Origin of the sequence: Catenibacillus scindens, from assembly GCF_014202115.1 — a bacterium.
Taxonomy (GTDB): domain Bacteria; phylum Bacillota; class Clostridia; order Lachnospirales; family Lachnospiraceae; genus Catenibacillus; species Catenibacillus scindens.
This window is the reverse complement of the sequence record NZ_JACHFW010000007.1, coordinates 57,672-115,342: the sequence shown is the minus strand read 5'-3', so window position 1 is coordinate 115,342 and position 57,671 is coordinate 57,672. Positions and strand designations below refer to the sequence as shown.

Here is a 57,671-nt window from a genome sequence, read left to right as displayed (position 1 = left end):
CCGGGAATATAACGACAATGATATTATTAATCTTCCCCTGCAAAAAGACGGGACGCGGATTACTTACACCGGTCTTAGGACTCTGCTCAAAGACCTGGGGCACAGCGACCGCTCCCTGAAGGTGTTTATTTTTGATCATAAGGGGGAATATCAGCGTTTTATCAGCCGTTATGGGTTGTATGAGAGCGCCTGGGAGATTGTGAGGGGCATCAATAAGACGGAAGGTCATGTTCGCGCCTGGTTTGAGACTCACTACAGGACAACCCGGAAAGTCGTTGAGGATCTTCTGATTGAGGAGATCATTCAGAAAGCGTTTTTTGCCAGATCTGCCGACGGCGATGAGCCAGATATGGCAAAAACATTGCTGGATATTAAAGACCAGCTTATGGAATTGTCGAGAAAAAAAGAGGAAATTTCGATTTTCCAAAGACAGACAGATGCTCTGGAGGCGTTTCTGGGGCGTATTGATACTCTGGATCAGCTTTATGAGCAGGAGCAGAGCTTTGCCTCGGATCTTGTAAAAACTTACAACACCGCCGCTCATGTCCTTCGGCAAAAAGAGAAAGCTCTGGCCTTATCTGAAAAAGAAAAGGAAAATCTTACAGTCAAAAGCCGGGATATTGGGAAAAAATTAGATTCGGCCAAGATTTTGCAGACGCGGCAGAACCTTGCCGCCTTTGAAAAAGATGAAGATAAATATGACGCCCTGCGGTCAGAGCTTTCAAAGAACCGCAAGGAAAAGCAGCAGGCTCTGGATCTGCGCCAGAGTGTCAATGATTATCTGGAATATGTGGATATTAAAAAGAAGGCGGACAGGGAGAGCAAGGTTATTGAAAGCGTCAGCGAAGACAGCGGCGGACTGATCGGGCAGCTTCACTGTCTGGCCGCCCGTCAGAAACGTTTGTTTGATAAAAACAAGCTTTTGTGGGAAAAAAATATAGTAGAGCTGGAAAAGGAACTCAAGGCGGACAGCGACCTGCGCGCACAGGCACAGGAGCGTGAAAATGCGGGCCAGAGAGGTCTGGCTGTGGCCCAAAATGAGATCCTTAGGGCAAAGGCGGATCAAAACCGGATTCAGGACGAGATCAGCCGCCTTCGCTCCAATATTAATTCCCTGCTCCTGGAGGGGAGTGAGAGAAAACTGCGCAATAACCGGATTGAGCTGCGCAACGTCATCCAGGAAATGGAAAAGGCACAGGAACAGATTTCCGGCGCAAAAGAGGAAATCCACAAAGCCATGCTTGGCCGTGAGGCGCTCAAAGTCCGTATGGAGCAGCAGAAGAAGGCGGAGGAAGATTTTTCACAATTTCAGCAGCAGTGGACTCGAAAAAAGGCTAAAGCGGAGAAACTTCTTGAAATTTATAAAGCCGATGATTTTTATCATCTGGAAGAATTAATTTATGGACGCTGGCAAAAAAGTGTGGTGGACGCTGATAAAAAACAGGAGGAACTGGGTCACATTCAAAAAGTATACGATCAGTTGGACACTTTGGAGCCCATGGCTCCCGGAGCGGAATTTTACAATGTCCTGGATGCTCTGCGCCGTCTGGGCGTAACATGTATTCCGGGCAGCGATTATCTTGGAGGGCTGGAGATTAAGGACCGGAGGGAAGTGCTGGAGCGTTTCCCATATCTGCCCTGTGCTGTGGTCGTACAGAACGGTTTTTCAAAGCTGGCCAAAGATCCGGATCTGGCGTTGGAAATTTCAGATGAAGATCTCTACCCCATCATTGCCCTGGACAAGATCTTGGGAAATGATGAGATAGATAAGACGGATCGGATTTTATTCCTGACCAAAAATAAAGTACTCTTTTATGACAAAGACGCGGCGGCAAAAGAAAAACAGCGTCTTGAGGAGCGGCTGGATCAGTGCCGGAAAGCGCTGGAGCGTCAAAAAGATACTATAGCTACCTACAAAGGGGATATGGAATATATTCATGAGTTTATTATTAATCATCTGGAAAATTATGACCGTATGGCCAGACTGCTTGAGGAGGGACGGCAATCCCAAAGCGGCTGGGAAGCCAGAGATCACAGTCTGGAAGAAACTATCCTGGAGGCTAAAGAGCTGTCTAAGCGGTCCGGCACCCGTTTAGAGGAGCTGAAAAAAGAAAAAGCAGATCTTGAACAGGAAGGACAGGCTTTAGAAGCGATTGAAAAGCTGGAAAAAGAAATGGATGATGCCCGGCAGCGTCTTGAAGATAACGAGGCGAAGGTTCAAGAATACACCCACTGTATTGCTCTGGAGAAAAATGAAGGGGCAAGGCTTAGGGAGAAGATCCTAAAGAGCCGGGGGCAGATGGATCAGCTTAAAGCCCGGCTTACAGGCCAGGAAAAAGACTGGAAAGATATATATCTGCCCTATTTTTCACGGGAAGAATCTTTCACAGAAGAAGTATTGCCTCAGGCGGAGACAGAAGATGATTTGAAGGCCAAAGAGGATGCGGCTGAAGATGCGGGAGCGGATTTTGAAAGCTGTGACGCAGTAGAAGCAGCATTTTTAGGGATCAGAGAGGCTTTCGAGAAGGAACATACAGATCTTGAAGATAAACAGCGCCTTTTAGAAAGTTACCAACAGACCATGGGAAGGATCCGCGATCTGATTGCCCGCAGGGAGACACCCTGGCAGACCCTGGAGGAGATGTACAGTAAAGGCGCCATGTTTGTTTCCAGTGATGACGAATTGAGGCAATTGAAAGAGGAGATTGCGGCCATTGACGAGGAGATCGACAGCAATCGCCGACAGTCGGCTGCGGCCAGAGATCATAAAAACCGCCTGGAAGGCCATGTGGAAAACGCTATCGCGGCTGTGGAAGAAAAATACGGCAGTTTTGAGCCTGTGAAAGTCACAGGAGGAGATTATGCCCGTTTTATTACGGAACAGCAGAAGCTTCTTGAGCAGGTGAGGGAAAAACTTGAGCTTGTTCGGGAGGCAGGGCTGATGCTGGCGAAGGAACGCCAGGCGGCAGAGGATGTGAAGAAGGATCTGGACAGGCTTATGCGCACCGCCCATGTGACCTATAACCTGACCCGGGATTTTTATGCCGATGGCAGGGAACTGCGCAAACGTTACGATCGTCTTAACGAAGATTATGAGCGGTTGAAAAAAGATGAAATTCACAAAAGGGAAGCCTTTGAAAAGAATAGGGATCAGCTTGCCGATTTGCTTCGTGAGCTGAAAGCACCGGAGCTTTCAGATGAGATTAGGTATCACATGGAACTGCCGGGGGACAGCCGGCAGGCGGGAGAACTGTCCGGACATATCCGGGAGATCATACGGATCATTCAACTAGAAAAAGGGCGTGTCGGCCAGGGAATACGGGATATGGCGCAGATCAAGGAGAGTTTTGAAAATCAGTGCCTCCAGCGGTGTATTGATATTAAGACCCAGCTTGAGCGGCTGTCAGGGCTTTCCAAGATTATTCTGGATGGCCGGCAGGTTCCTATGATTCAGTTAAAGATTCCCTATGTGAAAGAGGAGTTTTATTCTAGTCAGATGTCCGATTATATTGATACTATCGTATCTAACGCTGACAGTTACCGGGATCTGGATGAAAAACTGAAATATATCCGTCAGAAGCTGTCGTGGAAAAATCTCTTTTCTGTTATTGTAACAGATATGAATGGTATTCGCCTGGATCTGTACAAAAGAGAGCGCATTCACCAACAGAGCCGCTACCTGCGTTACGAGGAGGCGGTGGGAAGTACAGGCCAGTCACAGGGCATTTACATCCAGTTCCTCATTGCGGTTATTAATTATATTTCCGCTATTTATTCCGGAGATTCCCAGCCATCGGAGGGGAAAAAGGTTATCTTTATCGACAATCCTTTTGGCGCTGCGAAAGATATATATATATGGGAACCGATTTTTGAACTCCTTAAAGCCAACCACGTGCAGATGATTGTTCCGGCCAGGGGAGCCACGCCGGCTATTTCCGGAATGTTTGACGTCAACTATGTGCTGGGACAGAAAATGATCGACGGACAGGTGCAGACGGTAGTGGTGGACTATTATTCAAAAGTTCCGGAAGAGACAAAAGAATATGTAAAAATTGACTTTGAACAGCAGGTTTTTGATTTTATCTAGTGTAGTGCCGCATTCGCTTTCATACCCGGCGGCCTTTTGGGCCGCCGGCACATCCGTGAAAAAAATTGCATATGCTGATAAAAAGTGGAGTATTTTTGGATGTGGTGGAATGCTTTTGCAATGGCTGTTGAAAAATGTCATTTATTACCTGATCTGTGGGAATGTTTCCGTGGATGTGCAGGATATTATATATGATTCCAGACAGGATGTGCGGGACTGTGTGTTTGTTTGCCTAAAAGGAAGCCGGGCCGATGGCCACGACTACGCGCTGGAAGTGATAGAACGCTGGGCGCGGGCAATTATTGTGGAGGAAGGGATGGATAAAGCCCTTAAAGAGAAGATACGGGCGGCTGCCCGTGAAAAAAAGATGACGGTTGTCTGCGTAAAAAACACAGGAGAAGCTTTGGGAGAAATGTCCAGAGCTTTTTTTGGTTATCCTGAAAAGAAAATGACCATCATCGGAATTACCGGGACGAAAGGGAAGACAACAGTTGCCGGCCTGCTGAAAAATGTGCTGGACCGTGGCGGTATTCCCACAGGGTTTATAGGAACTATTGGTGTATTTACGGGAAAAGAGTGGATCGCCACAAGAAATACAACGCCGGAGTCTTACCTTGTCCAGAAATATTTGCGTATGATGGCAGATCACGGCTGCCGGGCGGCAGTGATGGAAGTGTCCTCCCAGGCGCTGATGTGCCGTAGAGTACAGGGAATGTGGTTTGATTATGGTGTGCTTACTAATATTTCCAGAGATCATATTGGTCCCGGAGAACACTCTTCCTTTGAAGACTATTTATACTGGAAGGGCAGGCTGTTTTTCCAGTGCGCCACAGGGATCGTCAATGGCGCTGACCGGTGGGCTCCTCAGGTTTTAAAAAATTGTTCCTGCCGTCTGGAAACTTTCGGGGTCACAGGGGATTCCTGTTTATTGCCATCGGCTTTTTTGAACGGGAAAACGCTGTCGAAGGTCTTTGACTGGGAGGGCGGTGATTTAGATCTTCAGTGGCGCTGCGGTCCCGGAATAAGGTTTACAGTGTCCGGATTTAAAGATTCTGAGGAACAGAGGGATATTTTTCTTAAAATGCCCGGAAAATATAACGTTTATAACGCTCTCCCTGTCATTGCCGTGGCCAGCCATATGGGAATCGGGATCAATCAGATCCGTGCAGGACTTGCCGTGGGAGGAATCTGCGGGCGGTGTGAGATGGTGGGTACAGTCAATGGCGGCGCCCTGATCATTGACTATGCCCACAACGGCCAGGCACTCAGGTCAGTGCTGGAAGCGCTGCGCCAGTACCATCCATCCCGGCTGATCTGTATGTTTGGCTGCGGAGGAAACCGTTCACCGCTCAGGCGTAAAGATATGGCCGAAGCGGGATTTTTTTCCGCAGATTATCTGATTATCACATCGGATAATCCGAGAGATGAGCCGCCGGAGCAGATCATAAAAGATATTACTGACACTCTTTTAGATCTTTGCCGACGGTTCCCAAATGAGAAAAAGGCAGGATTTTTTAAGGTGATCCCTGATCGCAAAACTGCTATTCAGTGGGCTGTAAGCTGTATAAAACCGGGGAATATAGTTCTTCTGGCGGGAAAAGGCCATGAAATGTATCAGGAGAGGGGCGGGTGCAGATTTCCATTTGACGAACACGCCATTGCGGCTATGGAAATCGAAAAATACGGAGGAAGCTGTTGTCAAGGAAATTTAAGTATGTTAAACTCATAAAGAGAATAACTAGTTGCTATTCACAATGTGAACAGTAACAGTAACTACACGAAAAGGAGAGAAAAAGCGTGGAAAAAGTATCTGAAGCGGATTTAGTTAAAAGGGTTAAGGCATTTATTCTCAATGACAATTATGCCGGAGCGCTGGCTGTTGTTAAGGGTGTAGATGCGAGCCGCATAAAAAATCCTCCGATTTTGTGTATGATCGGGGAAGTATATATGCACGAGAAGCAGTATGAGGTTGCTGAGGAAGTTTTTCTGCGGGCTTATAACCGTTCCCCTAAAAACAGAAAAGTTCTGGATCTGATTACAAGTCTTTATATTGAGATGGGTGAGTACGCAGAGGCAGAATATTACTATAAAGAGTTTATATCTGTAGCCTCAAGGGACCTGCACCGGTATATTTTAAGATACCGTCTGGATAAAGGCAAAGGGGAGCGCCTGTCGGTGCTTATTGCGACTTTAGAGCAACTGAAAGATTACGAATATATTGAAGAGTGGGCATACGAGCTTGCCACCCTCTATGAGGCGGCAGGCGAGGAGAAAAAGTGTATCCACGAATGTGACGAGATCGTTCTGTGGTTTGGTCATGGAGAGTATGTGGATAAGGCCATTGCCCTGAAATGTAAGCTTACCGGTGAGCCATTGCCTAAGGTGACTACCGTGGAGATGGAGATGGAAAATGACCGCCGGGAGGAGGAGGGCGCACGTCGGGCTGAGGCTCAGAAAGAGGAAGCCCTGGAACGTCGCGCACGCTATGACAAAAGAGATCCCAAGCCATCAGCTACGGAGTTTATCGAGGCTGGCGACGCCCATGTGATCGACCCGGATGATGCTCTGGAATCTGCCGGAATTGATACCGGGATTGACACAGATATGATCCAAAAAGCCATGGCTGAAAAGGCAAAAGCCCCGGAAGATGACGATTCTTCTATGACAAACACCGGCATACTTTTCGGTGCTATGGAGAGTGCGTCCAAGGGAGCGTTAACTGAGCAGGATCTGGATGAAGACGATTTGGAAGACGAGACTGAAACGATGGATGAAGATGAGAAGAAGGCTGTGAGTGAAGACGAGACAGAAACTGCACCAAAGACATTTCAGCCGGAAAAGAAAAATACTGTTCAGGAGGATCTGTCTCAGTCCCAGAAACTGATGAATGATGTGTTCAGTACGCCGGCTATGGATAAAGTGCGCCAGCAGAAGCGGGGCGGCCGCCCTCAGATGCCTGAATTTTTAAAGAAAGACGCTCTGCCCCGCCAGGAGGATCCTATCGACGAGTTGGAGGCAATGCTGGCGGGACTTCCTGATAATGAATGGACAGAGGAAGATCTGGATGACGAGGAAGGGGAGGCCGCTGAGACGGAAACTGAGGAAGATGAGAGCGATGGAATTGGAAACGGCCTTGAGACCGGGAAAGTGGAGAATACCGAAGTAAATAACACTGAAACCGCCGCTGTACCTGAGATTGTATCAGAGCCGGAACCAGAAGATACAGATGAAGATGGCCTGGAAGTTGAGGAAGCTCTTGAGGGTATGACAGAGGACCAGGATGAGGTGATCCTGGAGCAGGCATTATTTGGCGGACTGCCTTCCGGCGATATGACAGAGGATGATCTGGATGCGGAAGATGAGTATATGGATGACGAGAAGATCCATATTTCCGATGAGGATGAGCAGTTTTTATCTGAGCTGTTTTCCAGTGACAGTTCTGCCGATGCGGATAAAGATGAAGTTATTGAGGAGGATGCGGCTATTCCCCAGACTGTAAAGAGTATTTTTGCCACAGTCCCCGATGTGAAAAATGTACATCAGCAGTTGGCCATGACCTTATCCCAGTTTGAGACATCCACAGGAGATTTCGATGTCCTTGCCCCCTACGATATAAATTTTGTTGTGTTAAGCGGCGATAAGGGCGTGAAATCTCAGATTGCCATTGGTATTGCCAAGGCTTTAAATACTTATGGGATCTGCGATAAAAACAAGATCATCCGGGCAAAAGCGTCAGAACTGAACCGTCAGGATTTTTCAATGATTTTCGATAAGATTGCCGGAGGCTGCCTGATTATTGAGCGGGCCGATGAGTTGTCTGATGCCTCTGTGTCCATTATTGAAAAGGAAGTATACAAAGACAATCAGGATGTGGCCATTGTTCTTGAAAGCCGTCAGGAAGAGTTAAAACAGTTCTGGAAGAAACATAAAGAGCTTCGCGGAAAGTTCCTGAATGTTATTAATGTTTCAAAATATAATGAGATGGAACTGGTAACGCTGGCTAAAAGCTACATTGAAAAGCGGGGTTATGAGCTGTCGCCAGAAGGCGCCATTGTTTTAAGAGATTATTTTAAAAAGGAAAACTCCCAGGATGATGTGGTCAGCTATGAGGATGTAATGACCGTCATGGATGACGCCATCGCTAATCTGGAAAAAAGAAATATGAAAAACCTCTTTATGACTGTCCTTGACAATAAATATGAAGAGGCGGATATGCTGAAACTTCTCCCGGAAGATTTCAAAGGTATTGTGTGATCATAATCTGATGTAACAGTTCAGCTATCAGGGATGGGCGGGACGAACTGTTACAAGCTGACAGGATAATAATAGCGGTATCGCTGTACGAGGCGGTGCCGCTGTTTTTTTGCCTGGATCATAATCACTTCAATGTTGACAATGAGTATACCGTTTGGTATAGTATTCTCAAGGAGGTTCTTATGGACAATCGGGAGAATATTTTACGAAGCGCTCTGCATTTATTTTACGCAAAAGGCTATGATGCTGTGGGCGTTCAGGAGATCGCTGACGCCGCAGGTATCACAAAGCCCACTCTTTATCATTATTTTGGAAGTAAATATGGTCTGTTGGAGAGTCTGATTGAACGGTACTATTCTTCCTTTGCCCGCTCCCTTGAGCAGGCGGCAGAGTACACCGGGGATCTTCCCATGACTCTGTACCAGACTGCCAAGGTTTATTTCCAACTGGTCTCCCAGAATAAAGAATTTTACAAGTTTGTGATGAGTATGATGTATTCAGGGGAGGAGAGCGATCCTTATAAAGCCAGCGAGGGGATACGCCTGCACCAGTATCGGCTTTTTACCGATCTGTTTGACAAAGCATCAGATGTAGTGGGAAATATGAATGGACGGCAGGAGCAGTACGCTATTACATTTATCGGGTTTTTAAACCACTATCTTTTATATTGGTTCGTGAGAAAAAGCAATGAGAAAATGATCAGTGATGGTCAGGCATTTTCTGTAGTTCATCAGTTCCTTCATGGAATTTATGTATGAAAAGCTGAGGTGACAGTTCAGTCATCGGGGATTCGGCGGCTGAACTGTTACCTATAAATTGAGAAAATTTTACCTTTCGGTATAAAAAGACGATGTTTCAGTTGAAAATAGGTAATAATGAATTGGAGGTTTGAGTTATGGCAGCTTGGTATGACAGTGCGGTATTTTATCATATTTATCCTCTTGGTCTGTGCGGTTCGCCAAAAATTAACGATTATCAGGGAGGTGGACAGGGTTTTAAGCAATTGGATCTGTGGGTGGATCATATGGCGGAATTGGGATGTACGGCGGTGTACATTGGCCCGCTTTTTGAATCTGCTACCCATGGATATGATACAACAGATTATAAGAAGGTGGACAGCCGCCTTGGAACGAACGAAGATTTTATCCGATGGGTGAAGCTGTGTCACAATGCTGGTATCCGTGTTGTTGTGGACGGTGTTTTTAATCATACCGGCCGGGATTTTGCCGCATTTAAAAATCTGAAAGAGGAGAGAGAAGGTTCCTGGGGAAAAGACTGGTACTGCCAGGTAAACTTCTGGGGAAACAGTCCATTTAATGATGGGTTTTCCTATGAATCGTGGCATGGCTTTGCCCAGCTTCCCCGTCTGAATATGGCCAACCCGGCGGTGCGGGAGTTCCTGTTGGATGTGGTTCAATATTGGGTACAGACTTTTGATATTGACGGCATACGCCTGGACTGTGCCGATGTTTTGGATTTTAATTTCATGAGGGAACTGAGAACCCTGACGGATGGGTTAAAGCCGGACTTCTGGCTCATGGGCGAGGTGATCCATGGGGATTACAGCCGGTGGGTCAACCCCCAGATGCTCCATTCTGTAACCAATTACGAACTGCACAAAGGCATTTATTCTGCTCATAATTCTTATAATTACTTTGAGATGGCCCATTCTATCCGCAGAATGTATGATAAAAATTACGGGATCTGCAAAGATGCCCGGCTGTATAACTTTGTAGATAATCATGATGTTGACCGGATTTATGATAAGCTGGAAAATAAAAAGAACCTTTTCCCGATCTATGCCTTTTTGTTTACGACCATAGGTATTCCGTCTGTTTACTACGGATCAGAATGGGGAATCGCCGGACATAAGGAGAACGGCAGCGATGATCCGCTGAGGCCGGCCATTGATCTTGCCACATTTAAAGGGCCCAACCTTGAACTTGAAGCGTTTATCGCGAAGCTGGCCCATATTCACACAGAATGTCCGGAGCTTATTTACGGACAGCTTGATGAATTGCTGTTGACTAACCGCCAGTATGCCTATGCCAGAGTATATGAGGGCAAGGCGTGTATCACAATTTTGAATAATGATGAGCAGGAAGTTTGGGTTGACATAAAATTGCCGTTTGGAGGCGGCGTATGCACGGATCTTATTCGGGAAGAAGATGTGCCTGTCCAGGGAGATCATCTCTCCCTTACCGTTCCCGGAAATGGGGCTATGGTGCTGCGGCTTTGTTAGAGGAGGAAAGTTATGGATCACAGAATTACAGATCTGGATGTTTACCTGTTTAATGGGGGAACTCACTATGAGATTTACAATAAAATGGGGGCTCATCTGACCCGGGAAAAGGGAAAAGACGGCGTTTATTTTGCTGTGTGGGCGCCCCACGCCGTATCGGTAAGTGTTGTCGGTGATTTTAACGAGTGGGAGCCGGAGGAAAATCCCATGGAACCTGTAGGCAAATCCGGTATTTTTGACCTTTTTATCCCAGGGGTAAAGAAGGGGGATTTGTATAAGTTTGCCATTGAGACGAAAAAGGGAGATATTCTCTTTAAGGCTGATCCTTACGGCAATGAGTGCCAGATGCGCCCGGAAACGGCCTCTGTCGTCACCGATATTTCCGGATACCAGTGGGGAGATGAACCGTGGCAGCAGGATAAACGCAGCGCTTGTACACTGGAGCGTCCCATGTCCATTTATGAAGTTCATCTTGGGTCATGGAAAAAGGATGAGAGCGGTGAAAATTTTGGCTTCAGGACATACCGTGATCTGGCTGGGGAGCTTGCAGATTATGTCAACTATATGGGATACACTCATGTGGAATTTATGGGAATTGCGGAACATCCATTTGACGGATCCTGGGGATATCAGGTGACCGGGTACTATGCGCCAACAAGCCGCTATGGCAGCGCTTCTGATTTTATGTATCTGGTGGATTACCTCCATCAGAGGGGCATAGGCGTGATCCTGGACTGGGTTCCGGCCCATTTCCCCAAAGATGCCCATGGTCTCGGCCGGTTTGACGGCGAACCGGTATATGAGCATCCGGATCCGAGAAAAGGGGAACACGCTCATTGGGGAACCTATATTTTTAATTATGAGAGTCTTCAGGTCAAAAATTTCCTTGTGGCCAACGCTCTGTTCTGGATTGAAAAGTTTCATGTGGACGGGCTGCGGGTTGATGCCGTGGCATCCATGCTTTATCTGGATTACGGGAGACAGGACGGCGAATGGGTTCCCAACAAAGACGGGGGCAATAAAAATTATGAGGCTATTGAGTTTTTAAAACATTTAAATTCCATCATAAGCAGACGCGCCCCCGGTGCGGTGATGATTGCCGAGGAATCCACGGCATTCCCCATGGTTTCACGGCCGCCGGAGGACGGAGGTCTCGGTTTTACTTATAAATGGAATATGGGGTGGATGCACGATTTTCTGGAGTACATGAAAACGGACCCTTATTTCAGGCAATATCATCAGGATCAGCTCACTTTCAGCTTCAGCTATGCCTTCAGCGAGAATTTTATTCTTGTGCTGTCCCATGATGAGGTTGTCCATCTGAAATGCTCTATGATCAACAAGATGCCGGGAGATCTTCCGGACAAGTTTGGAAATCTCAGGGCAGCCTACGGTTTTATGATGGCCCATCCCGGAAAAAAACTGCTGTTTATGGGGCAGGATTTTGCCCAGTTCAGAGAGTGGAGCGAGGAGCGCAGTCTGGATTGGTACCTTTTGGATAATGAACCGGCGAACCGGCAGATCAATAATTATGTGAAAGATCTTCTCCACCTCTACAAAGGCCATCCGGCCCTTTATGAGCAGGACTGCCATGAGGGCGGATTTGAGTGGATCAACGGCGCCGATGCCCAGCATAATATGCTGACTTTCTGCCGTATGACAAAAGATAAAAAACGATGCCTGTTATTCCACTTTAATTTTTCTCCGGTGACTTATGAAAAGCACAGGGTAGGGGCTTTATGCCCTGGCGAGTACCGCCAGATTTTTACAAGCGATGCCAAGGAGTACGGGGGAAGCGGCCAATTTCCTCTGGTGAATCTGAAAGCGTCTGGGACGCCCTGGGATTTTAAGGACTATTCCCTGGTGATTGATGTCCCGGCCTACGGAGTTGTGGCTTTTGAGTTTGATTTTGTCAACCCGATTAAGAATCGTCTCAGAGCCGGAACTAAAATTGTGAGCCGAAAACTTGGCTGTAAAAAATATGTGCCTAAAGAGTAACTATAACCATTCAGCGGCGTAAGCGGCGGGAATTTTAAGAGGCATGGCTAATAGATCAGAGAAATGATAAAAGAATAGCGATCAGGAATGAGCGGGATCTGCATGTGTAAGGGCAGCCCGCTCATTTATTCCCGCGGGCAACGAGCCAAGCGGACATGCTTGCATGTCCATTTGGCGACTGCCGCGAGGGTCAAATACCCCGCAGCTCTGCTGCGCTGCAAGTTTGATGCCCCGTAGCTTGCTGCGGGGTCTTTGACTGAAAGTAAATCACCAGGCAATAAGCGAAGAAAAGCGTAATCCCAGGCGGCAGTTTATCAGATGTGGGAAGACTCCCGCCTCTGTCGGCGGCGAGTATAACAAACTTGTATCAGTGGCGGGAGTTAATCCCCATCTGATAAACGCTCCGCTTAGGATGCGCAGGGATTCGGTAAGGAAGATGTCAGATGAAGCTGACCCGAATCCCGCACCAAGACCCGCGAGCGGGTCCTGAACTCGAAGAAGTTTTCGACAATTTTGTCGTGGGGGCGAATGTATATGAAAGATAACGTCCGATTATATCGAAAGGTGTCGAAATGTTCTGCTTTTCGGGGGTTTACAATGGAATTTGTATGATATATAATCAGGATACAAATTACAGATCGACAATACATTTCAAAAGATAATCTCAAAAGATAAAATTCCAGATTTATAACAATTAAATAACTCAGATGAATAGAGGTGATGGATTGCAGACATTTATGGATGGAGTCTTGTTCCTGTTTTTATCGGCAGCAGTCTGGATGGATCTGTGTTCCTACAAGGTGTCCAACGGGATCGCCGTTGCCGCCGCAGCGTCGGGACTGCTCCTGAACTTTGGCTGCTTTGGAAGGGAAGGTTTTTTGGACGCCCTGGCAGGCAGTCTGCTGCTATTTGGGATACTGTTTCCCCTGTATTGTTTTTCTATGCTGGGTGCCGGGGACGTTAAACTTTTTATGGCAGCAGGTGCTTTTACCGGCATAAGGGGCAGTTTATTTTCCCTGGCCGCGTCGTTTTTGATCGGAGCGGCGTTTTCTGTTACAGTTATGATAAAGCATCAGAATTTCTTTAAACGTCTTTCATATCTTTATTTCTATTTTCTTCAGATAAAGTCGAAACACGGAATTAAACCGTATTATCCTCTAAAATATCCTGTGCAAGGTGAAACCATTCATTTTACATTATGTATAGCCCTGGCCGTCTGTTTATATATTGGGCTGTGGCGGGGCTGATATTCCGGACCGAAGGGAGGGGAGAGGTTGAAAAACCTGGTGTTATATTTGTGTGACCCGGATACGGTCTATTTAAAACGGCTGAACAGTTTTATTCTGCGGCAGGAGTATTCTCCCTTTGTCGTCCGGACATACACCGGGCTGTCTGAAATGACCGAATCCGAGGACCGTCCAGTATGGCTGATGGTCAGTTCGGTGTTATGTAACTGTCTTTCAGATTTTATACAAGTTATAGAATTTCGGGATGACCGAAAGTTTTGCGGGGTCATTTTTCTCGATGAAGGGAATCTGTTGGAAAGAACAGACATTGAAGAGGTGTTTTCGGGCAAGGCGGCCGTAGCCGTTATAGATAAGTATCAGTCTGCCGCCCACATTTATCAGTGTCTTTTGGATTTCTGCGGAAGGGAAGGCGATCTTCTCATCCGCCCTGGAGCGTCCCGGAAGGCAGAGACAAAACTGGTCGGTGTATATTCACCGGATCATAAGCGCCTTCAGAACACCTTTGCAATTGAGAAAGCCCGGCATACAAATAGGGATAGACCAAGACTGTATATTACATTTGAAGAAAGTATCCAGGATCAGACTCAGCCCGTGGGACTTTCCCCGGTCATCCTGGCGCTGAGAGAATATTTTGATAAACGAATGTCAGGCAAAGAGATTGAGAAAAGTACCGATGCCAGGGGAGACCATTTCCAGAAGTTTGAAATGGTGGACATAGTAAAAAGTTATGTAAATCATGAAGAGCTTTTGGATATACTGCCTCCGGCATCCTGTCCCTATGACCTTTCGGAGATACAGGATGAAGAGTGGTATTTCTGGTTGCTGGAACTGATGGAACATGGCGGATATTTTTTAATTATTGTAAATTTTGGAAATGGTATTCCTCCCCTGTGCCTGATGGACTTGTGTGAAAAGATTTATATTCCACAGGTTGACGGGGACAAAAATACAGGGGAGAAACTGAAAAATATGTTGGAGTTTATGGGAAAAAACGGAATTTCGCAAAAGGTGGAACCGGTATTATTGGAGGGAGTTCAATATGGATTATTATGAGATTAAAAAAGACCTGAGAAGTGAAATCATAGGCTCGATGCCTCCGGAAAAGCAGTATACGGATGACGAGATTATGCAGCTTATTGAATCTCGTATACAAAGCAAGAGTCAGGAGACCTATATGAGTATTGTCACCCGGCTGACATTAAAACAGGAGCTGTTTAACGCTATACGGCGGCTGGATCTTTTGCAGGAACTTCTGGATGACAAGGAGATCACTGAAATCATGGTCAACGGCGGAGGCGCGATTTTCTATGAAAAAGGAGGACAGCTTTATCCCTGGAATAAAAAGTTTGAGTCCACAGAAAAGCTGGAGGACGTGATTCAGCAGATCGTGTCCAGATCCAACCGCCAGGTCAATGAGGCATCCCCGATTGTGGACGCCCGTCTGGAGGACGGCTCGCGGGTGAATGTAGTGTTAAAGCCTGTGGCCATTGATGGCCCCATACTGACTATACGAAAATTTTCTGCGGAAGCTATCTCCATGGATCGTCTGGTGCGCTGGGGCGCTTTGAGCAGAGAAGTTGCCCGTTTTCTGGAAAAACTGGTCATCGCCGGCTATAACATTTTTATTTCCGGTTCTACAGGCTCCGGAAAGACAACGATGCTTAATGCCCTGGCCGGCTTCATTCCCTCCGACCAGAGGGTGATCACTATTGAAGATTCGGCGGAGCTTCAGATCCACGGCATTGACAATTTGGTCCGTCTGGAGGTGCGCAATGCCAACGCCGACGGGGAGAATGAAGTGTCTATACGGGATCTGATACGCTCGTCCCTTCGAATGCGGCCGGATAGGATTATCGTCGGAGAGATCCGGGGGCCGGAGGCCATAGATATGCTGTCCGCCATGAATACCGGTCACGACGGCAGTTTGTCCACAGGTCACAGCAATTCGGTGGAGGATATGATTTCCCGCCTTGAGACTATGGTCCTCATGGGGACAGATATCCCTCTGGAAGCCATACGTCAGCACATCGCTTCCTCGCTGGATATTGTCATCCATCTTGGAAGACTTCGGGATAAATCCCGGAAAGTTCTGGAAGTCTGTGAGATTGAAGGCTATGAGGATGGAGAGATTATTTTTAATCCGTTGTATCGTTTTGTGGAGGAGCCTGTTGTCAAGGAAGGAGCCACTTATGGATCTGTAGCCGCAAAAGGAAAGGAACCTTGGAAGGTGGATACATCCAAAGTGATGGGGCGCCTTAAATCTACAGGCAATCATCTTAAGAACGTCCAGAAGCTTATGGCGGCCGGCCTTCCGGTGGAATAGGAGGGGCATTTGAAGCATTTTCGTTTGAGCTGGAGGGGGACGGAAGGTTCCAAAAACCTGGATTATAACCGATACCGTCTGACGCTGCGCGAATGGTGTTTTATCGGTGTGAAAACAGCGGTGCTGTTTCTGATCGTTGGTTATCTCTTTTATGATTCTGCATATATCTTTGTCCTCTTTATACCGGTGTTGGCTGTCATGGCCCTTTTGGAAAAAAAGCGCTGTATACGGCAAAGAAAACACTGTCTGACTCAGCAATTTAAAGAGGGGATGATTCTTCTGTATTCTTTCGTGTCCACAGGCAGCACCTTGGAGCAGGCTTTTGTCCGGGCCGGTCAGGAGCTTTTGAGAACCTTTCAAAAGGATGATGATATTGTCAGAGAGTTTGATGAGATCCGTCGGAAACTGGGGATGAATATAACTGTTGAGGCATGTATGGCGGACTTTGCGAAAAGAAGCCACCAGGAAGATATTGAAAGCTTTGCCCAGATTATTTCCATTGCCAAAAGGAGCGGCGGGAGCATGAGCCAGATTATGAAAAACAGTGTTGAAACTCTAAAAAATAAAATCGAAAGTGAAGCTCAGATCCGAACCATTTTGAGCGCTAAACGCGGCGAGTTTAAGCTGATGGTCATGATTCCTCTAGGTGTTATGTTCTATATGCGTGTTTTTTCATCGGGTTTTATGGATGTATTGTACGGAAACGGAGCAGGCATTCTTTTCATGACAATCTGTCTGTTCATATATGGCGGCGCTATACTCTGGGGAACGAAGATCCTGGATATCCAGGTGTGAGGAGGTGGTTATGCTTTATATCAGTCTCTTAATGATCGCGGTGCTTATAGGTGCAAGTCTTATCTTTTCCGGATATGACAGGAAGAGATTGAAATATACTTATAAAATGAAAGGATTTAACAATTTTTTTTATCCCTTTGCCTGCTGGCTGTATAGACATTTTGTTAAGGGACACACTCAAAAACGTCTGGATCTTATCCGCCAGCTATATCCGGCGGCAGACCCGGAAAAGATACAGGAGGAAAAGTATCTCAAAAATATTACATATGCTCTGATCCTTCTTCTGACGGTCAATGCGGCTTCTATTGCCCTGTGTATTACCGGACAGGGCAATGATTTTCTGGAGGGCGATTACAAAATCCAGCGCAATGCCCTTGGCGGCGGCAGTAAAAGTTTTGAACTGGAGGCTAGTATAGATGAAGAGAGTATACCGGTAGAGGTTACTGTGGGTGAAAAGCGCCTTTCGGAAGAAGAAATCTCCTGGCTGCAGGAACAATGCCATATCTATATTGACACCCATGTCCTCGGAGAAAATATGGATCTGAACTGCATTACCTGTCCTCTGAATTTTATGTCGGAAATCCCCGAATATTCTGTGACATTGTTCTGGGAAACAAGCGATTATCTGCTTATCGGTATGGATGGTACAGTAAAAAATCAGGAGCTGAAAGCCCCGCTTACAGTCCAGATCAAAGCAGTATGCACTTATTTTGACATATCCTGGGAGTATCGTCGGGATGTCACTGTATATCCGGCGAAGCAGGAGTCAGCACAAGGAATCCGGGAGGAGATATATGAAGCTCTGGCAATATCCGAAGATCGTACTATTTCTGAGAATTATCTGATATTGCCCCGGAAAATCGGCGGTAAATCTGTATCATGGTCCCAGAGTTCCTCTTTTGGGCCGGGAGCTTTAGTGATCGCGGGATGTATGATCGTTGTCCTATTGTTTGTCAGAGAAGGGGAAGGCTACCTTAAAGCACAGAAAAAACGAAGTCAGGAATTATTTTTGGAATATCCCGTGTTTGTCCATAAAGTCGTGCTGCTTTTGGAAACAGGCATGACGCCTAAAGCTGTGTGGTCTCGGATAATATCCGACTACAATAAAACTATTGAGGAAGGAGGGCCGCGTAAGTATGTCTATGAAGAGATGATCATGGCTGCTAATGAGATGAAGTATGGCGTCACCGAGACAGCCGCCTATGAGAATTTCGGCCGCAGATGCGGACTCAGTCAGTATCTGAGATTTAGTTCGATTTTAATCCAGAGTGTAAAGACTGGTGCCAGAGGTATGGGAAGAATGCTGTCGGATGCCAAGGATGAGGCTGTGGTTATGCGGCAGGAATCGGCAAAACGGCTGGGAGAGGAGGCGGGAACAAAACTTTTATTTCCAATGATTATTTTGCTGGGAGTTGTCATGTTTATTGTTATGATCCCGGCGTTTATGTCCATGAATCTATAAACAGTGTGAAAGAGGTGAGAAAGTGGCAAATTATCTGAAAAATTTTTGGTTTGACGAAGAGGCCGTGGGCGTAGTGGAGATTATACTGATTCTGGTTGTTCTCATCAGCCTGGTGCTTATTTTTAAGGAGCAGTTGACCGCTATTGTTCAAAATATTTTTAAGAAGATCACAAGTCAGAGCAACTCTGTATAAACAGGAGGCAGTGGATGAAAAAAGGAGAAAATTATATCTCCTGGGTCGGAGCCTACACCACTGTTATGTTTTCAATGATTTTCCTTACAGTCCTTTCGTTAGTTTTATCCGCTCTGGAAGCTGTACGGGTCAGCGCGGTGCGCATGGAAGCGGAAATCGCCTGCGCGGTGGCCTGTGAGGCCTTTTTATCCCAATACCAGCCTCAGGTACAGGCCAGGTATGGCCTGTACCTTGTGGATAGAGACGGGCTGGATACTTTGTTTTTGAAGCAGTTTATTGAAGATAACTGTGGAGGGGAGGATGTTGGAAAAAGCTCTTCTTCTGCAGGATGGTTTTCTCCTCAACTGGAGGCAGTGGCTATCGACGGAGAAATATCTCTGGCCTATGAGGATTTCAGATATCTGGAAAAACAGATCAGCGATTATATGACGATTTCTCAGGGGGCGGAATACGGGCAGGAGATCTTGAACCGGATTACAGGTATTTCTTTGACCGATGTCCAGGAAGATCAGCGTCAGATTGCTTCGGATATGGATCAGCTTGGACGTGAGGCACAGATTAATAAGGCGAAGGCTGAGCAAGAGGCTAAAAATGCAGACAGTGAGGGGAACGGTTTACAGGACACCTCCTCCCAGAAAGAGGAAATTATTGAAGTGGAAGATCCAAGAGAGAATATAAGCAATATGTTAAAATATCCCATATTAAACCTGGTTATGGGAGGAAATGTTTCAAGTGCAGTTCTGGATACTTCTGAGTTGTCCCAGATCACACCGGCGGAAAACGATGAGGGACAGATCCGGGGATTTATGGAGTACAGGGATGTTGCGGATCAGATGGAGAACAGTTCCGGGAACCTTATCTCATCAATCAAAAGTGTAAGTCAGGAATTTTTGGTGGATTGTTACATTCTCCATGCATTTAAAAATGTATCTGTTCCGGATAAAGTTTCAGGGATATGCTTTGATAGTTCCGGTGAGGAACGCCAGAATCAGGAGCGCGTGTGCCTGACAGGAGTCAGCGCTCTTGAATATGAGGTGGAATATATCATATGCGGAAAAGCCAGTGATGGGGGAAATCTGCAAAACATTGTCAACCGAATCTCGCTGATCCGCATGGTAATGAATATGGCTTATCTGATGCAAAGTCCGGCAAAATCTGCCGCAGCTCATGGGGCAGCCGCAGCATTGTCCACGGCGGTGATGATGCCCTTTCTGGAACAACTGATCTATATGCTTATACTGGCAGCCTGGGCCTACGGCGAGGCGCTGATTGATTGTCGAAGTCTTTTGGAAGGGAAAAAGGTTCCTTTCATGAAGAATGACGCAACCTGGACTTTATCCTTGAATCAGCTTTCACACATCGGTTCTTCCCAGCTTTCCGGATACGCCGGAGAAAATGGGGAGGAGAAAGGGTTAAGCTATGAAGACTATCTCAGACTGTTTTTGTTGGGCGTATCTAAGGAGAAGAAATATATCCGTTTGATGAATCTTATAGAGGCTAATACCCATTTGGAGGCTGGTGGAGAAAATTTCTCCGTGGCGGACAGTGTGTTTGGAATTTCTTTCTGCGCGGATTTTACTTTTAGTCCCATATTTTTTGGGGGAAAAGCGGGGAAATATGAACATCATGTCCGTAAATCAGCAGCTTACTGACAGACGAAAATTTAGAAGGAAAGGAGGTAAAGCCGAGTGCCCTTTTTTTATAAATCATACAATAAAAAACAGCGATCTCTCCAGGACCGGAATTCTGTAAAATCTAAAGCCCAAGCCATAACCAATATTAAAAAGTATCTATATATTTTATTGCAGCCTGAATCATCGGGAAAAGCTTTCTGTAAAAAAAGGGCATTCCGCTTTTCCTCCTGTTCTGGACTTATGACTGTTGAAGCTGGATTGATTCTTCCGTTTTTTCTTATGGCAGTTCTAATGCTTTTAAATCTGTTTCATGTCTGCGGGATATATCAGGAACTTTTGGCGGCAGGCGCGAGGAGCGTTCACCGGTGTGCTGTGGAGGGGTATGACAAAGATTTTGGTATGGATAGTATTCTGGAAAAAATGGTTTTACAGATTGGACGTTCAGATGCGGATTTTTCCAGAATTTCCGGGGGAATGGCTGGAATTGATTACTGGGGAACCGGATATGATCCGGATTCAGGGAAAATTGATGCTGTCCTTTCCTGTAATGTCCTTCCGGCGTTTTCTCTGTTTTCTCTGGGGAATATTAAAGTTTCCTTTTCCCTTCACAGCCGGGCTTTTATCGGTGGAAAAATGCTCAGCGGCAGCGATGATACGGCAGCGACTGATAAAAAAATGGTCTATGTGGCAGAAAATGGGGTGGTTTACCACAGTTCCAGAGAATGCGCGTATATTGATCTGTCATTACACGGGGTTATGTCAGGAAGTTTGGACGGGCTGAGGAATACACAGGGAGGAAAGTATTATCCATGCGAGCGGTGTATGGAAAGTGAAGATGGGGGAGGCAGCGTGGTATATATTACAGATACAGGTACCCGATACCATAGTTCTTCCCAGTGTCCCGGATTGAGCCGGACCGTTTATGAGATGGAACTAACATTGGACTGTGGTTTGCCGCCATGTCACCGGTGTCAGCCGTAGAAGGAGGGGATGATATGCCATGGGATTGGATTCAGAGGGGAATCTGGATCGCCGGCGGATGTATGCTTTTGTATTTGTCTATTTTGGACATTAGAAGCAGACAAGTTCCGGTTCTTTTGCCTGTGATACTGGGCTGTGTTTCAGGAGTGCTTCGGGGACCTCATATGATGATGGAGACTTTAGCCGGCGCTTTGCCGGGGATGATTCTTCTCGGCATCAGCTTCCTTTGCCGGGGGCAGATCGGGGTTGGTGATGGGCTTATCACCGCTTTCACCGGTTTGATGGTTGGATGGAAAGCAGGTATTGAAATCATTTTGATCAGTTTTTTTCTTGTTTTCATATTTTCGCTGTCCGGGATGATCCTCAGACGTCTTTCACGAAAAACTGTGTTGCCTTTTATCCCTTTTTATTGCGGGGCCTATATGGGAGTTGTGGTCGTATGTTGGAAATAAATAGAAAGAAGATTCAGAGGAAAAATATTGTGCCGGATTGTCCGCGCTTAAAAATACGGGCGTGCGGCAGCTACACGGTGGAGGCGGCATTAGTCCTTCCAATGATCCTTTTTGTGATGGTAACTTTGATCTATATGATCTTTTACCTTCACGACCAGTATATTATGAGCATTTATGCTAACCGGATGGCACGGGAGTGCTGCTGGCTCTATATAGAAAATGAACATGTCAAGTCCCGGAAGAACAGCAGCCAGATCATCAATCAGGTGTCGGAAAAATATGAAAAAGAGCTTCAGGATCAACTGCTAATGACGCGGCTGACAAAGTCTCTTGGTACGTGCAAGCAAAATCTGCTTACCCATATATATACGGCCACTTGGCGCGTGACTGGGGAGCCGGAAACTTTTATGGATCTTTCTTTTCTTCATTTTTTTGACACTGTGGCTTATGAAGGCTCTTATGAGCGTATACATATCCGTCAGTGGATTTTGTCAAGAGATCTGATAAATGGGAGGTGACTATGAAAATGTCAGCGATGCGGACAGAACAGGAACTGTATCATACTTATCTTGTCCTTGAACCTGGGGAAAAGATGGATAAAGGAAATTATATAATCCATATTTTGCAGAATAATACATTGAACTTTTTTCTGCCGTTTCAGCTCAGGAGCAGGGATGGTATGTCCAGCTATTACTATGACGTACCTTCAGATGAAAGTCTTGAAAAACAACTAGAAAAAGGCTTTCGGGAGGAGCAGTTAGAAAATTTTGCCTCAGGATTGATTAATGCTCTGGATGAGATCGAAGAATATTTGCTGGATGAGAACGACCTTTTTTTAGAACCATCAGGTATTTTTATGACTCGTGAAGGTGGGTACAGGTTTATATATTATCCCGGATACGGTATGGATTTTCCCAGTCAACTTCAGAATCTGGCATCTTTGTTCTTGAAATATGTAGATTATACATGTGCCAGTGCAGTACGTCATGTTTATAGTTTTTATCACATTACGTGCCGGGGAAATACCTCTGTAAAAAATCTCAGAGAATTTAAGTTAAATTTTGGAAAAGATCTTTCCGGAGTGAAAAATAGAGTTCCGGAGTCTATGTCAGCTTTTGAAAGAAAAATTGAAGATGCATCAGAGGCGGAGACGGAAGTTCCGATTGTGGAGCCATCTGGAATGGCGAATACTTTTCAGGAACAGAACTTAAAGAAGTGCGATAGAAAAGCAGGGGACTCCCATGAGGAAAATAAAAACAGTATTCTGTGGGTAATTGCCGCTGCCTGCGCTGTTGAAGCTGGTATAGGGGCGGTGATCGTAAAATTGTGGTCTGTTCCTGCGTTGGCTGGCGTAGCCGCTGTTGGAGTTATCATAGCTATAACCGCTGTGATCGGCATTCTGTATTCCGTCTTTACCTGTTCTAAAAAACAGGAAGATGATTTCTGGAAGCCGGAAGACTATGTACCCCCTTTTTTTTCAGCGGGGAAAGGAGAGGAAACCCAGGACACTGGCGGAAAGACAACCGTGTTGTCTCCCAAAAGGTCTGGGGCCCGGCTTCACAGCAGGAATCCCCAGCTTTGGGGCGACCTTTATATATTAAATTTTCCAATGGTTATTGGAAAAGAAGCGTCGGATACATCAGGAAGGATTGCTCTGCCTACAATCAGCCGGCGTCATGCCCGGCTTGAACGTATGGGAGATACATTCTATCTGACAGATCTGCGGTCTTCCAACGGAACCTATATTAATGGTGAAATGATTGAGCCTTTGTCGCCCGTGGGTCTGCATTCTGGCGACAGTGTGATTTTTTCTGATGTTGAATTTACTTTTGAGATATTGGAAGGGAAAGAATAAATTTTGTGCCGATGCCTTCTCTGGAATATACCCGGATGATACCTTTATGGGAAGCGATAATTTTTTTGGTGATTGCTAGGCCAAGGCCGGTACCCCCTTCTTTTTCCGTGACAAAAGGATCAAAGATTTTTTCAAGGTAATCTTTTGGAATACCAGATCCTGTGTCCTTTATAGAGATAGTCAGACGTTTACCTATAGTTTTGGCGCAGATTTCGATGATATCTCCGGTCTGTGTTGCCTCGAAGGCATTTTTGATCAAATTGATCAACGCTTGATGGATTTTGATTTCGTCACAGGATATTACTGGAAGTTCTCCGGGAATGATTACGGACAGATGTTTTCCCTGGATTTGAGCCAGCAAAAGATACTGGCGAGCGATACTATCTAACATTTGCCCCATATTTACGGGACTGAAGGATACATGGCTGCAGCGGTTGAAGTCAGATAAAGATAGAGTGAGCTGGCGCAGGTATTCCACATCTTTTGTCAGTTGAATCCACAGATCATCTCTTTTTAGCTGAGGATAGCGTCCGTCTAAAAGTTGGATCGTGCAGTTGATCAGAGTCAGAGGATTTCGGATTTCATGGGAAATCTGTGCAATATTCATATATTCCGGGGATGTATCGGATATGTAAGTGCTTATTTGTTCCATAATACGTCACCTTTCCTAATGGTTTGCTGTTAAATAATGATGGTCTTTCAATGCTGATATAAGTTCCTTTGACCTCGACATTATAAATTTAGCACAGGGCGGCAGATTAGAGCAAATATAAGCTTTCGCGGATTACGACATAAGGTGCCGGAAAAAAAGCGGGTTGCATTATTGATTTTTCGCGACTAAAATAAAAGAGAGAAATAGATCATATTCAGGAGGTAAGTTTATGGAACAAGACTGTATTTTCTGCAAGATTGCCAATGGAGAGATTTCCTCTTCTACCGTTTATGAAGACGAGATGTTTCGCGTGATCCTTGATCTGTCCCCGGCGACAAAGGGGCATGCCCTGGTACTCCCCAAAAAGCATTTTCGCAATATTTTTGATATTGATGAGAACACAGCGTCCCGTCTTTTTGTTGTTGCCGCGAAGGTTGCGTCTGCTATGAAAAAAAGCCTTGGATGCACTGGGTTAAATATTGTTCAGAACAATGAAGAGATTGCCGGACAGACGGTATTTCATTTTCATCTGCATATTATCCCCAGATACAAAGATGATGGCCAGGTGATCGGATGGAAACCGGGAGAAGCCGACTCTGAGAAATTAAAAGAAATAGCGGCTTGCATTCATGAGGCAATGGATTAAAGTCTGGTATAACGGAAATGAAATTCATAAAAAATTATGCCGATTTTGCGGCATGGCTGCTGTTTACTTGGTGAACAGCAGCCATACGCTATAAACTATAGTTAAATATGGCGGATCATTTCGTCTACAAGATTAATGCTGTGCTGTGCGGCTTTTGCTTCAAATTCGGGGTAATCCATATGAGCGCTGCCGTCAGCTTTGTCAGAAATGGCCCTCAAAATGACGAAAGGAATACCGTTAAGATGGGCTGCCTGAGCGATGGCCGCGCCTTCCATTTCTGTGCATAAGCCGCCGAAAGACTGTTTGAGAAATTCCTTTTTATCATTGTCAGAGATAAACTGATCGCCGCTGATGATACGGCCTACGTGGGTTTGGATATCTGGATTGACTTTGGAGCAGGCTTCCTGAGCGATCTGGATAAGACGCTCGTCTGCGGTAAAATCGGAGGTGTCCATCTGAGGGATGATGCCGGGCTTATAGCCGAAGCCTGTGGCATCCATGTCATGCTGGAGCGCGTCGCTGGAAATAACGATGTCTCCGATATTGATGGCGGCCTGGAGACTGCCCGCGATACCGGTGTTGATGATGGCTGTGGCGTGAAAGCGGTCTGCAAGGATCTGGGCGCAGATAGCCGCGTTGACCTTGCCGATACCGCTGCGCACAACAATAATATTTTTATCGTGATATGTTCCTCTGTGAAATTCCATGGAGGCGATGGTGACAATTTCTTCTGTCTGCATACGCTCTTTAAGTGTATTAACTTCAACCTCCATAGCGCCTATAATTCCGATGGTCTGCATATTAAAAACTCCTTCTTATGTTTTTTCATGTCGCAACGCTATTGTATCACTTTTTTTCAATGTTGGATAGACAAAAATATGGTATTCTTTTCATACATCTGTTATAATATCAAGTTGAAAATATTATAATAATAAGGCCAGAGCCTACTATGTAGGGCGGATGCCAATATGAGAAGAGGTATGACAAATGAGACATATGAATCATGGAACCTGCTCAAGAGCAGTTGATTTTGAAGTTGAAAATAATATTATCACAAGCTGTCAGTTTATCGGCGGATGTCATGGAAATACTCAGGGAATCTCCAAGCTGGTGGTTGGACGTCCCGTAGACGAAGTGATCCAGTGTCTGGACGGGATTGACTGCAACGGACGTGGAACATCATGTCCGGCACAGTTGGCTGAGGCGCTGAAAGAATATAAAGCGGCTCATCAGTAAACATCTGGGGATCGCAGGAGGCGGTAGATTATGAAAAAGATAGTTTTGACCGGCGGCGGAACTGCCGGGCATGTGACGCCCAATATCGCGTTGATGCCTGAATTGAAAAAAGAAGGCTACGAGATTTTTTATATTGGCTCCCACAATGGTATTGAAAGAAAACTTATTGAAGAATATAAGATTCCCTATTACGGGATCTCTTCAGGAAAGCTGCGCCGGTATTTTGATCTGAAAAATTTCACAGATCCTTTCCGCGTAGTCAAAGGGCTGTTTGACGCAAAAAAGCTGATGAAACAGTTAAAGCCGGATGTTGTCTTTTCAAAGGGCGGATTTGTGTCTGTGCCTGTGGTAATGGCGGCGAAAAAGTGCGGTATTCCGGCGATCATTCATGAGTCGGATATGACGCCGGGGCTGGCCAATAAACTTGCGATCCCATCCGCTTATAAAGTTTGCTGTAATTTCCCTGAGACGGTGCAGTATCTTCCGGAGGGCAAGGCTGTTCTTACCGGCTCCCCTATACGAAAAGAACTTTTTGAGGGCAATCGGCTAAACGGCCTGGATTTTTGCCATTTCAGCATTAACCGTCCGGTAATCCTCATCATAGGGGGGAGTCTTGGCTCTGTGGCGATTAATAACGCGGTTCGCCATATCCTCCCGGATCTTTTGAAAAAATATCAGGTGATCCATCTGTGCGGAAAGGGGAATCTTGACCCGTCTCTGGAACATGTGGAAGGTTATGTGCAGTTTGAGTACATTAAAAAAGAGCTGAGCGATCTCATGGATGCGGCGGATATTGTGATATCCAGGGCCGGGGCAAATGCTATATGTGAACTTCTCGCTCTCAAAAAACCGGCGATACTCATTCCCCTTCCGGCAGCTTCCAGCAGAGGGGATCAGATTTTAAATGCCCAGTCCTTTAAAAAGCAGGGCTTTAGCTATCTGCTTAAAGAGGAGGATATGACCGATGAATCGCTGATGCAGGCTATCGAGTATGTATTTGGTCATAAATCTGAGTATATTGAGGCTATGGGAAAAAGTCCTATGAATGACGCCATCAGTGTGATCATCAATCTGATCAACGAAGCGGCGGAGAGTAAAGCGGGCAAAAGATAAAAAACACAGAAATATATGAGATTACTGCTATTGACAGTATTCGTATTTTGGGATATACTAAAAGTGTATTCAGGTAAAAACAAAATCTCACATATTTTTGTAAGTTATTGTTCTACAATGAATTACAAAAATATGTGAGATTTTATTTTTTTATCTGGAATACTTTTATTATTTCTATCATTGAATACAAGGGGGCGTATTCTCTGACACGGAAGGAAGGAGGGCACGAAAATGAACAACGGTACAGTTAAGTGGTTCAATGCACAGAAGGGTTTCGGGTTCATTACAGATGACGCTACAGGAAAAGATGTCTTTGTACATTTTTCCGCGATCATGGTTGATGGATTTAAGACTCTGGAAGAAGGACAGAAAGTGAACTTCGATACAGAGACAGACCCCTAAGGACAGCACTAAGCTTCGCGCGGTTAATGTTCGCGTTGCCTAATGTAGAAACAGTAAGACAGATTGTCATATCTGTTTAAACTGTTCGTTCAGAGAACACAGTACGCCGAGAATTTATATTCCCGGCGTACTGTGTTTTATTCTTTGGATTTTTTTCGGGATGAGGTTTTTGAAGATTTTTCATTGCCGCTTCGGGCGTCAGTGATCCCACGGATGTAGGCGAGAACAAGTTCCCGTTCGTGAGGATTAAGCCGTGTAAACTCCTCCAGATATTCAGATTGACTGGGGGTGAGCGTATCAAATCCCTGGGAAAAGAACTGTGCCAGCGTCAAATCCAATGCCTGACAGATTTTTTGCAGGGTCGGGATTGTTGGCGCGTTATTCCGTTTGAGAATAGATGTAATGGTACTGGTTGGTATCCCTGACAGGGAGGAAAGGCGGTATACTGTATAGCCTCTTTCTTTACAAAGCTCTAAAATTCTACGATTAACAGCATTTTCCATAAGGTATGGCCTCTTTTCTTTTGCGGACTTTCTGCGGGTGCCCTGCCGCGCCGGCAGCATTTTTGGCGTGTCTGATAGGATTACTGTACCGGTACGGCTGAATAGTTGCTAATTTTTCACGTCCTAATTTCCGTAAAATGGAAAAATTGTTTCCATATCATTTTATATGCAAATGCGGCAGTGATATAGAACTTAAAAAGCGACAGATATAGGATGAAATTGCGATATATTATAATGTTTCTGAAAGCGAAACCCAGAGAGAAATAAAACAGAGTATAATAAATTCAGAACGCGGATAGTCCTGCGATGGTCCTGCGTTACTTATGAATTATGATTATAAGGGGGAAAAACAAATGGCTCAATTTCAAGCGTATAACAAGTTATTGATCAGCGCTGCCGAAGGTATTACAAATGTACAGACCGGAAATATGACGATCGGTTATGAATTTTATGGCCAGTATCCATCCTACCGGGGAACTTTTTTAAGCTGTATTGAGTCTCTGGAAATCTACGTGGATGGAGAGAAGGTGCCGGAGAACACGGTGTATTTTAATGTTAATGGAAAGCAATGTCTGTTGTCCCAGCTCAAAGACCTGTATTTGGAATACTGGTTTATTCTGGATAAAGCCCGCTATTTTATTTTGAAGGAAGGCGGACTGCCTCAGGGTGAACACGAAGTTACCATCAAGATGAAACATCGTATCCCATACACCGGATATTCCGGCAGTTATCTTGTACTTGACGGTTCGGATACAAAAGTTTTGCAGGTAAAGTAAAGGGGGAAATTGGCGATGAGAAAACATGATATTGAATTATGCCTCACATTATATGCTTTATCGGGAGAATATATTAATGGAAGAATGACACTGGAAGATTGTCTCAAAAAGGGCCGGGAGATGGGATATACCGGCGTTGAGCTGGTTGCCAGCCAGATGGTTCCCGAATATCCTCACCCTTCTAAAGAGTGGATGGATGATTTTACAGCACTTCTGAAAAAATATGATATGCATCCGGTATGCTATAGCGCCTATATTGATATGGGAACCCATTCGGATAGAGATCTGACAGAAGATGAGATTATTCAATCTACACTGGATGATATGATGTACGCGAAATATATGGGGTTTGACCTTGTCCGCACACAGCATGCCATCTCACCAAAGATCTACAAAAAGATGCTTCCTTATGCCAAGAAGATCGGTATTGTTTTAGCTATTGAACTTCACGCGCCTCATACGCCGGTAATTCCGGAGTGGCAGGAATATCTTGAGATCATGAGCAACAGTGATGGATGGCTTGGAGTTGTCCCGGATTTCAGTATTTTTGCCGAGACGCCTCATATTTTAAATAAAATTCAGGCTGTAGAAGATTTCGGATGCCGTCAGGAGAAGGTGGATGAGATTTGTGAACGCCATAAAGCCGGGGAGGCGCAGAATGTGCTTCTGGCCGACGCTTCCTATACAGACGCGGAGAAAGATTTTGTGAAGGATATTTACGCGACATACGGTCCGGCTCATCTGGAATGGGTGCCTATGCTGATGAAAAATACTGTATATATTCATAGCAAATTCTGGTACATAGGTGAGGATGAATTTGACTATACCACGCCTTGTGATAAGATCCTTCCGCTGATCAAAGAATCCGGTTATAAAGGATATATTGCAACCGAATATGAAGGTCACCATTATAACGATACGACGGATGCTTGTGAGCAGTTGACAAGATATGCCCATATGCTGAAACGCCTCCTTGGAAATGAATGATTGGTGCTGCAGTAACTAGGCCGCCTACGGGCGGCCTTTTTATTTCTGCGGGCGCGGCCGGGCGGGTGCGCTTGCGCGTCCATTTGACTTCCGGCAGGAGTCGGAGAAAATAAAAATGCCTTCACGTACACCGTGGAGGCATTTTTATTTTCTAAATATTGGAACTTACTGAATCGGACTGTGGTCGATCTGAATCTGAATCTGGGCTGACTTCCTTTGCTTTTCATAGCGGCGTAAAATGCGCTGGAGGGTTGCCTGACAGGCGGCCTCGTCATCTAAGACTATGATCAGGGCAAACTGGCAGGGCGCCGCTTTTGTAAAGACGTCATTTCGCCGAAGATTTTTAGAAAGTACTTCGTAAAGCACATCCATCTCATCAATGAGTGTGTTAGTAATTTCTGAAGGTCGGCTTGTGTCCGTCAATGTAAAGAGGACAAGGTAGCGTTTTAATGGGGAGCGGCGCACAAAACGCTGGCTGAGCTGGTAAATATATTTAAAAACGTCGAAGGTGCAGAAAAAACTTCTTTTCTCCTCTTTGTCTTCTTTCAGAAGATTTTCAAGCTCATGGATATTTTTGTGATAGTTGGGAAGCTGGATCAGTATTTCATGATAGATTTTCTGCATTTCAGTTCCCGGTTCAATGCCAAATTTTTGAGTAAAAAGATCCGCCACGGAATAATAATAGGCCATGGCCTGGGATGGGGCGTGCATTTGAAGATAGGCATGAATCTTTTCAACATGAATCTGCTCGTCCATAGGATCTACCAGAGAGGACGCCTCGCACAGGCGAATGACCGCGGTATAATTTTTCTGACTGCTTAAATAGCGGCACATATTGGCAGTAACTTTGGTATATAAATTTTTATAAAAAACTTTCCGGAAGACGACCCATTCATCTGAAGTTAAAATATTTAAAAAATCTCCTTTGTAAAGATCATGGGCTTTCTGGTACAGAGCGTACTGTTGTTTTTCATCTGTTTCCTGATCAGCCTGGGCAATACAATCTTCAAACTGAAAGATATCAATTTCGCAGTCCAGTTCAGGATTCCATCGGTAAGCGTTTTTGGAAAACAAAATACATTCTACCGGAGCATTCTCCGATCCGGAAGCATCTTCCTGGGACGGAAAAAACTCTTCGAGAATCTGGCGGGCGCGGTAGACCAGATTGCGCAGAGCGCCCGATGGGTTTGTGGCGTTTTCATCAGGCCATAGAAGCTCCATCAGCTTATCCTTGTGGATTTCCGTGTCTTTGTTGGCGATAAGATATGCGAGAAGCCGGGTGATCTGAAGGCTTTTATTATTTATATGTGAAAAACGTCCATATTCATTGGATATGGAAAATTCACCGAACATTTTAATGTGAAGTGTTGTTGCCGACATTTTTATCCTCCTGTAGTTTTGCCGGACCTTCAGCTTTTATAAAGGCCGGAATAGATAGTTACATTATAAATGTCCCAGGAAAAATATTCAATGGCAAAATGAGGAAAATGTTGTTATATGTGACTTTTATGTGACAAAAAGTTTTTTGGAAAGTAACTATTCAGCTATGTATCCTGGATTCTCGCTGTTAGCTTGATACTCTGTTGCTTGCGGCAGGGAATTTGACTAAACCAGACGCATGGCAAAATAGTTACAAAAAACAGAGAAGAACTTTACATTCTTCCCTGTTTTGAATGTCATGTCTGTATCATGTCATATTTTATTTTCCGCATCCGTGGCTGCATCCTGAACAGCCTTTGCCGCTCCAGCAGTATGTGCAGACTTTCTCCTCCGGCAGTCCGATGGAGGTTACCAGATCGTCCAGGCGGTGGAAGCGGAGGGTGGTAAAGTTCAGACGGCGTCGGATTTCTTCCACCATTTCGTTGTAATTTGTGCTGTTAGGGTCTGCGTAATCAAACAATGTTTTCTCAGATACAATGTCTCCTTCCCGGTCGCGGATCACCCGGCGGGTAATGAGATCCAGGTCAGAGGAAGACCGGGAAAAGTTTAAGAACGGACATCCAAACAGCAATGGAGGACAGGCGGGGCGGATGTGTACTTCTCTGGCTCCGCTGTCATATAAAAATTCTGTCGTTTCTCCGAGCTGAGTGCCCCGGACAATGGAATCATCAATGAGCAGCAGGCTTTTGCCCCGGATCAGGGCGTCTACCGGAATAAGCTTCATGCGGGCAATGAGATTGCGCTGACTCTGGTTCTGAGGCATGAAAGACCGGGGCCATGTGGGGGTATATTTAATAAAAGGACGGGCAAAAGGAACGCCGGAGGCGTTGGCGTAGCCGATAGCGTGGGCCGTACCGGTGTCGGGCACGCCGGCAATGTAATCGGGATGGATGTTTTCACCCTGGGCCATGTCATGGCGGGCCAGCATTTCACCGCATTTGTAGCGCATGGCTTCCACATTGACACCTTCGTAGGAAGATGTAGGATAGCCATAGTACACCCACAAAAAGGAGCAGATCTGCATCTGGTCTCCGGGCGCTTTCAACTGTTCCACACCTTCCGGAGTGATAGACACAATTTCGCCGGGGCCAAGTTCCCGGTAATCGTGATATCCCAGATTAATATAGGCGAAGCTTTCAAAAGAAGCGCAGTAGCCGTCCTCTTTTTCGCCGATGACCAGAGGGGTGCGTCCCAGTTTATCACGGGCAGCGATGAGACCGTCTTTTGTCATCAGAAGGATCGTCATGGAACCATTGATCATATCCTGGGCAAAGGACAAACCTTCCACAAAAGAAGCCTGCTGGTCAATGAGTGTGGCCACCAGCTCGGAGGTATTAATCCGTCCGCCGCTCATTTCCAGAAAATGGGTGTGACCATGGTCATAAACATACTTTACAAGTTCCTCTTCATTATTGATCTTACCGACAGTTGTAATGGCATAGCTGCCAAGATGGGACTGGATGAGCAGGGGCTGTGGATCTGTGTCGGAAATACAGCCGATACCGATATGTCCTTCAAGTTCTTCCACATCATGCTCAAATTTTGTCCGGAAAGGAGAATTTTCAATGTTATGAATGCTGCGGTTAAAGCCGTCAGGTCCATAGATAGCCATACCGCCCCGTTTCGTTCCAAGATGGGAATGATAGTCGATCCCGAAAAACAGATCTAATGTACAACTTTTCTTTGATACAACTCCGAAAATTCCGCCCATAAATCAACACTCCTATAATTATATTTTAACTAGACAGTAACGTTTTTCTTTGCCCCTTAGGGCATTCCTATCATAGCATACCCATATAGAAAAAAACAATAGCATTTATGAAAACTGTGACGAAAAAAGACCCTCCGTGCTGATATAGCATGGAGGATCTTAAAAAATCATATTAATTATTTGATATGTTCCCGGATGATCTTTCCAATCTGTATGATCAGTGTGGGGATAAATGCCATAAGGTAAATACATCCGATCTGCATGCCGGTCAGGTCTGTCACAGAGAACAGAGAGTGAAGACCGGGGATGAATAATACCATATTGATCAGCAAAAGACCGAGAGCAAAGGCGCCAAGGCACCACCAGTTTTTGCTGATGGGGTTGCCGAAGACAGAATGTTTGCTGCGGCAGTTAAAACCGTGGAACAGGCGGGCGATGGTGAGTGTGGCAAAGGCCATAGTGCTTGCTGTCGCCGCATCTGTGGCAAGGCCAAAGTGATAAGAGATCATCGTACATACGGCGATAAGGACGCCGAAAATTCCAAGATTGGTCATAAATGCCCGGTTTAAAATACCTTCTTTGGGATTTCGGGGCTTCTCTGACAAAATATCCCTGTCCGCAGGCTCCATGCCGATGGCGATGGCCGGCAGCGAGTCAGTGAGAAGGTTGATGAACAGCAGGTGTACCGGGGCAAAAGGAACAGCCAGCCCAGCGATAGATGTGTAAAGCACAGACAGGATGGCTGCGGTATTTCCCGAAAGTAAAAACTGAATGGCGTTTTTTATGTTCCGGTAGACGTTGCGTCCGTTGGCCACGGCTTTAATGATGGTGGCAAAATTATCATCCTGAAGGATCATAGAAGCGGCGTCTTTGGATACTTCTGTACCGGTAATACCCATGGCAACGCCGATATCCGCTTTCTTTAAGGCAGGGGCGTCGTTGACGCCGTCGCCGGTCATGGAAACAATGCGCCCTTTTCTCTGCCATGCGTCCACAATACGGATTTTATTTTCAGGGGACACACGGGCATAGACAGAGATGGATTCGATCTTTTCATCCAGCTCTTCATCGCTCATGGCGTCCAGTTCTGTTCCTGTAATGGCCATGTCGCCGTCTTTAAAAATCCCGATCTGTCTGGCAATGGCGGCAGCGGTGACTTTGTGGTCACCGGTGATCATGACAGTCTTAATACCTGCCCGTGTGGCGTCAGCCACAGCGGCTTTGGACTCTTCACGGGGCGGGTCAATAATAGATACAAGGCCGAGGAAAATAAAATCCTGCTCATCATCCAAAGTCAACGGTTCAGTCTCGTCATTATCTTTATAACCGAAGGCCAAAACACGCAGACCGTTTTCTGAGAAGCTGTTATTTTGAGCAAGGATGGTTTTTTTGTCTTCCTCAGTAATAGGGCGGACACCGTCGGAAAAAGCAATCCGGTCGGTTCTGGAGAGGAGAACGTCAACGGCTCCTTTTGTAAGGATCACCGGCTTGCCACGCATATTATATTTTGTACTCATGAGCTTGCGGTCGGAGTCAAATGGGATTTCCGCCCGGCGGGGCATCAGTTCACGGATTACAGAAAAATCAACACCGGCGTTCTGTGCCATTTCCAGAAGACAGTATTCTGTGGGGTCGCCAATGCCCTGCCCTTCGCTGAAGGAAGAATCATTGGAGAGAATAGCGTCATACAGGAGGTAACGGTGAAGCTGGTTGCGCAGATCCAGGGTAAATGGGGTGAACAGCTTTCCGTCGATGTAAATCTGCTGAACGGTCATTTTGTTCTGGGTCAGTGTACCGGTTTTATCAGAGCAGATCACGGAAACACAGCCAAGACTTTCCACAGCTTTCAGTTCTTTGACAACAGCGTGTTCACGGACCATTTTTTGAGTTCCGATGGCCTGAACGATGGTAACGATAGAGCTTAACGCTTCAGGGATGGCCGCTACAGCCAGAGCAACAGCGAACATGAGGGCATCAATAAAGCTCATATCCCGGTAAAGACTTAAAAGCAGGACAACAGCGCAGATCACAAGGATGATAATGGCCAGTTTTTTGCTGAACTGATCAAGGCTGACCTGGAGAGGCGTCTTTTTATCCTTAGTCTGGTTCATCAAAGTGGCGATTTTACCGATCTCAGTGTTCATTCCGGTTCCGGTGACAAGTACGGTAGCCCGTCCATAGGTGACAAGGCTTCCGGAATAGACCATGTTAATGCGGTCTCCTAAAGGCATTTCCCCTTCCAGACAGACTTCCTTTTTATCCACGTTGGTGGATTCTCCTGTGAGGGAGCTTTCATTGACCTGAAGGGAGTAATTGTAGAGGATGCGTCCGTCAGCGCAGACCATATCGCCGGCTTCTAGGAGAAGAATATCGCCGGGAACGATATATCTTGAGTCAATTTCATGGCGCTGTCCGTCCCGAAGAACCTTGGCTTTCGGGGAAGAAAGAGCTTTCAGGGAATCCAGGGATTTTTCCGCTTTGGCATACTGTACAGTTCCCAGGATGGCGTTTAAAACAATAACAGCGATAATAACAATGGTGCTTTCCACATTGCCGGAGATCATGGAAACAATGGCGGCAATAATAAGGATAATCACCAAAAGGTCCGCGAACTGGCTCAAAAAGACTTGGAGCAGGCTTTTCTTTTTCTGCTCCGTAAGGGCGTTTTCCCCATGGGTCTCCAGCGCTTTCTGCGCTTTGGCGTCGGACAGACCGTTTTCAGATGCCTGGAGGGCTGACAGCGCCTCCTCCTTTGTCATCTGATAAAATTCTTTCATAATGGGCCTCCTTTGTGTTCATAGAGTGCTTTGGTTTCTTAGTATTTCCAGATGTCAAAAATCTACACGCGCTTTTGGGAGCGTTTTGCCGGACGACATAGGCGGCGGAACAATTACAAAAAAAGACTTTTCCTGTATCCGTTTGATTTTGAGAAAAATATTCTCAGAGCGGATACATGAAAAGTCTTGTCACCTGTATGGTACTCACCACCAGAGGCTGCGCCCCGTGATGATGATGGTGAGTTTTTGACTACTCCCTTTTGATGCATCGGAAATATGAGATTCTATGCCATTGTACACTACCGCCTGAAAAAAGGCAAGAAGTTTTTCTGATAGAACCTATTTTTTTGTAACTATTCAGCCATGCGGCTGAGGAAGAAAAAGCGGAGCAAGTTTACTTGCGAAGACTTTACCACTATCCATAGGATTTGCCCGCGTCGATATAGCTGTACAGAGTATATTTTGAAATTCCAAAGTGTTTTGATATCCGGTCACCGGATTTTTGGATCAAAAACGCGCCGGCATCATTGAGAAAACAGATAGCGCGGATCTTTTCCTGCCGGTCCATGGCCGCCGCCGGTTTCCCGATATGGCTTTCCGCCTGAAAAATTAGCTTCTCAAGAAATTCTTCTACATTACAATCCGGGGCCGAAGGCGTCTGAGGGCGAGAAGAGCTTCCTACAAGGGAGCCGAGCATTCCCTGGGCGGATACAAGGGCGGTGATATCCCAGTGGACCGCTAGTATGGCAGCAATCTGTCCGGGGGTCTCGGTGTCGCAAAGATACATCAGGGAATATTTTATAATTTTACCGTCGTCTGTGCGGGCAGTCTGGCCAAAAATATCTTTCGTTTCCGGGACACAAAGTTCCTCCGGGGAAAGCGCCTTGGCACTGTGCTTTAAAAGGGCCTGCCATGCCAGAAACGCCGGAGTCTGAACCAGACCTTTGCCGTCAGAGCGGCGTTTATCGGGAATACAATGACTTTTGGTGATACATGGATTTTCTATAAATAAAATGGCTTCGTCAAAGTCTTTTACGGGTTTTGTCTGGATCATGAGTATCTCGCACCGGTCGCCGAACTGTTGGACAAGCCCTTTGGCAAGGCGTCTGTAAAAATCTATGTCTAAACTGATAAGAACCGTCTCCTTTACGATCTTTATGTGACTGCCCCCGCAGCCAAAGGGCGGGAGGGGTTTATACGCGGCATGTAACATAAGTAACTATTCAGCCATGTAACCGGCGCATGGCTGAATAGTTATTAACATAATCATAGCATATGGAAAAAGGAACGCAAGTAAAATTTGCTTTTCTCAGAGAAATAGTGTAAACTTAAATTCAAAAGTTGCTGTTTATTCTTTAAACAGCGACATATAAACATAGATGGAGGTTGACGATCATGACAAGAGAAACCATTAACGCAAAAGGCGCTCCTGCGGCAGTGGGACCTTATGTCCACGCCGTAAAAGCTGGAGATACAGTATATACATCCGGTCAGCTTGGCCTGATCCCGGAGACCGGCCTTCTTCCTGAAGGCGTGGAAGCTCAGGCAAGACAGGCTATGGAGAATCTTAAAGCCGTTCTTGAAGCCGCAGGGCTGACTATGGCTGATGTCGTAAAAACTACAGTTTTTCTCGCGGACATTAATGATTTTGCCGCGATCAATGAGATTTACGCGGAGTATTTTACCGGGGACACACCGGCCCGCTCCTGCGTCCAGGCCGGCGCTCTTCCAAAGGGCGGTCTGTTTGAAATCGAAGCTATTGCTGTAAAACAGTGATATCCCCAGAGGATAAATACTGTTCATTGCCGCCGGGTAATGCCTCAGCTCATTCCGTTAGGCCGTAGAAGGAATGAGATCTGGGGCATTTTTTGTGCGGTACGCTTGGAGGGCAATCCTTTAATTAGAAGTTGTCAGATGTCACTGCCCTGACTAGCGCGTCGAGCTTGCGAGGGAGTCTTGAAAGAATACTGGAGGTTTGATGATGTGAGAAATGAAAATTTGTTAAAAGTATTTGGAAAATATGTATCTTTAAATGTTCTTGGGATGATCGCCCTGTCCTGTTATATCCTGGCGGACACATATTTTGTGTCCAAAGCCCTGGGCGCCGCCGGTTTGGCGGCATTAAATCTGGCCATTCCCGTCTATAATTTTATCCACGGCAGCGGTCTGATGATTGGCATGGGCGGAGGCACCAAGTTCTCGATTTTTAAAAGTCAGGGCAAGGATCCGGCGGCAAACCAGATTTTTACCAATGCAGCCTTTGTTATGATCTGTATAGCGGCAGTATTTTTCGCTTTGGGACTTTTCGCCTCAGGACCGCTGGTACGCCTTCTTGGAGCCAACGAACAGACCTATGATATGTCCCGGATTTATCTTCAGGTCATTCTTTTGTTCGCGCCTATGTTTATGCTCAACAACCTTCTGTTGTGTTTTGTCAGGAACGACGGCGCGCCTCAGCTTTCCATGGCGGCCATGATCGGGGGAAGTCTGTCCAATGTGGTGCTGGACTATGTGTTTATGTTTCCTCTGAATATGGGGATCTTTGGTGCTGTTCTGGCCACAGGACTGGCGCCGGTGATCAGTATTGCCATTATGTCACCGTTTTTTATAAAGAAGAAAAACAGCTTCCGGCTGACACGGTGTTCGATTGTCTTTAAAAATATCGGCGGGGTATTGTCCTGTGGCCTGCCATCATTAATTACAGAAGCTTCTTCCGGCATTGTGATCATTGTCTTTAATATGATTATCTTGGGACTTGAGGGAAACACAGGTGTGGCTGCCTACGGCGTCATTGCCAATCTGTCCCTGGTGGTTATCGCCATTTACACAGGTATCGCCCAGGGCATACAGCCGGTGATCAGCAGCCAGTACGGCTCCGGAAACAGAGCCGGGGCAAAGACTATCCTTCGCTATGCCCTGATAGTTATGTCTGTTGTATCTGTGGCTGTTTACGGAGCTATTGTTTTATTTGCCCCGGAGATTGCGGGAATTTTTAACGGTGAGAATAACAGTCTTCTTCAGACTATCGCGGTCACGGGCCTGAAAATTTATTTTACAGGATGTCTTTTTGCCGGATTTAATATTATTGTGTCGATGTACTTTACATCCACAGAATCCCCGGCACCGGCACAGACAGTGTCCATTTTGAGAGGCTTTGTCCTGATCCTTCCCTCAGCTTTTATTCTGTCCTACGCGGCCGGGATGACAGGGGTATGGAGTGCCTTCCCTGTTACGGAAGTTGTGGTAGCGGTGATTGCCCTGATTTTGTTGCTGTTCACAGGGAGAACAGCAACATGCGCTTAAACCATGAAAAATTCGCTGCGCGAATGGTTTAAGCGCACTTCTGAATCACTTTCTTACGCCGGAAACAGCAGGTGTTTCCGGCTGCCCGTGAGTAGCAGCCTGATCTTACTCATAAAAAAAGTTGCATTGATTTTTTTTGTGACATAGTGTAAGGTAGGAGTGAAAACAACAGAAAGGACGAAGATCAGTCATGGAAAATTTAACTGTTGAAGAGATCACCCAGGCTGTAGGAGGAAAGCTTTTGTGCGGCGACCCGCAGACGGTGATTTCTTATATAAGTATAGACAGCAGAGATATTCAGGAAAATACATTGTTTACCCCCATTATTGGGGAGCGGGTGGACGCCCACAAATTTATATCACAGGTTTTTGAGGCTGGCGCTAAGGCTGCGTTTACCTCCAGAGGGGAGATCGTGGACCGGTCAAAACCCCATATTCTCGTGGAAAATACGGAAGCCGCGCTGGGAGATCTGGCAGTGTATTACCGGAGCAAATTTCCTGTGCCGGTGGTGGGGATTACCGGGAGCGTTGGCAAAACATCCACAAAAGAGATGATAGCTGCGGCTCTTTCGTCCCGCTATAATGTGCTGAAAACCGCCGGCAATCAAAACAGCAATATCGGCGTACCCCTGACTCTTTTCAGGCTGGGGCCGGAGCATGAGATCGCCGTGGTGGAGATGGGGATCAGCGATTTTGGCGAGATGGATGCCCTGGTTCGGTTTGCCGGTCCCAGAACCGCTGTAGTGACCAATATCGGTGTGGCCCATATCGGCATTTTAAAGACGCAGGAAAATATTATGAATGAAAAGCTGAAAATTGCCCAAAATTTTCAGCCGGGACAGCCTTTTTACCTTAACGGAAATGACCCTATGCTCAAGATCGCGGCCTCAAATTATCCGGAAAATGCCCGCCTCTTTGGACATGCGGAAAATGGAAAACAATGTGATTTTACATATTACGCTAAAGATATGTACATCCGGGATGGCATGGAACATTTTACCTTTGTATGGCCCCAGGGGGAGACGCAGGTAGTCATCCGCCAGCTTGGCGTTCACAATGTCAATAATGCTGTGGTGGCTATGGCCATCGCCATGGAGTATGGTATTGACCCGGAGACTGCTGCCGGGGGACTTTACGGTTATGAAGGGGTGGCCATGCGTCAGCAGATTAATCATCTGAAAGACGGTATCAAGGTTATTGACGATACTTACAATGCCAGCCCGGACTCGATTAAAAGTGGTATTGAGGTGCTGAAACTTTTAGACAATCCTGGACGCAAGATCGCTGTGCTGGCTGATGTTCTTGAGCTTGGAGATATGTCCCGTCAGTGCCACTATGATACCGGATGTTTTGTGGCCCAAAGCGGTATTGACGAAGTTGTAACTGTAGGTGAGGAGATGAAAGCGCTGGTGGAGGCGGTCCGCGAACACGCGCCTCATATGCTTGCCAGCAATTTTTCCTGTAATGCCGATGCTGCCGAATATCTGAAAAAGATTGTGAAGCCGGGGGATGCTTTTTTGGTGAAAGGTTCCCGTGGAATGCGTCAGGAAGAGATTGTCAAGGCACTGAAAGAATATCTGTCCTGATCTGCCGGCGAAAATATGGCTGAATAGTTACCAAAATCATGAATAAATATGCATATTTTTCTTGACAAAACCGTAAATAAGGGGTAGATTATAGTTCAAGTCTAAGGCCATAAGGCTGAATAGTTATGAAAAAGAATTTGGAGGATGAGAATCATGAAAATGAAAAAAGTAATGGCATTAGCGCTTTCAGCAGCAATGGCGTTAAGTATGGCCGCCTGCGGCAGCAGCGCGGGAAATAGCGGAGAGACTTTGGCTCAGACAGAAAGCGGCGCTCCGGCTCAGTCCGAGAATCAAACACAGGGTGAGGCGCAGGAGAGCGGCACGGCAGAGGCTTCCGATGTACAGACAGTTGAGGACGGCAAGCTGATCATGGCCACAGAGGCGGGATTTGCTCCATATGAATATACTGAGGACGGCTCCACCGTTGTGGGCGTTGACGTGGATATTGCCAATGAGATCGCCAAAGCTATGGGCAAGGAGCTGGTGATCCAGAACATGTCTTTTGACGGCGCCCTTCTTGCAGTACAGCAGGGCAAGGCTGATTTTGCCGCCGCAGGTATTTCTGTCAATGAAGAGCGTGATAAGGTGATGGATTTCTCTGTAGAATATGCCACAAGCCGTCAGGTTGTCGTTGTTAATAAAGAGACCATGGCTGTGTCTAGCGTGGACGCGATTACAGCAGACAATAAAGTAGGTGTGCAGACCGGAACCGTGGCCGATACCTACGCTCAGGAACAGGGATGGCAGGTGACACAGTACAGCAAGTTTATGGAAGCGGCTATGGATCTGATGAACAATCGTCTGGACTGCATTGTTATGGATGCCCTTCCGGCGGAGCAGCTTGTGGCTCAGAATGATTCTCTCACAATTCTTGACGGCGAACTGTTTACAGATAAGTACGCCATCGCTGTAAATGAGGGAAACACAGCCCTGCTTGACGAGATTAATGCCGTTCTTGAGCAGCTCATCGCTGATGGCAAGATTGATGAATACACATTAAACCATACAACAGGGGAATGATTGAATTTTTATACAGTTTATGTATAATGATATCGGATACCCTCGCGGCAGTTGCCAAATGGACATGCATGTAGGTCTGATTGGCTCGTTGCCTGTAGGAATAAAGAACGATCAATAGCCGAGGCGGGCTTTCCGTTATCGGCTATTGTCATGAAGAAACATAGGCGGCGCGGCAGCGTATCGCGCAGCCCCAACATTTATACGAAAGAACGGAGGTTTACTATTGGAAGGATTTACCCGGTGGATTTCTGATCTGGGAGAGCAGTTTTCCTACGCTTTTCTGGAAAATCGGCGTTATATGGCCTATCTGGAAGGTTTTAAAATGACCCTGCTCATATCTCTGGCGGCGGTAGTTATCGGTGTTGTTGTGGGCGTGATCCTCGCCCTGTTTAAATACACCGGCAGCAGGAATAAAAAACTGAGATTCTTGTCAGTCATCGCAAATATCTATCTGACGATTTTCCGCGGAACACCTGTCTATGTTCAGTTATTGATCATTTATTACGTGATTTTTTCCCCCCTGCCTGTGCCTGCCACCGTTGCGGGATTTTTATGCTTCGGCTTAAATTCCGGCGCCTATGTGGCGGAGATCATTCGTGCGGGAATTGAGGCGGTAGATAAAGGACAGACAGAGGCGGGCCGTTCCCTCGGACTGACCAGCGGCCAGACCATGGCCCTTATTGTTATGCCTCAGGCGATCCGCAATATTTTGCCTGCCCTGGGCAATGAATTTATTACACTGATCAAAGAAACCGCCATTATCGGAAATATCGGCGTGCTGGATGTGACAAAAGTGGGCCAGAATATTGGCGTAAGCAATTTCAGTTATCTTATGCCTCTGCTTCTGGTTGCTGTGATGTATCTTATTGTTGTTGTGATCTTATCTAAACTTCTGGCAATGTTTGAAAGGAGGCTGGCCCGCAGTGATCGACGTTAAGGATCTGAATAAATCATTTGAAGGTCATCAGGTGCTTAAAGGCATCAATGAGCATATTGAAAAAGGTGAAAAAGTGGTTATTGTCGGCCCTTCCGGTTCGGGGAAAAGTACCTTTCTGCGCTGCCTCAATCTTTTGGAAGTGCCTACCTCCGGGGAGATCTGGTTTGAGGGGAAGGAGATCACAAAGGCAAAGACAAAAGAAGTGAACGCCCTGCGCCAGAAAATGGGTATGGTGTTCCAGCATTTTAATCTTTTCCCTCATCTGACCATTGTGGACAATATTACCTTGGCGCCTGTAAAGCTTAAAAAAATGACAAAATCTGATGCGGTGGCAAATGCCATGGCCCTGTTAAAGCGTGTCGGCCTTGAAGATAAGGCCAAAGCCTATCCAAATCAGCTTTCCGGAGGCCAGAAACAGCGTATTGCCATTGTCCGCGCGCTGGCCATGAATCCGGATGTTATGCTGTTTGATGAGCCGACTTCCGCCCTGGACCCGGAGATGGTCGGGGAAGTGTTGGAACTGATGAGCCAGCTTGCCCGCGATGGCATGACGATGGTAGTAGTGACTCACGAGATGGGTTTTGCCCGGGAAGTGGCCTCAAGGGTCATGTTTATGGATGACGGAAAAATTGTGGAGCAGAACCGACCGGAGGAATTTTTTTCCAACCCCCAAAATGACCGGCTGAAAGAATTTTTATCCAAGGTGCTGTAAAATTTCCGGGCAGATCCGGGAGCGGCCCAATCTCTTTGATTGATGAATTTTCAGTTATAACCAAAACCATGACTGTTATGAAAAATGGCTATTAAAAATGCTGTCATTGCATATTGAATAATAAAAAAAACTCTGCTAAACTATTACATAGATTTTTGGTTCCATCAACCAAATTATAAGGTAAAGCGCGACTGTTCACTACGGCGTATCTTCTTGTCAGGCTAAAGCCTGACAAGAAGCATCGGATATTCATCCGATGTAAAAAATCGGGTAAAGTCCTGCTTATAAGCAAGCTTAATGCCTGTCTTTGGCCGATTCTTTTGCCGTCCTGAACTGTTACGGTAAATTTTTTCTAGGAGGATTCATAATGTACAAGATATTAAAAGCCGAGTTGCTGGCGGACAAGATCTATCTTATGGATGTGGAAGCTCCCCGTGTGGCAAAATCCTGCCAGCCGGGACAGTTTGTTATCGTGAAGATTGACGATGCCGGCGAGCGTATTCCCCTGACCATCTGTGACTACGATGCAGAGGCCGGAACAGTGACAATTGTATTCCAGTGTGTGGGAGAATCTACATACCGTATGGCTGATCTTAAAGCTGGCGATGCTTTTGAAGATTTCACAGGCCCTCTGGGATGTCCGTCGGAATGGATCAATGAGGATATTGAAGAACTTAAAAAGAAGAAAATGCTTTTTGTTGCCGGCGGCGTAGGTACAGCTCCGGTTTATCCTCAGGTAAAATGGCTCCATGACCATGGCATTGACGCTGACGTTATTATCGGCGCCAAGACAAAAGACTTGATCATCCTGGAAAAAGAGATGGAAGCTGTTGCCGGAAATCTCTATGTAACTACCGATGATGGTTCCTACAAACATAAAGGTATGGTAACTTCCGTTGTGGAAGAACTTGTGGAAGCAGGAAAACAATATGATCAGTGCATCGCTATCGGCCCGGTGATCATGATGAAATTTACATGCCTTCTCACAAAGAAGCTTGGAATCCCGACAATTGTCAGCATGAATCCGATCATGGTGGACGGAACCGGTATGTGCGGCGCCTGCCGTCTCACTGTCGGCGGCGAAGTGAAGTTCGCCTGCGTTGACGGCCCGGAATTTGACGGACACCTTGTAGACTTTGACCAGGCAATGAAACGCCAGCAGATGTACAAGACCGAGGAAGGCAGAGCGCTGCTCCGCTATCAGGAAGGCAAGACACATCACGGCGGATGCGGAATGTGCGGAGGTGACGAATAATGGCAGTAAAGAGAGACAGAGTTCCTGTAAGAGAACAGGACCCGAAAGTAAGAGCGACAAACTTTGAGGAAGTTTGTTTAGGATATAATGAGGAAGAAGCTGTGGCAGAGGCAGAGCGCTGCTTAAATTGCAAAAAGCCTATGTGCGTTTCCGGATGTCCGGTAAACATTAACATCCCTGCCTTTATTGAGCAGGTTAAAAACAGGGATTTTGAGAAGGCGGCTCAGATCATCGCCGAATCTTCCTCCCTGCCGGCTGTGTGCGGCCGTGTGTGCCCTCAGGAAACACAGTGCGAGGGCAAGTGTATTTTAGGCATCAAAGGCGAGCCGGTGGCTATCGGCAAGCTGGAGCGGTTCGTGGCAGACTGGGCAAGAGAGCATAATATCGAGCCAGTCCCTGCAAAAGAAAAGAAGGGCAAAAAAGTGGCAGTCATCGGTTCCGGCCCTGCCGGTCTCACATGCGCCGGCGATCTGGCGAAGATGGGATACGACGTAAAGATTTTTGAAGCCCTTCATCAGGCCGGCGGCGTACTTGTCTATGGTATTCCGGAGTTCCGTCTGCCAAAGGATGAAGTAGTCGCTCACGAAGTTGAAAATGTTAAGAAACTTGGCGTTGAGATCGAGACTAACGTTATTGTTGGAAAGACGGTAACTATTGATGAGCTTCTCAACGAGGAAGGTTTTGACGCTGTATTTATCGGTTCCGGCGCCGGGCTGCCTAAGTTTATGGGAATCCCCGGAGAGCAGGCCAACGGCGTATTTTCCGCTAATGAGTTCCTCACAAGAAACAACCTGATGAAAGCTTTCCGTGAGGATCACGATACACCGATCTACAGAGGACGCAAGGTGGCTGTTGTGGGCGGCGGAAACGTGGCTATGGATGCAGCGAGAACCGCTCTGAGACTTGGCGCCGAGACACACATTGTATACAGAAGAAGCGAAGCTGAGCTGCCCGCCCGTGTGGAGGAAGTTCACCACGCGAAAGAGGAAGGCATTAATTTCCATCTTCTTACTAACCCTACAGAGATTCTTGTGGATGACAACGGCTGGGTAAAGGGTATCCGCTGTATTAAGATGGAACTGGGCGAGCCGGACGCTTCCGGAAGAAGACGCCCTATCGCTGTTCCAGGATCCGAGTATGAGATTGAGGTTGACGCTGTTATCATGTCCCTGGGAACAAGTCCTAATCCGCTGATTTCCTCCACCACAGAAGGGCTTGAGGTGAATAAGTGGAAATGTATCGTTGCCGATGAGAACAACGGCGCGACAACAAAAGAAGGCGTTTACGCCGGAGGCGACGCGGTTACAGGCGCTGCAACAGTTATCCTGGCTATGGGTGCGGGAAAAGCGGCTGCGGCAGGTATTGACGAGTATTTAAGTAAATAATATGATACAAGCGTCAAAAGGTCATGCAGGAGCGCATTAGCGCGAAGCGATCCGTGTATCATAGGTGTCAAAATACCTTTTGATGCCTTCATCATAATATTTAGTGAAAGATCACATCAACGGACAGTTTACCGGGGATGTGATCTTTTTTTCACGGGAAACTGTGTTTCCTGTGAAAAACTATACACCGGGTACGCTTGCATTGCGGCGGAGAGAAAATCCGTGTACATCCCTGAGTTTTCTGATATAATGGCCTATGGAAAGATATGACGAATTGTATTTTTTTGAGTACAATTTTCTTCTGCAAAAACTTTTGCAAAATTTTTTTACATTGATCAATAGGTGAACAGGGAAAATATGTAGATTTTCTACCAGGAGGATTATGGAAAATATTGTAAAAATAAAAATTAGGAAAATATATGGGACCTTGCGCCCATCAGAAAAAAAGGTGGCGGACTATATTTTAAAATATACCGGAGCTGCCGATGACCTTCTCATTGATTCTGTGGCCAGGGCCTGTCAGGTCAGTCAGCCAACAGTGATCCGATTTGTTAAAGCTGTGGGATATGAAGGCTTCAGGGATTTTAAGTTCGCTTTTGTCAAGGAAGAGGGGCGCAGAGATCCAGAGGAAGGGGAAAAAATAGATCTGTACGGTTTCAAATTGTCCCGCAGGGACCGGCTGGAGGATATTCCGGGAAAGATTATCACCACTTCTGTGGGTATGCTTGAGGAGACGCTGCAGAGTGTCTCTGTGCGGGAGTATAAAAAAGCTGTGGAGGCCATCTGCCAGGCAGAGAACATTGTGCTTTACGGTGTGGAAAACTCCATAGTCACGGCCAACGACCTGATGATTAAGCTGACCTACCTGGGATTAAACTGCCGGATGTACAGCGATTATTACCTTCAGAACGTCAGCGCCGTCAACTTGTCCCGGAAAGATCTGGCTATAGGTGTTTCTTATTCGGGCTGCTCCAGGCATACTGTGGAGATGATGGCTCTGGCCAGGAAGGCCGGCGCAAGAACTCTGGTGCTGACCAACTTTGAAAATTCTCTCATTGCTAGGTACGCGGATATTCTCCTGTGTGCCAGCAACCGCCAGTTTTTATACGGGGATACGATTTTTTCCAGGATATCTCAGCTTGCCCTTGTAGATATGCTTTACGCCGGAGTTTTAAATATGTCTTACGACAGGCTGTCTCAAAAACTGAATAAAACCAGTGAGATTGTGTCAAAGAGAGCTTACGGGGAAGATGACGAGGTTTTGTAGATTTTCTACAAAACCTCTTTTTTCTTTATGCTCTGTTTACACAGTTTTGACATGGACTTGATTGAAACCTGTGAAGTGGCTTTCGTATAATACCAATTGTCAACAGCAAACAGTAGTTCCCGGTCATGCCGGGATGAAAAGAGTGAAAGGGGAAGCAGTGAATGCTGGAGCTGAAGCAAGTAAAGAAATCTTATGACAATGTAACCATATTAAAAGATATTAATCTGAAAATAAAAGACGGGGAGATCGTGTCCATTTTAGGGCCTTCGGGCTGTGGGAAAACAACCCTTTTAAATCTGATCCTTGGACTGACAGCCGTGGATGAGGGACAGATTATTTTTGACAAAAAGGACATTACCCATGTGCCTATGGAACAGCGGGGATTTAACATTGTGTTTCAGGACTATGCCCTGTTCCCGAACCTGAATGTTTATAAAAACATTACTTATGGTCTGAGAAATAATCCCGGCATTGCCTCCGCAAAAGATGTGGATGATCTGATCAAACTTCTGGGGCTTGAGCCTCATCTGAGCAAAAAGGTGGATCAGCTTTCCGGCGGACAAAAGCAGCGGGTGGCCCTTGCCAGAACTATGGTGATGAAACCCAAAATTCTTCTTTTGGACGAGCCTTTAAGCGCTCTGGATGGTGTTATTAAAGAATCCATTAAAGAAAAAATTAAAGAGATAGCCAGAGATTATCATCTGACCACTATTATTGTCACCCATGATCCTGAGGAAGCCCTCACATTATCGGATAAAGTGCTGATCATTAATAACGGCACAATCTCCCAGTACGGAAATCCTGAGGAAATTATAAAAACGCCGGCCAACGGGTTTGTCCGGGAGTTTATTCTGAACCAGTTGGAGATTAAGAAAAATAACATATTTGCCCTTTTTGGGGGAGATATGAAGGAATGTGTACAGGCAGGTTAAAGCGATGATCCGGAAAGAGAGAGAAATAAAATTTATTTATGTCCTTGTGATCCTGTTGTTTGCCGTCTTTTTGGGCATTCCCATCATCCGACTGCTGTTCCAGTCCTTTTTTGATGATGGTGCCGCCGGGATCAGCAATTATGTGGAAGTGCTGACCGGCCGGGGGTTTATGCAGGCTCTTGGCAACAGTCTGGCGGTGTCTGCCTGCAGCGCTCTGGCGGCTACTTTTTTGGCCTTTATTCTGGCATACAGTATACAATATACAAATCTTAACAAGAAATTTAAGGGCCTGATCCGTACGATGGCAGTTCTGCCCATGCTTCTGCCGACCATCACCTACGGCTTTGCCATTATTTACTCTTTTGGCAAGCAGGGCCTGCTCACACGCCTTTTTGGCGTACAGCTTTTTGATATTTACGGCTTTTACGGCCTTCTCTTTGGCTATGTCATTTACACGCTGCCCATATCCTTTATGCTGATTTTAAATACGATGGGCTTTGTAGATAAAAAATTTATGGTTGTTTCCAGAGTGATGGGAGACGGGGCAGCGCGCACTTTCTGGCAGACCATCCTCCGGCCTTTGCTGGGAACACTGGCAGCCTCTTTTGTCCAGTGCTTCTTCCTGTGTTTTACGGATTACGGTATCCCCGCCTCAGTGGGCGGCGAATACGAAGTTGTGGCCTCTGTGCTGTACAACGAAATGCTTGGAAGTATTCCCAATTTCAGCCGGGGCGCCGTGGTCGCCGTGATGATGCTGATCCCTTCAGTGATCAGTATCGCCCTTTTAAAATATCTGGAACGCTATAATATCCGTTATTCAAAGATATCCGAAATAGAGCTTAAAACAAATCCTGTGAGGGACACTGTCTGCGGGGCGCTCTCCGCGCTGATTATTGTCTGTGTCCTGGCTATTTTCGCGGTGATCTTCGTGGTGCCTTTTGTGCAGGAGTGGCCTTATCAGGTTACTTTTACGCTGGATCATGTGAGGGATGTGTTAAATGATTCAAGCCTGTTCGGTGTCTATAAAAATTCCATTTTCGTTGCGGTTTTAACGGCGGTGATCGGCCTCATCGTGACCTACGGTGCGGCCCTGGCCACTGCCAGAAGCCAGCTTAACGGAAAGCTGAAATCCGTTATTGACGCCATTGCTCTGGTGACAAACACCATTCCCGGCATGGTTATTGGTATTGCCTTTATGTTCATTTTTTCAGGGACGTCCCTGCAAAATACTTTTTTACTCATCATCCTGTGCAATGTGGTTCATTTCTTCTCCACACCCTATCTGATGATGAAAAATTCCCTGTCAAAACTGAACAGTTCATGGGAAACGACAGCGTCCCTTATGGGAGACACATGGATCAAAACCATTGTCCGTATTGTCACCCCCAATATGGCTTCCACCATTCTGGAAGTTTTCAGCTACTACTTTGTCAACGCTATGGTCACTGTCAGCGCGGTGATCTTCATCGCCGGGGCCCGGACGATGGTCATTACTACAAAGATCAAAGAACTTCAATATTATAATAAATTTAATGAAGTTTTTGTTCTGTCCCTGTTTATCCTGGCCACCAATCTGGTTGTCAAAGGACTTCTGGGATATGCAATAAAAATTAAAGAAGGAAAAAACAGCGTAAAAAGGAGAAATAAGAAAATGAAAACAAGAAAAGCGGCAGCAGTCATTATGTCAGCAGTAGTTTTGGGAACATTTGGTTTAAACGCATGTCAGGGCGCCGAGGCGGGCAGCGCCAGTGATCAGGTAGTGATTTATTCCAACGCTGATGATGAAGCGGTGGAGGCGATGAAAAAGACTCTGGACGAAAACGGCTATGAGGGTAAGTATTTATTCCAGACATTCGGGACGTCGGAGCTTGGCGGAAAGGTTATCGCTGAGGGAACCAATATCGAGGCGGATCTGATCACATTAAGCACCTTTTATATTGACAGCGCCCAGGAGCAGCAGAATATGTTTCAGCCGTTGAACTTTGACTATACCCTCATCGACAGCGCCAGCCAGAAAGATTACTGTGCCCCCATTACTTCCCAGGAGGGAACCATTATTGTCAATACGCAAGTGCTGGCGGAAAACAACCTGGATATGCCCACATGTCTGAAAGATCTGACGAAGGAGGAATACAAGGATCTTATTTCCGTGACGGATATTAAGAGTTCATCCACGGCGTGGCTGCTGATACAGGCCCTTGTCAGCGAGTACGGTGAGGACGGGGCTAAAGAAGTTCTGACAGGTATTTATGAAAATGCGGGGCCTCACATTGAGTCTTCCGGTTCCGGTCCGCTGAAGAAAGTCCGCGCCGGGGAAGTGGCTATCGGTTTTGGCCTTCGCCAGCAGGCAGTGGCAGATAAGGCGGACGGTCTGCCTATCGACTTTGTGGATCCCACAGAAGGAAATTTCTCTCTGACAGAATCTGTGGCTGTTATTGACAAAGGCGACAATACCAATCCTCTGGCCCAGGAAATGGCAGAGTGCATTATTACCAAAGGCCGCAGTGAGCTTCAGAAATATTACCCCAACGCTTTGTATGAAGGCGAGACAACCGACGCGGCCAACAGCTCCACCTACCCCAAAATTTTTCCGGAACCTCTGACTCTGGAGCTTCTGGAGAAACATCAGGAATTATCAGAGAGCTGCAAATAATTTCTATATAAATTACAACGATTCCGCCGGCAGCCTATGTTCCCGGACCGGGAGCCCTGCCGGCGGAACTGTCAATGAAAGGAGATCCATATGCTTAATTATAAATTACTGACACCGGGGCCGCTGACCACAACAGATACGGTAAAAAGAGAAATGTTATTTGACCACTGCACATGGGATGATGATTACAAAAAGATTACTCTGGACATCCGGAAAAAGCTTTTGGCCCTGGCCCATGTCAGTGAGCCGGAATACACGGCTGTGCTGATGCAGGGCAGTGGAACTTTTGGCGTTGAGTCGGTGATCACCAGTGTTATCGGCGATAACGAAAAGCTCCTCATCGCCGCCAATGGCGCTTACGGTGAGCGGATGGCGGATATTGCCGCGCACGCCCGCATACCTTATATGATTTATAATGAAGATTATAATCAAGTGCCCTCACCAAAGAAAATTCAGGAGATTTTAGAGAAAAATCCGCAGATTACCCATGTTTCCATGGTTCACAGCGAGACAACTTCCGGCATTTTAAATGATATCGCCTCGGTGGCCCGGGTTGTCAAGGCTGCGGGAAAAACCTTTATTGTGGACGCCATGTCCAGTTTTGGAGGCGTGGATATTCCTGTAGGGGAGCTTGGCATTGATTTTATCATCAGCAGCGCCAACAAGTGCATCCAGGGCGTTCCCGGTTTCTCTTTCATCATCTGCCGCCGGGATAAGCTTGTGGAAAGCAAAGGCAAGGCCAGAAGCCTTTCCCTGGATCTTTATGATCAGTGGGAGACGATGAATAAAGACGGAAAATGGCGTTTTACATCCCCCACCCATGTGGTGCTGGCCTTCGCCCAGGCTCTTAGGGAGATGGAGGCAGAAGGGGGCATCCCGGCAAGAGCATCCCGCTATAGGGCCAACAACCGCCTTCTCATCGAGAAGATGGAAGAAATGGGCATCCACCCTTATATTGGCGGCGAGCATCAGGGCCCTATTATCACCACCTTTTTCTATCCAAAACACCACAATTTTTCCTTCCAGGAAATGTACCGCTACATTAAAGACCGGGGATATGCCATCTATCCCGGCAAGGTGACGGATGCCGATACTTTCCGCATTGGCAATATCGGGGAAATCTATGAGGAAGATATTGTAAAGGTTTGTGATATTATCCGGACATTTCTTCGCGAACACGGATGTCTGGAGGAAAATGCGCCGGCGCTTTCCTGCGCTGACTGACAGGAGGATATGAAGATGAAGTTTGACGGTATTATTTTTGACTGGGCCGGGACGACGGTGGATTACGGGTGCTTTGCCCCGGTGAAAGCATTTATTGACGCCTTTGAATCTTTTGGCATTACCCCGACTCTGGAAGAAGTGAGAAAGCCTATGGGTATGCTTAAGATCGACCATGTGCGGACCATGCTCTCCATGGACCGGATTTCCCGCCTGTGGGAAGAAAAATACGGGCGCCCGTGGAATGAGGAGGATGTTTGCCAGGTGTATGAACAGAGTGAGCGTCTGATCTTAAAAATTGTGGAGCAGTATTCTGATCCAAAGCCCTATGTTGTGGAGACTGTGGATGCTCTGAGAGCCATGGGTTTAAAGATCGGTTCTACCACCGGCTATAATGACGCCATGATGGCCCTGGTGGTTCCGGAAGCGGCAAAGGCCGGCTATGCCCCGGACTGTTGGTTTTCTCCTGACGCCACCGGACAGAAGGGCCGCCCATGGCCCTACATGATCTTTCGCAATATGGAAGCCCTAGGCCTCCAGAATGTGGCCAGGGTCATGAAGGTGGGGGATACGGTAGCGGACATTAAGGAAGGCAAAAACGCCGGAGTTGTGACTGTGGGAATCATCGAGGGCAGCTCGGTTATGGGGCTGACCAGGGAAGAGTATGAGGCATTAAGCCCCCAGGAGAAACAGGCCGCCGATGAAAGGACAAAAAAAGTCTATGAGGACGCCGGAGCGGATTTTGTGATGCAGGATATCCGGGGAATTTTGGAATTGATAAAAGAGTAAAAACAATAAGAGAAGGAGCAGAGGGTAAATTTTTGAAAAAATCTTTGTATTGATTTTACCCATCTCTTACACTTTTATCACGTTTTTTTCCGGGGATTGATGGATGGCAGCTTAAAGTGATGATAAAATGAATGTACAGATCATTCCCCGGAGGCGATCATTTTGCTGTTTCATCTGATATTTTGGGCAATTCTTTACCTTTTTGTTTTCTGTACTTACCGATCATGGAGGATTTTTCCGCCCCAAAACCGTTATTATTGCATGGCGGATCGGGGCGGTCGTCTCCATTCTTGGTATGTTTCTTTATTTTTATCTTGGGCTTTACTATAATGTTTTTCCATTTGTCATGTGTATTCATCTGTTGGTTATTACTCCCCTGAAATCAGGTACAAGCTGCCTGCTTCGTCAGGCGGCGCAACCGCTTCGGAACATCTGATTTCTTATTCTGATTTTATCCTGAGTTTCAGATCATTGCCGTAGATTCCAACCGGGATCTCATCAGCGAATGAATACGATGTCACGTCGCCGGGCTCAAACATCATCATTGTTGAGAAAAACCGCGAATGGTGCAGGAAAAACTTCACAGTTCCCGTTCTTTTCAGAAATATATTGAAATATCGTTCCATGCAGAAATGACGCGAGTCTTTGATGCGTCAACCCCGGCGGCGCCATCATATACATTTCTCCGTCGATAAGTTCAGCTCTAACACCGTCCGGCAATGCCTAAACCATTCATAACACTCTTTTTTACAGCCTCGATACTCTGTACTCTGTAATTTCCTGATTGGATTTAATACAATATCTTTTTTGTCCAGATAATATGTCAACGCCTTTTGGTAATTGGCTTGCCATTTATTTTGAATAATACTCAACGGTTTTTCCTGATGCGGCGTAATAAAATCTGCATCTTTAGCACTGATAAACGGCGATGCAATAAGGCAGCCTCTTGCGGAAAAGCATTGAATGTCTTGGGATACAATGGTATTCTTAAAGTATGAAATACCAGGAGGAACTTTTATGGAGGAAATTTCATCTTCAAAATACTCATCCCAGGACACAGACAGGGGAGGAACGGGTTCTGGATCTTCAGGCGTGTTATCAGGGGCCGGTATGCAAAGTAAAGGAAATATTATAAAAAGAGCGTTTAAATGCGCTTTTCCCTATACCATCCCCATTTTTGCGGGATTTTGGTTTCTCGGCCTGACCTATGGCATTTATATGAATATATCCGGCTTCAGCTTTTGGTATCCCATGGTGATGAGCCTGACCATCTTTGGCGGCAGTCTGGAGTTCCTTGCGGTGAGTATGCTTCTCGCGCCCTACGCGCCGGTTCAGGTCTTTCTCATGACTCTGATGATCCAGGCTCGCCACCTGTTTTACGGGCTCTCCATGCTGGATAAGTTTAAAGGGATGGGCTGGAAAAAGCCCTATCTGATTTTTGGTATGTGCGATGAAACGTTCAGTATCAACTATACGGCGGATATTCCGGAACATATTGACCGCGGGTGGTTTTATTTTTTTGTCACGCTCCTCAATCATTTCTACTGGTTCAGCGCTGCCACCATCGGCGGGCTTGTAGGCAGTCTGCTTCATTTTAATACCGAGGGGCTGGATTTTGTTATGACCGCTATGTTTGTTGTGATCTTCATGGAGCAATGGTTCAAAGAAAAACGACACATCAGCGCATGGGTCGGCCTTGGGGCCAGTGTGGGCTGTCTTTTGCTGTTTGGCGCGGATAATTTCCTGATCCCAACAATGGTATGCATTTTAGCGGCATTGACGGTGCTGAGAAAACCGGTAGAACAAAGAAAGTGAGGCGTCAGAGAGATGACATTATTACAGGAAATTATAACTATTGCCCTGTGCGTTGCGGGAACGATGCTCACCCGGTTTCTTCCCTTCCTGGTGTTTGGCTCTAAACGGCCGACGCCCCGCTACATTCAGTATCTTGGAAAGGTTCTGCCGGGGGCTATTTTTGCCATGCTGGTCATCTATTGTCTTCGCAATGTATCTGTTTTCCAGGGCAGTCATGGTCTGCCGGAATTGATCGCCATTGCTGTGACTGTGGGGCTTCATTTATGGAAAAGACAAATGCTTTTGTCTATTGCTGGCGGAACGATTTGTTATATGCTCCTTGTTCAATTGATTTTTTAGAAAGGCAGCATGTGATTGGTGAGGGAGGAAACAATGCTTGACTACAGAGTTTACACTTTTCTTGAAGTGTGTAAAACCATGAATTATACTAAAGCGTCCCAGGTGCTGAATATTACCCAGCCCAATGTGACTCAGCATATCCGCTGGCTGGAAGAGAGGTACGGGAAGAAGCTTTTTTCCTATGAGAAGCGGCGGCTTGTGCTGACAAGCGCGGGAGAACTGCTGAAAAAGTCCGCAATATCCATGGCCTATGAAGAGAGGCTGCTGGCGGAACAGATGGAGAAATTGTCGGATTCCGGCGGGAAAATGGCTTTTGGCATTACCAAATCTGTCAATGAGAGCGCCATGAAATGCCGGATCATTGAACTTATTCAGACCCGGATGTGTGGCAACGTCTATTTTTATGTGGATAATACAGCAAGGCTGATCAAAAAAATGATGGATCAGGACATTGATTTTGCCATTGTGGAAGGCAATTTTGATCAGGGACAGTTTGATCATATCGTCCTGTCCAGGGAACCTTTTATACCGGTTCGCGGCCGGGAATACCGTCTGAGGCGTCCGGTAAAATCTCTGGAAGATCTGTGCGGTGAGCGGCTGATCATCCGGGAGGAAGGCTCAGGGACCCGCAATATTCTTGAAAGCATTTTGTTAAGCAGGAATCTCTCCTATGGCAATTTTGAATCCATTATGGAGATCGGGGATATTTCCGCAATAAAAATGCTCCTCATGGAAGGCTGCGGCATTACCTTTATGTATGCCACAGCTATTGAGAAGGAGCTGGAGGATGGGAAATTTGTGGAGATCCCGCTGAATAATCTGGATGTATGTCACGATTTTTCTCTGGTTTGGCCCAGAAATTCCGCCTTTCGCCATATGTTTGAGGCGTTGGCCCAAAATTTTACCAGATGCCGAGAAGGCGCTGGGCAAGAAGGCTTACGGCAGTAATACCGGTCCAGCAGCACAGGCCCATGAGTATAGGTTTTTTGCCGCTGCGAACCAGTTTGACGATATTGGTGTTTAGGCCGATGGCTGCCATAGCCATAATAATGAAAAATTTACTTAAATCTTTAAATGGTGTAAAAAATTCCGACGGCACTCCGGCGCTTACAGCGATGGTTGTGATCACGGAAGCCGCCACAAAAAATAAAATGAAAAAGGGGAAGATTTTTCTGAAAGAAACTTTTTCGGAAGAATTTCCTTCTTTTTTTGCCCGGAGAAAGGCCAGAAAAAGAGTGATAGGGATAATGGCCAGTGTGCGGGTCAGTTTGACGGTGACTGCTTTGTCCAAAGTGGCGTGTCCAAGATTGTGGATGGAATCCCATGTGGAAGCTGCGGCTGTGACCGAGGATGTATCATTGACTGCCGTTCCGGCAAAAATTCCAAAGGCTTCCCCGCTGGTGGAGGAAAATCCAACGAGCGCGCCAAATTCCGGGAAGAGGAGGGCGGCCAGAATGTTAAAAAAGAAAATAACGGAAATGGCCTGAGCCACCTCCTCATCATCAGCGTCGATAACCGGGGCCGTGGCGGCGATAGCGGAACCGCCGCAGATGGAGGACCCCACACCGATGAGGGCAGATGTTTTGGCTGGTATATTCATGGCCTTGTGAAGAATAAAGGCAATGATCAGCGATGTTGAGATCGTAGCGATAATGATCGGCAGAGATTGCCTTCCTGTTTCCAATATGACATTAAGGTTCAGGCCAAAACCCAGAAGAATTACGGCGTACTGTAGGATTTTTTTTGAAGTAAAGGCAATGCCTGCCTGAAAAGGGCTTTTGTTTTTAATAAACAGGGTGATAATCATCCCAAATAAAATGGCAAATACCGGTCCGCCGACAACGGGGATTTTCTGGCCGAGAAAGTGGCATAGCAGTGCGATGACCAGACACAGCAAGACGCCCCATATGTAATTTTTTAATGTTTTCATTGACAAAATACTCCTCTCTTACATTAGGCTAAGTTGAAAAATTTATTGACGATGGGGAGGCTGGCCATAATCTCTTGTTTCCGACGTCATGATGAGGATAACATATTTTAATAATTAAATAAAATTATAAATCATTATTTATATATAATATTTTTTTATAATCAATAATTCCTTATATCTGTATTCCGGTCAAGGCCAATTCCCTGGGGCTTATACAGCCGATGATACGGGATAGTTTTTGGTGTGCTTCTGGTATTTTTAAAGACAGATTCTTTAGAAATGCCGGGGCGCTTTTGCTTTTTCAACAGAAATAAGGATTTCCCTGGCAGAAAAATTCTGTTACAATAGTAATCATACAAGGATGCGGGGAAATGCTTTGCCCCGGACATTGGCAATAGAATTTCACAGGAGGGTATTTTAGTATGCGAGGAATTTTTTTAGACGGCTGTGTTACAGGTCTTGATTACCGGACGCAGACCTACAGCGGACAGTTAGATGCCAGGGGATATTTTGAGTATGAGGACGGCGAGAGCATTCTTTTCTCCATCGGTGGATTTGTCATTGGCTCCTGTCCGGCAAAAGAATGGATAACACCCCTGGACTTTGTGGCGGAGAGCGTGGGCCGTCATCTGACAGTCAGCCATTACCAGGTGGTTAATATAGCCCGTTTTCTTATCAGCCTTGGAAAAGTGGATGAATCGGTTCGCGCGGCGGTGAATACAGTCCGCTATGATATTCAGTTTGTCCAGGAGACAGAAAGTT

48 protein-coding genes and 2 pseudogenes (2 of these 50 cut by a window edge) are annotated in these 57,671 nt (G+C 46.2%); 40 read left to right on the top strand and 10 right to left on the bottom strand.

Annotated features, from left to right (window positions below; genetic code table 11):
* From HNP82_RS10030 to HNP82_RS09950, 17 genes are all read left to right on the top strand, one after another.
* On the top strand, positions 1-4,087 hold the 3' portion of the coding sequence (locus HNP82_RS10030) for a coiled-coil domain-containing protein (RefSeq protein WP_183773944.1). It extends 395 nt beyond the left edge of the window; only the last 4,087 of its 4,482 coding nucleotides appear in the window; the start codon falls outside the window, past its left edge; it ends in the stop codon at positions 4,085-4,087.
* 109 nt (positions 4,088-4,196) lie between these two features.
* The gene (locus tag HNP82_RS10025) at positions 4,197-5,816 is read left to right on the top strand and encodes a UDP-N-acetylmuramoyl-L-alanyl-D-glutamate--2,6-diaminopimelate ligase (protein ID WP_183773941.1); all 1,620 of its coding nucleotides are present in this window, start codon (positions 4,197-4,199) and stop codon (positions 5,814-5,816) included.
* A 68-nt stretch (positions 5,817-5,884) separates the two neighbouring features.
* On the top strand, positions 5,885-8,341 hold the full coding sequence (locus HNP82_RS10020; protein ID WP_183773938.1) for a tetratricopeptide repeat protein: 2,457 nt from the start codon (positions 5,885-5,887) through the stop codon (positions 8,339-8,341).
* Between the two features lie 182 nt (positions 8,342-8,523).
* Positions 8,524-9,099, top strand: coding sequence for a TetR/AcrR family transcriptional regulator (locus HNP82_RS10015; RefSeq protein ID WP_183773936.1), 576 nt, complete (start codon positions 8,524-8,526; stop codon positions 9,097-9,099).
* Between the two features lie 137 nt (positions 9,100-9,236).
* Positions 9,237-10,583, top strand: a complete 1,347-nt coding sequence (locus HNP82_RS10010; RefSeq protein ID WP_183773933.1) for an alpha-amylase family glycosyl hydrolase — start codon at positions 9,237-9,239, stop codon at positions 10,581-10,583.
* A gap of 12 nt (positions 10,584-10,595) precedes the next feature.
* On the top strand, positions 10,596-12,581 hold the full coding sequence (gene glgB, locus HNP82_RS10005) for a 1,4-alpha-glucan branching protein GlgB (protein ID WP_183773929.1): 1,986 nt from the start codon (positions 10,596-10,598) through the stop codon (positions 12,579-12,581).
* Between the two features lie 725 nt (positions 12,582-13,306).
* Positions 13,307-13,828, top strand: coding sequence for an A24 family peptidase (locus HNP82_RS10000; RefSeq protein ID WP_183773926.1), 522 nt, complete (start codon positions 13,307-13,309; stop codon positions 13,826-13,828).
* A 27-nt stretch (positions 13,829-13,855) separates the two neighbouring features.
* Positions 13,856-14,881, top strand: a complete 1,026-nt coding sequence (locus HNP82_RS09995; RefSeq protein ID WP_183773923.1) for a hypothetical protein — start codon at positions 13,856-13,858, stop codon at positions 14,879-14,881.
* Positions 14,868-16,151, top strand: a complete 1,284-nt coding sequence (locus tag HNP82_RS09990) for a CpaF family protein (protein ID WP_183773920.1) — start codon at positions 14,868-14,870, stop codon at positions 16,149-16,151. Before HNP82_RS09995 ends, HNP82_RS09990 begins: the two co-directional genes overlap by 14 nt.
* 9 nt (positions 16,152-16,160) lie before the next feature.
* The gene (locus HNP82_RS09985; RefSeq protein WP_183773917.1) at positions 16,161-16,946 is read left to right on the top strand and encodes a type II secretion system F family protein; all 786 of its coding nucleotides are present in this window, start codon (positions 16,161-16,163) and stop codon (positions 16,944-16,946) included.
* 10 nt (positions 16,947-16,956) lie between these two features.
* Positions 16,957-18,408 carry a type II secretion system F family protein gene (locus HNP82_RS09980; RefSeq protein WP_183773908.1) on the top strand — a complete coding sequence of 484 codons (1,452 nt, stop codon included), beginning with the start codon at positions 16,957-16,959 and terminating at the stop codon, positions 18,406-18,408.
* A gap of 22 nt (positions 18,409-18,430) precedes the next feature.
* The gene (locus tag HNP82_RS09975; RefSeq protein WP_183773901.1) at positions 18,431-18,601 is read left to right on the top strand and encodes a Flp1 family type IVb pilin; all 171 of its coding nucleotides are present in this window, start codon (positions 18,431-18,433) and stop codon (positions 18,599-18,601) included.
* Between the two features lie 14 nt (positions 18,602-18,615).
* A complete protein-coding gene (locus HNP82_RS09970; protein ID WP_183773899.1) occupies positions 18,616-20,253 on the top strand; it encodes a DUF5702 domain-containing protein in 1,638 nt (545 codons plus the stop codon).
* A gap of 273 nt (positions 20,254-20,526) precedes the next feature.
* Positions 20,527-21,216 (top strand): hypothetical protein, encoded by a 690-nt coding sequence (locus HNP82_RS09965; RefSeq protein ID WP_183773897.1) that lies wholly within the window; start codon positions 20,527-20,529, stop codon positions 21,214-21,216.
* A gap of 14 nt (positions 21,217-21,230) precedes the next feature.
* The gene (locus tag HNP82_RS09960; protein ID WP_183773895.1) at positions 21,231-21,668 is read left to right on the top strand and encodes a prepilin peptidase; all 438 of its coding nucleotides are present in this window, start codon (positions 21,231-21,233) and stop codon (positions 21,666-21,668) included.
* Positions 21,656-22,186 (top strand): TadE family protein, encoded by a 531-nt coding sequence (locus tag HNP82_RS09955; RefSeq protein WP_183773893.1) that lies wholly within the window; start codon positions 21,656-21,658, stop codon positions 22,184-22,186. The genes HNP82_RS09960 and HNP82_RS09955 overlap by 13 nt, the downstream gene beginning before the upstream one ends.
* 2 nt (positions 22,187-22,188) lie before the next feature.
* Positions 22,189-23,523 carry a DUF6382 domain-containing protein gene (locus HNP82_RS09950; RefSeq protein ID WP_183773891.1) on the top strand — a complete coding sequence of 445 codons (1,335 nt, stop codon included), beginning with the start codon at positions 22,189-22,191 and terminating at the stop codon, positions 23,521-23,523.
* Here HNP82_RS09950 and HNP82_RS09945 read toward each other — a convergent pair.
* Positions 23,492-24,175, bottom strand: coding sequence for a sensor histidine kinase (locus HNP82_RS09945; protein WP_183773889.1), 684 nt, complete (start codon positions 24,173-24,175; stop codon positions 23,492-23,494). The genes HNP82_RS09950 and HNP82_RS09945 overlap by 32 nt on opposite strands.
* 229 nt (positions 24,176-24,404) lie before the next feature.
* On the opposite strand from HNP82_RS09945, the gene HNP82_RS09940 reads away from it, so the two are divergent.
* The gene (locus HNP82_RS09940; protein ID WP_183773887.1) at positions 24,405-24,821 is read left to right on the top strand and encodes an HIT family protein; all 417 of its coding nucleotides are present in this window, start codon (positions 24,405-24,407) and stop codon (positions 24,819-24,821) included.
* 101 nt (positions 24,822-24,922) lie between these two features.
* Here HNP82_RS09940 and HNP82_RS09935 read toward each other — a convergent pair whose 3' ends face one another.
* Complete coding sequence (locus HNP82_RS09935) at positions 24,923-25,621, bottom strand: 5'-methylthioadenosine/adenosylhomocysteine nucleosidase (protein WP_183773885.1); 699 nt, start codon at positions 25,619-25,621, stop codon at positions 24,923-24,925.
* A gap of 187 nt (positions 25,622-25,808) precedes the next feature.
* On the opposite strand from HNP82_RS09935, the gene HNP82_RS09930 reads away from it, so the two are divergent.
* The 3 genes and pseudogenes from HNP82_RS09930 (at position 25,809) to HNP82_RS09920 (ending at position 27,615) form a co-directional block, all read left to right on the top strand.
* Positions 25,809-26,057, top strand: a complete 249-nt coding sequence (locus tag HNP82_RS09930; RefSeq protein ID WP_183773883.1) for a TIGR03905 family TSCPD domain-containing protein — start codon at positions 25,809-25,811, stop codon at positions 26,055-26,057.
* Between the two features lie 30 nt (positions 26,058-26,087).
* Complete coding sequence (locus tag HNP82_RS09925) at positions 26,088-27,170, top strand: undecaprenyldiphospho-muramoylpentapeptide beta-N-acetylglucosaminyltransferase (RefSeq protein WP_183773881.1); 1,083 nt, start codon at positions 26,088-26,090, stop codon at positions 27,168-27,170.
* A gap of 231 nt (positions 27,171-27,401) precedes the next feature.
* Positions 27,402-27,615: pseudogene (locus HNP82_RS09920) on the top strand (cold-shock protein).
* Positions 27,616-27,709: 94 nt separating this feature from the next.
* Here HNP82_RS09920 and HNP82_RS09915 read toward each other — a convergent pair.
* Positions 27,710-28,075: a helix-turn-helix domain-containing protein gene (locus HNP82_RS09915; protein ID WP_183773878.1), complete on the bottom strand. Its 366-nt coding sequence runs from the start codon at positions 28,073-28,075 to the stop codon at positions 27,710-27,712.
* A gap of 353 nt (positions 28,076-28,428) precedes the next feature.
* Here HNP82_RS09915 and HNP82_RS09910 point away from each other — a divergent pair, with 353 nt between their 5' ends.
* Together HNP82_RS09910 and HNP82_RS09905 are read left to right on the top strand one after the other, a co-directional pair.
* A complete protein-coding gene (locus HNP82_RS09910) occupies positions 28,429-28,851 on the top strand; it encodes a C-glycoside deglycosidase beta subunit domain-containing protein (protein ID WP_183773877.1) in 423 nt (140 codons plus the stop codon).
* 15 nt (positions 28,852-28,866) lie between these two features.
* Positions 28,867-29,838, top strand: coding sequence for a sugar phosphate isomerase/epimerase family protein (locus HNP82_RS09905; RefSeq protein ID WP_183773876.1), 972 nt, complete (start codon positions 28,867-28,869; stop codon positions 29,836-29,838).
* A gap of 165 nt (positions 29,839-30,003) precedes the next feature.
* On the opposite strand, the gene HNP82_RS09900 is transcribed toward HNP82_RS09905, so the two are convergent.
* The 4 genes from HNP82_RS09900 to HNP82_RS09885 all read right to left on the bottom strand — a co-directional run bounded on the left by HNP82_RS09900 (position 30,004) and on the right by HNP82_RS09885 (position 36,979).
* Positions 30,004-31,218 carry an AfsR/SARP family transcriptional regulator gene (locus HNP82_RS09900; RefSeq protein WP_183773874.1) on the bottom strand — a complete coding sequence of 405 codons (1,215 nt, stop codon included), beginning with the start codon at positions 31,216-31,218 and terminating at the stop codon, positions 30,004-30,006.
* 319 nt (positions 31,219-31,537) lie between these two features.
* Positions 31,538-32,989, bottom strand: a complete 1,452-nt coding sequence (locus HNP82_RS09895; protein WP_183773872.1) for an amidophosphoribosyltransferase — start codon at positions 32,987-32,989, stop codon at positions 31,538-31,540.
* Positions 32,990-33,165: 176 nt separating this feature from the next.
* Positions 33,166-35,766 (bottom strand): cation-translocating P-type ATPase, encoded by a 2,601-nt coding sequence (locus HNP82_RS09890; RefSeq protein ID WP_183773870.1) that lies wholly within the window; start codon positions 35,764-35,766, stop codon positions 33,166-33,168.
* 415 nt (positions 35,767-36,181) lie between these two features.
* On the bottom strand, positions 36,182-36,979 hold the full coding sequence (locus HNP82_RS09885; RefSeq protein ID WP_183773868.1) for a helix-turn-helix domain-containing protein: 798 nt from the start codon (positions 36,977-36,979) through the stop codon (positions 36,182-36,184).
* 182 nt (positions 36,980-37,161) lie between these two features.
* Between HNP82_RS09885 and HNP82_RS09880 the strand changes: the two genes are divergently transcribed.
* The 13 genes from HNP82_RS09880 (at position 37,162) to phnX (ending at position 52,825) form a co-directional block, all read left to right on the top strand.
* Complete coding sequence (locus HNP82_RS09880) at positions 37,162-37,542, top strand: RidA family protein (RefSeq protein ID WP_183773866.1); 381 nt, start codon at positions 37,162-37,164, stop codon at positions 37,540-37,542.
* Positions 37,543-37,749: 207 nt separating this feature from the next.
* Positions 37,750-39,069 carry an MATE family efflux transporter gene (locus HNP82_RS09875; RefSeq protein WP_330599528.1) on the top strand — a complete coding sequence of 440 codons (1,320 nt, stop codon included), beginning with the start codon at positions 37,750-37,752 and terminating at the stop codon, positions 39,067-39,069.
* A 190-nt stretch (positions 39,070-39,259) separates the two neighbouring features.
* On the top strand, positions 39,260-40,654 hold the full coding sequence (locus HNP82_RS09870) for a UDP-N-acetylmuramoyl-tripeptide--D-alanyl-D-alanine ligase (protein WP_183773864.1): 1,395 nt from the start codon (positions 39,260-39,262) through the stop codon (positions 40,652-40,654).
* Positions 40,655-40,807: 153 nt separating this feature from the next.
* On the top strand, positions 40,808-41,674 hold the full coding sequence (locus HNP82_RS09865) for an ABC transporter substrate-binding protein (protein ID WP_243164727.1): 867 nt from the start codon (positions 40,808-40,810) through the stop codon (positions 41,672-41,674).
* A 223-nt stretch (positions 41,675-41,897) separates the two neighbouring features.
* Positions 41,898-42,611: an amino acid ABC transporter permease gene (locus tag HNP82_RS09860; RefSeq protein ID WP_243164726.1), complete on the top strand. Its 714-nt coding sequence runs from the start codon at positions 41,898-41,900 to the stop codon at positions 42,609-42,611.
* On the top strand, positions 42,598-43,323 hold the full coding sequence (locus tag HNP82_RS09855) for an amino acid ABC transporter ATP-binding protein (protein WP_183773862.1): 726 nt from the start codon (positions 42,598-42,600) through the stop codon (positions 43,321-43,323). Before HNP82_RS09860 ends, HNP82_RS09855 begins: the two co-directional genes overlap by 14 nt.
* Before the next feature lie 367 nt (positions 43,324-43,690).
* Positions 43,691-44,578 carry a sulfide/dihydroorotate dehydrogenase-like FAD/NAD-binding protein gene (locus HNP82_RS09850; protein WP_183773860.1) on the top strand — a complete coding sequence of 296 codons (888 nt, stop codon included), beginning with the start codon at positions 43,691-43,693 and terminating at the stop codon, positions 44,576-44,578.
* Complete coding sequence (gene gltA, locus HNP82_RS09845; protein WP_183773858.1) at positions 44,578-45,963, top strand: NADPH-dependent glutamate synthase; 1,386 nt, start codon at positions 44,578-44,580, stop codon at positions 45,961-45,963. Before HNP82_RS09850 ends, gltA begins: the two co-directional genes overlap by 1 nt.
* A 382-nt stretch (positions 45,964-46,345) precedes the next feature.
* Complete coding sequence (locus HNP82_RS09840; protein ID WP_183773856.1) at positions 46,346-47,230, top strand: MurR/RpiR family transcriptional regulator; 885 nt, start codon at positions 46,346-46,348, stop codon at positions 47,228-47,230.
* A 161-nt stretch (positions 47,231-47,391) separates the two neighbouring features.
* A complete protein-coding gene (locus HNP82_RS09835; protein ID WP_183773854.1) occupies positions 47,392-48,162 on the top strand; it encodes an ABC transporter ATP-binding protein in 771 nt (256 codons plus the stop codon).
* A 4-nt stretch (positions 48,163-48,166) separates the two neighbouring features.
* Positions 48,167-50,815 (top strand): extracellular solute-binding protein, encoded by a 2,649-nt coding sequence (locus HNP82_RS09830; protein ID WP_183773852.1) that lies wholly within the window; start codon positions 48,167-48,169, stop codon positions 50,813-50,815.
* 90 nt (positions 50,816-50,905) lie between these two features.
* Positions 50,906-52,039 carry a 2-aminoethylphosphonate--pyruvate transaminase gene (phnW, locus tag HNP82_RS18070; RefSeq protein ID WP_243164725.1) on the top strand — a complete coding sequence of 378 codons (1,134 nt, stop codon included), beginning with the start codon at positions 50,906-50,908 and terminating at the stop codon, positions 52,037-52,039.
* Positions 52,040-52,054: 15 nt separating this feature from the next.
* The gene (phnX, locus tag HNP82_RS18065) at positions 52,055-52,825 is read left to right on the top strand and encodes a phosphonoacetaldehyde hydrolase (protein ID WP_330599526.1); all 771 of its coding nucleotides are present in this window, start codon (positions 52,055-52,057) and stop codon (positions 52,823-52,825) included.
* A 157-nt stretch (positions 52,826-52,982) separates the two neighbouring features.
* On the opposite strand, the gene HNP82_RS09820 is transcribed toward phnX, so the two are convergent.
* Both HNP82_RS09820 and HNP82_RS18640 read right to left on the bottom strand, forming a co-directional pair.
* The gene (locus HNP82_RS09820) at positions 52,983-53,183 is read right to left on the bottom strand and encodes a hypothetical protein (RefSeq protein WP_183773850.1); all 201 of its coding nucleotides are present in this window, start codon (positions 53,181-53,183) and stop codon (positions 52,983-52,985) included.
* A 179-nt stretch (positions 53,184-53,362) separates the two neighbouring features.
* Positions 53,363-53,545 (bottom strand): annotated as a pseudogene (locus tag HNP82_RS18640) (Uma2 family endonuclease); the annotation flags it as partial.
* Between the two features lie 390 nt (positions 53,546-53,935).
* On the opposite strand from HNP82_RS18640, the gene HNP82_RS09810 reads away from it, so the two are divergent.
* From HNP82_RS09810 to HNP82_RS09800, 3 genes are read left to right on the top strand one after another with little or no spacing between them, the layout of a single operon-like run.
* Positions 53,936-54,640: an AzlC family ABC transporter permease gene (locus HNP82_RS09810; RefSeq protein ID WP_183774101.1), complete on the top strand. Its 705-nt coding sequence runs from the start codon at positions 53,936-53,938 to the stop codon at positions 54,638-54,640.
* Positions 54,641-54,652: 12 nt separating this feature from the next.
* A complete protein-coding gene (locus HNP82_RS09805; RefSeq protein WP_183773848.1) occupies positions 54,653-54,979 on the top strand; it encodes a branched-chain amino acid transporter permease in 327 nt (108 codons plus the stop codon).
* A gap of 33 nt (positions 54,980-55,012) precedes the next feature.
* Positions 55,013-55,927, top strand: a complete 915-nt coding sequence (locus tag HNP82_RS09800; protein WP_183773846.1) for a LysR family transcriptional regulator — start codon at positions 55,013-55,015, stop codon at positions 55,925-55,927.
* Here the strand turns inward: HNP82_RS09800 and HNP82_RS09795 are convergent.
* On the bottom strand, positions 55,881-56,909 hold the full coding sequence (locus HNP82_RS09795) for a YeiH family protein (protein ID WP_183773844.1): 1,029 nt from the start codon (positions 56,907-56,909) through the stop codon (positions 55,881-55,883). The genes HNP82_RS09800 and HNP82_RS09795 overlap by 47 nt on opposite strands.
* Before the next feature lie 422 nt (positions 56,910-57,331).
* On the opposite strand from HNP82_RS09795, the gene HNP82_RS09790 reads away from it, so the two are divergent.
* Positions 57,332-57,671, top strand: partial view of a CocE/NonD family hydrolase gene (locus HNP82_RS09790; RefSeq protein ID WP_183773842.1) — the 5' portion only. It continues 1,853 nt past the right edge of the window; the window shows 340 of its 2,193 coding nt (coding positions 1-340); it begins with the start codon at positions 57,332-57,334; its stop codon lies beyond the right edge, outside the window.

Bases quoted from the DNA above. Each gene is read 5' to 3' on its own strand.
- gltA (WP_183773858.1), top strand. From the start codon at position 44,578: ATGGCAGTAAAGAGAGACAGAGTTCCTGTAAGAGAACAGGACCCGAAA.
- HNP82_RS09940 (WP_183773887.1), top strand. From the start codon at position 24,405: ATGGAACAAGACTGTATTTTCTGCAAGATTGCCAATGGAGAGATTTCC.
- HNP82_RS09900 (WP_183773874.1), bottom strand. From the start codon at position 31,218: ATGTCGGCAACAACACTTCACATTAAAATGTTCGGTGAATTTTCCATA.
- HNP82_RS09895 (WP_183773872.1), bottom strand. From the start codon at position 32,989: ATGGGCGGAATTTTCGGAGTTGTATCAAAGAAAAGTTGTACATTAGAT.
- HNP82_RS09930 (WP_183773883.1), top strand. From the start codon at position 25,809: ATGAGACATATGAATCATGGAACCTGCTCAAGAGCAGTTGATTTTGAA.
- phnX (WP_330599526.1), top strand. From the start codon at position 52,055: ATGAAGTTTGACGGTATTATTTTTGACTGGGCCGGGACGACGGTGGAT.
- HNP82_RS09970 (WP_183773899.1), top strand. From the start codon at position 18,616: ATGAAAAAAGGAGAAAATTATATCTCCTGGGTCGGAGCCTACACCACT.
- HNP82_RS10010 (WP_183773933.1), top strand. From the start codon at position 9,237: ATGGCAGCTTGGTATGACAGTGCGGTATTTTATCATATTTATCCTCTT.
- HNP82_RS09870 (WP_183773864.1), top strand. From the start codon at position 39,260: ATGGAAAATTTAACTGTTGAAGAGATCACCCAGGCTGTAGGAGGAAAG.
- HNP82_RS09865 (WP_243164727.1), top strand. From the start codon at position 40,808: ATGAAAATGAAAAAAGTAATGGCATTAGCGCTTTCAGCAGCAATGGCG.
- HNP82_RS10025 (WP_183773941.1), top strand. From the start codon at position 4,197: ATGCTTTTGCAATGGCTGTTGAAAAATGTCATTTATTACCTGATCTGT.
- HNP82_RS09800 (WP_183773846.1), top strand. From the start codon at position 55,013: ATGCTTGACTACAGAGTTTACACTTTTCTTGAAGTGTGTAAAACCATG.
- HNP82_RS09805 (WP_183773848.1), top strand. From the start codon at position 54,653: ATGACATTATTACAGGAAATTATAACTATTGCCCTGTGCGTTGCGGGA.
- HNP82_RS09950 (WP_183773891.1), top strand. From the start codon at position 22,189: ATGAAAATGTCAGCGATGCGGACAGAACAGGAACTGTATCATACTTAT.
- HNP82_RS09955 (WP_183773893.1), top strand. From the start codon at position 21,656: ATGTTGGAAATAAATAGAAAGAAGATTCAGAGGAAAAATATTGTGCCG.
- HNP82_RS09925 (WP_183773881.1), top strand. From the start codon at position 26,088: ATGAAAAAGATAGTTTTGACCGGCGGCGGAACTGCCGGGCATGTGACG.
- HNP82_RS09830 (WP_183773852.1), top strand. From the start codon at position 48,167: ATGATCCGGAAAGAGAGAGAAATAAAATTTATTTATGTCCTTGTGATC.
- HNP82_RS09810 (WP_183774101.1), top strand. From the start codon at position 53,936: ATGCAAAGTAAAGGAAATATTATAAAAAGAGCGTTTAAATGCGCTTTT.
- HNP82_RS09945 (WP_183773889.1), bottom strand. From the start codon at position 24,175: ATGGAACAAATAAGCACTTACATATCCGATACATCCCCGGAATATATG.
- HNP82_RS09935 (WP_183773885.1), bottom strand. From the start codon at position 25,621: ATGCAGACCATCGGAATTATAGGCGCTATGGAGGTTGAAGTTAATACA.
- HNP82_RS09905 (WP_183773876.1), top strand. From the start codon at position 28,867: ATGAGAAAACATGATATTGAATTATGCCTCACATTATATGCTTTATCG.
- HNP82_RS09960 (WP_183773895.1), top strand. From the start codon at position 21,231: ATGCCATGGGATTGGATTCAGAGGGGAATCTGGATCGCCGGCGGATGT.
- HNP82_RS09980 (WP_183773908.1), top strand. From the start codon at position 16,957: ATGCTTTATATCAGTCTCTTAATGATCGCGGTGCTTATAGGTGCAAGT.
- HNP82_RS09965 (WP_183773897.1), top strand. From the start codon at position 20,527: ATGCTTTTAAATCTGTTTCATGTCTGCGGGATATATCAGGAACTTTTG.
- HNP82_RS09885 (WP_183773868.1), bottom strand. From the start codon at position 36,979: ATGTTACATGCCGCGTATAAACCCCTCCCGCCCTTTGGCTGCGGGGGC.
- HNP82_RS09880 (WP_183773866.1), top strand. From the start codon at position 37,162: ATGACAAGAGAAACCATTAACGCAAAAGGCGCTCCTGCGGCAGTGGGA.
- HNP82_RS09890 (WP_183773870.1), bottom strand. From the start codon at position 35,766: ATGAAAGAATTTTATCAGATGACAAAGGAGGAGGCGCTGTCAGCCCTC.
- HNP82_RS09915 (WP_183773878.1), bottom strand. From the start codon at position 28,075: ATGGAAAATGCTGTTAATCGTAGAATTTTAGAGCTTTGTAAAGAAAGA.
- HNP82_RS10015 (WP_183773936.1), top strand. From the start codon at position 8,524: ATGGACAATCGGGAGAATATTTTACGAAGCGCTCTGCATTTATTTTAC.
- HNP82_RS09990 (WP_183773920.1), top strand. From the start codon at position 14,868: ATGGATTATTATGAGATTAAAAAAGACCTGAGAAGTGAAATCATAGGC.
- HNP82_RS09850 (WP_183773860.1), top strand. From the start codon at position 43,691: ATGTACAAGATATTAAAAGCCGAGTTGCTGGCGGACAAGATCTATCTT.
- HNP82_RS09835 (WP_183773854.1), top strand. From the start codon at position 47,392: ATGCTGGAGCTGAAGCAAGTAAAGAAATCTTATGACAATGTAACCATA.
- HNP82_RS09840 (WP_183773856.1), top strand. From the start codon at position 46,346: ATGGAAAATATTGTAAAAATAAAAATTAGGAAAATATATGGGACCTTG.
- HNP82_RS09795 (WP_183773844.1), bottom strand. From the start codon at position 56,909: ATGAAAACATTAAAAAATTACATATGGGGCGTCTTGCTGTGTCTGGTC.
- phnW (WP_243164725.1), top strand. From the start codon at position 50,906: ATGCTTAATTATAAATTACTGACACCGGGGCCGCTGACCACAACAGAT.
- HNP82_RS09910 (WP_183773877.1), top strand. From the start codon at position 28,429: ATGGCTCAATTTCAAGCGTATAACAAGTTATTGATCAGCGCTGCCGAA.
- glgB (WP_183773929.1), top strand. From the start codon at position 10,596: ATGGATCACAGAATTACAGATCTGGATGTTTACCTGTTTAATGGGGGA.
- HNP82_RS09820 (WP_183773850.1), bottom strand. From the start codon at position 53,183: ATGAATACACATGACAAATGGAAAAACATTATAGTAAAGCCCAAGATA.